At 61.3% G+C, this 45187-nt stretch carries 45 protein-coding genes and 1 tRNA gene (1 of these 46 running past the window's edge); 11 read left to right on the forward strand and 35 right to left on the reverse strand.

Annotated features, from left to right (window positions below; translation table 11 throughout):
- From AT959_RS22010 to aroC, 25 genes are all read right to left on the reverse strand, one after another.
- Positions 1–156, reverse strand: partial view of a type II secretion system protein gene (locus tag AT959_RS22010; protein ID WP_066884411.1) — the start only. The gene continues 420 nt to the left of window position 1, outside the view; only the first 156 of its 576 coding nucleotides appear in the window; its start codon is at positions 154–156; the stop codon falls past the left edge of the window.
- 60 nt (positions 157–216) lie between these two features.
- Positions 217–645: a hypothetical protein gene (locus tag AT959_RS12870; protein ID WP_066883692.1), complete on the reverse strand. Its 429-nt coding sequence runs from the start codon at positions 643–645 to the stop codon at positions 217–219.
- Between the two features lie 6 nt (positions 646–651).
- Positions 652–1881 (reverse strand): type II secretion system F family protein, encoded by a 1230-nt coding sequence (locus tag AT959_RS12875; RefSeq protein ID WP_066883694.1) that lies wholly within the window; start codon positions 1879–1881, stop codon positions 652–654.
- Between the two features lie 6 nt (positions 1882–1887).
- The gene (locus AT959_RS12880; RefSeq protein WP_066883696.1) at positions 1888–3597 is read right to left on the reverse strand and encodes a GspE/PulE family protein; all 1710 of its coding nucleotides are present in this window, start codon (positions 3595–3597) and stop codon (positions 1888–1890) included.
- A gap of 128 nt (positions 3598–3725) precedes the next feature.
- Positions 3726–5003 (reverse strand): DEAD/DEAH box helicase, encoded by a 1278-nt coding sequence (locus AT959_RS12885; RefSeq protein ID WP_083518393.1) that lies wholly within the window; start codon positions 5001–5003, stop codon positions 3726–3728.
- A gap of 159 nt (positions 5004–5162) precedes the next feature.
- Positions 5163–6410, reverse strand: coding sequence for an HD-GYP domain-containing protein (locus AT959_RS12890; RefSeq protein ID WP_066883698.1), 1248 nt, complete (start codon positions 6408–6410; stop codon positions 5163–5165).
- Positions 6407–7594 (reverse strand): O-succinylhomoserine sulfhydrylase, encoded by a 1188-nt coding sequence (locus AT959_RS12895; protein WP_066883700.1) that lies wholly within the window; start codon positions 7592–7594, stop codon positions 6407–6409. The genes AT959_RS12890 and AT959_RS12895 overlap by 4 nt, the downstream gene beginning before the upstream one ends.
- Positions 7594–9132 (reverse strand): amidophosphoribosyltransferase, encoded by a 1539-nt coding sequence (gene purF / locus AT959_RS12900; RefSeq protein ID WP_066883702.1) that lies wholly within the window; start codon positions 9130–9132, stop codon positions 7594–7596. The genes AT959_RS12895 and purF overlap by 1 nt, the downstream gene beginning before the upstream one ends.
- Positions 9133–9145: 13 nt before the next feature.
- On the reverse strand, positions 9146–9616 hold the full coding sequence (locus AT959_RS12905; RefSeq protein ID WP_240481830.1) for a CvpA family protein: 471 nt from the start codon (positions 9614–9616) through the stop codon (positions 9146–9148).
- A 17-nt stretch (positions 9617–9633) separates the two neighbouring features.
- Positions 9634–10374, reverse strand: a complete 741-nt coding sequence (locus AT959_RS22015) for an SPOR domain-containing protein (RefSeq protein WP_066883706.1) — start codon at positions 10372–10374, stop codon at positions 9634–9636.
- Positions 10375–10377: 3 nt separating this feature from the next.
- Positions 10378–11688, reverse strand: coding sequence for a bifunctional tetrahydrofolate synthase/dihydrofolate synthase (gene folC, locus AT959_RS12915; RefSeq protein WP_066883708.1), 1311 nt, complete (start codon positions 11686–11688; stop codon positions 10378–10380).
- A complete protein-coding gene (accD, locus tag AT959_RS12920) occupies positions 11685–12554 on the reverse strand; it encodes an acetyl-CoA carboxylase, carboxyltransferase subunit beta (RefSeq protein ID WP_066883710.1) in 870 nt (289 codons plus the stop codon). Before accD ends, folC begins: the two co-directional genes overlap by 4 nt.
- Positions 12551–13357 carry a tryptophan synthase subunit alpha gene (trpA, locus tag AT959_RS12925; RefSeq protein ID WP_066883712.1) on the reverse strand — a complete coding sequence of 269 codons (807 nt, stop codon included), beginning with the start codon at positions 13355–13357 and terminating at the stop codon, positions 12551–12553. Before trpA ends, accD begins: the two co-directional genes overlap by 4 nt.
- Positions 13357–14556: a tryptophan synthase subunit beta gene (gene trpB, locus AT959_RS12930; protein WP_066883714.1), complete on the reverse strand. Its 1200-nt coding sequence runs from the start codon at positions 14554–14556 to the stop codon at positions 13357–13359. Before trpB ends, trpA begins: the two co-directional genes overlap by 1 nt.
- Complete coding sequence (locus AT959_RS12935; protein WP_066883716.1) at positions 14543–15169, reverse strand: phosphoribosylanthranilate isomerase; 627 nt, start codon at positions 15167–15169, stop codon at positions 14543–14545. The genes trpB and AT959_RS12935 overlap by 14 nt, the downstream gene beginning before the upstream one ends.
- Complete coding sequence (truA, locus tag AT959_RS12940) at positions 15166–15954, reverse strand: tRNA pseudouridine(38-40) synthase TruA (RefSeq protein ID WP_066883718.1); 789 nt, start codon at positions 15952–15954, stop codon at positions 15166–15168. Before truA ends, AT959_RS12935 begins: the two co-directional genes overlap by 4 nt.
- Positions 15951–16595, reverse strand: a complete 645-nt coding sequence (locus tag AT959_RS12945; RefSeq protein ID WP_157651299.1) for a CbiQ family ECF transporter T component — start codon at positions 16593–16595, stop codon at positions 15951–15953. The genes truA and AT959_RS12945 overlap by 4 nt, the downstream gene beginning before the upstream one ends.
- Positions 16596–16606: 11 nt before the next feature.
- Complete coding sequence (locus tag AT959_RS12950; RefSeq protein WP_157651300.1) at positions 16607–19804, reverse strand: motility hub landmark protein FimV; 3198 nt, start codon at positions 19802–19804, stop codon at positions 16607–16609.
- Between the two features lie 155 nt (positions 19805–19959).
- Positions 19960–21093, reverse strand: a complete 1134-nt coding sequence (gene asd, locus AT959_RS12955; protein WP_066883726.1) for an aspartate-semialdehyde dehydrogenase — start codon at positions 21091–21093, stop codon at positions 19960–19962.
- 52 nt (positions 21094–21145) lie between these two features.
- Positions 21146–22201, reverse strand: coding sequence for a 3-isopropylmalate dehydrogenase (gene leuB / locus AT959_RS12960; RefSeq protein ID WP_066883728.1), 1056 nt, complete (start codon positions 22199–22201; stop codon positions 21146–21148).
- A gap of 12 nt (positions 22202–22213) precedes the next feature.
- Positions 22214–22852 (reverse strand): 3-isopropylmalate dehydratase small subunit, encoded by a 639-nt coding sequence (gene leuD / locus AT959_RS12965; protein ID WP_066883730.1) that lies wholly within the window; start codon positions 22850–22852, stop codon positions 22214–22216.
- Positions 22853–22861: 9 nt separating this feature from the next.
- A complete protein-coding gene (leuC, locus tag AT959_RS12970; RefSeq protein WP_066883732.1) occupies positions 22862–24268 on the reverse strand; it encodes a 3-isopropylmalate dehydratase large subunit in 1407 nt (468 codons plus the stop codon).
- A 30-nt stretch (positions 24269–24298) separates the two neighbouring features.
- The gene (locus AT959_RS12975; protein ID WP_066883734.1) at positions 24299–25486 is read right to left on the reverse strand and encodes an MFS transporter; all 1188 of its coding nucleotides are present in this window, start codon (positions 25484–25486) and stop codon (positions 24299–24301) included.
- Positions 25487–25526: 40 nt separating this feature from the next.
- Positions 25527–25793 carry an HP1242/YdcH family protein gene (locus AT959_RS12980; protein WP_066883737.1) on the reverse strand — a complete coding sequence of 89 codons (267 nt, stop codon included), beginning with the start codon at positions 25791–25793 and terminating at the stop codon, positions 25527–25529.
- A gap of 52 nt (positions 25794–25845) precedes the next feature.
- A complete protein-coding gene (aroC, locus tag AT959_RS12985; RefSeq protein WP_066883740.1) occupies positions 25846–26946 on the reverse strand; it encodes a chorismate synthase in 1101 nt (366 codons plus the stop codon).
- 37 nt (positions 26947–26983) lie between these two features.
- On the opposite strand from aroC, the gene AT959_RS21195 reads away from it, so the two are divergent.
- Positions 26984–27142, forward strand: a complete 159-nt coding sequence (locus AT959_RS21195) for a hypothetical protein (protein WP_157651301.1) — start codon at positions 26984–26986, stop codon at positions 27140–27142.
- Between the two features lie 59 nt (positions 27143–27201).
- Here AT959_RS21195 and AT959_RS12990 read toward each other — a convergent pair whose 3' ends face one another.
- Positions 27202–27648, reverse strand: a complete 447-nt coding sequence (locus AT959_RS12990) for a CBS domain-containing protein (RefSeq protein WP_066883742.1) — start codon at positions 27646–27648, stop codon at positions 27202–27204.
- Between the two features lie 273 nt (positions 27649–27921).
- Here AT959_RS12990 and AT959_RS12995 point away from each other — a divergent pair, with 273 nt between their 5' ends.
- Positions 27922–28227, forward strand: coding sequence for a helix-turn-helix domain-containing protein (locus AT959_RS12995; protein WP_066884413.1), 306 nt, complete (start codon positions 27922–27924; stop codon positions 28225–28227).
- Positions 28228–28266: 39 nt separating this feature from the next.
- Here AT959_RS12995 and AT959_RS13000 read toward each other — a convergent pair whose 3' ends face one another.
- Entirely contained in the window at positions 28267–29103 is an 837-nt protein-coding gene (locus AT959_RS13000) for a radical SAM protein (protein WP_066883744.1), read from the reverse strand.
- 44 nt (positions 29104–29147) lie between these two features.
- Here AT959_RS13000 and queD point away from each other — a divergent pair, with 44 nt between their 5' ends.
- The 4 genes from queD (at position 29148) to AT959_RS13020 (ending at position 34391) form a co-directional block, all read left to right on the forward strand.
- Positions 29148–29600: a 6-carboxytetrahydropterin synthase QueD gene (gene queD / locus AT959_RS13005; RefSeq protein ID WP_066883746.1), complete on the forward strand. Its 453-nt coding sequence runs from the start codon at positions 29148–29150 to the stop codon at positions 29598–29600.
- 71 nt (positions 29601–29671) lie between these two features.
- Positions 29672–30505 (forward strand): phosphate/phosphite/phosphonate ABC transporter substrate-binding protein, encoded by an 834-nt coding sequence (locus AT959_RS13010; RefSeq protein ID WP_066883748.1) that lies wholly within the window; start codon positions 29672–29674, stop codon positions 30503–30505.
- Positions 30502–33282 carry an EAL domain-containing protein gene (locus AT959_RS13015; protein WP_066883750.1) on the forward strand — a complete coding sequence of 927 codons (2781 nt, stop codon included), beginning with the start codon at positions 30502–30504 and terminating at the stop codon, positions 33280–33282. The genes AT959_RS13010 and AT959_RS13015 overlap by 4 nt, the downstream gene beginning before the upstream one ends.
- A complete protein-coding gene (locus AT959_RS13020; protein ID WP_088178976.1) occupies positions 33249–34391 on the forward strand; it encodes a patatin-like phospholipase family protein in 1143 nt (380 codons plus the stop codon). The genes AT959_RS13015 and AT959_RS13020 overlap by 34 nt, the downstream gene beginning before the upstream one ends.
- 6 nt (positions 34392–34397) lie before the next feature.
- Here AT959_RS13020 and AT959_RS13025 read toward each other — a convergent pair.
- A tRNA-Ser gene (locus AT959_RS13025) sits at positions 34398–34485 on the reverse strand.
- Positions 34486–34670: 185 nt separating this feature from the next.
- Here AT959_RS13025 and AT959_RS13030 point away from each other — a divergent pair.
- Positions 34671–35363, forward strand: coding sequence for a Bax inhibitor-1/YccA family protein (locus AT959_RS13030; protein ID WP_066883752.1), 693 nt, complete (start codon positions 34671–34673; stop codon positions 35361–35363).
- A 62-nt stretch (positions 35364–35425) separates the two neighbouring features.
- On the opposite strand, the gene rlmD is transcribed toward AT959_RS13030, so the two are convergent.
- Complete coding sequence (gene rlmD, locus AT959_RS13035) at positions 35426–36724, reverse strand: 23S rRNA (uracil(1939)-C(5))-methyltransferase RlmD (RefSeq protein WP_066883754.1); 1299 nt, start codon at positions 36722–36724, stop codon at positions 35426–35428.
- Positions 36725–36774: 50 nt separating this feature from the next.
- On the opposite strand from rlmD, the gene AT959_RS13040 reads away from it, so the two are divergent.
- A complete protein-coding gene (locus AT959_RS13040) occupies positions 36775–37254 on the forward strand; it encodes a DUF7931 domain-containing protein (protein WP_066883755.1) in 480 nt (159 codons plus the stop codon).
- Positions 37255–37399: 145 nt separating this feature from the next.
- A complete protein-coding gene (locus AT959_RS13045; protein WP_066883756.1) occupies positions 37400–37651 on the forward strand; it encodes a hypothetical protein in 252 nt (83 codons plus the stop codon).
- A 59-nt stretch (positions 37652–37710) separates the two neighbouring features.
- Here AT959_RS13045 and AT959_RS13050 read toward each other — a convergent pair whose 3' ends face one another.
- The 5 genes from AT959_RS13050 to AT959_RS13070 form a co-directional block, all read right to left on the reverse strand.
- Entirely contained in the window at positions 37711–38478 is a 768-nt protein-coding gene (locus tag AT959_RS13050; RefSeq protein WP_240481831.1) for an MBL fold metallo-hydrolase, read from the reverse strand.
- On the reverse strand, positions 38475–39605 hold the full coding sequence (bamC, locus tag AT959_RS13055) for an outer membrane protein assembly factor BamC (RefSeq protein ID WP_066883758.1): 1131 nt from the start codon (positions 39603–39605) through the stop codon (positions 38475–38477). Before bamC ends, AT959_RS13050 begins: the two co-directional genes overlap by 4 nt.
- Before the next feature lie 15 nt (positions 39606–39620).
- Complete coding sequence (gene dapA, locus AT959_RS13060) at positions 39621–40499, reverse strand: 4-hydroxy-tetrahydrodipicolinate synthase (protein ID WP_066884418.1); 879 nt, start codon at positions 40497–40499, stop codon at positions 39621–39623.
- Positions 40500–40577: 78 nt separating this feature from the next.
- Complete coding sequence (gene tilS, locus AT959_RS13065) at positions 40578–41555, reverse strand: tRNA lysidine(34) synthetase TilS (RefSeq protein ID WP_083518394.1); 978 nt, start codon at positions 41553–41555, stop codon at positions 40578–40580.
- A complete protein-coding gene (locus AT959_RS13070) occupies positions 41524–42492 on the reverse strand; it encodes an acetyl-CoA carboxylase carboxyltransferase subunit alpha (RefSeq protein WP_066883761.1) in 969 nt (322 codons plus the stop codon). Before AT959_RS13070 ends, tilS begins: the two co-directional genes overlap by 32 nt.
- A gap of 176 nt (positions 42493–42668) precedes the next feature.
- Here AT959_RS13070 and AT959_RS13075 point away from each other — a divergent pair, with 176 nt between their 5' ends.
- Complete coding sequence (locus tag AT959_RS13075) at positions 42669–43832, forward strand: EAL and HDOD domain-containing protein (protein WP_066883763.1); 1164 nt, start codon at positions 42669–42671, stop codon at positions 43830–43832.
- 34 nt (positions 43833–43866) lie between these two features.
- Here AT959_RS13075 and AT959_RS13080 read toward each other — a convergent pair whose 3' ends face one another.
- Positions 43867–44508 (reverse strand): MBL fold metallo-hydrolase, encoded by a 642-nt coding sequence (locus AT959_RS13080; RefSeq protein WP_066883765.1) that lies wholly within the window; start codon positions 44506–44508, stop codon positions 43867–43869.
- 123 nt (positions 44509–44631) lie between these two features.
- Here AT959_RS13080 and AT959_RS20565 point away from each other — a divergent pair.
- Positions 44632–45187 (forward strand): HDOD domain-containing protein (locus AT959_RS20565; protein ID WP_157651318.1); only part of this gene is annotated, 556 nt, incomplete at its 3' end.

The raw sequence follows: 45187 nt of genomic DNA on the forward strand, positions 1-45187 counted from the left end.
CTGCAGCTTGGCGATGCGGGCATCGCGCTGCAGGTTGATGAAACGGGGCAAGGCAACGGCGGCCAGAATGCCCAGGATGACGACGACGACGATCAGTTCGATCAGCGTGAAACCTGACTGTCTTTGCGCCCCGGGAGCTTGGTCTCGTTTTTTCATATTTTCGTTATCGGCTGGCAAGCCTGCTACTTTAGTCATATACCCCTTCTTTCTCAAGGCCTATTGCGGCCTGTCATCCAGTCGTAGCAGGCCGACGCCGGCAATCACCCCCCGGGCGTTGCTCGGCCCCGCCTCCCGGCTCAGGCGAAAACGCGCCTGATGGCCATCCTCGAAGCGATAAATCAATTCCCCAGCCTGCCGATCGAAATACCACACACCGCTTTCGTCGGGGGCCTTGTCGACCGCCCCAAGATAGTTCCGCGGCTTGCTGACCACCCACTCAACCGGGTTGTCGGTCTTCGGCAATTCGCCGCCGAAGATTTCGCGATGTGCCAGCACCTCCAGCAATTCCGTACGGATCACGGCCGCCTCGACCTGCACGCCAGCCTCCTCCATGTCGCTCATGGCCCGCCCCAGCGCCTGCATCAGGAACAGCGTCAGGATGCTGACCAGAATGACGACCACGGCGAATTGGTAATAGCGTCGCATGCCGTCTCATCGCTTGACCGCAACCTTGCCGAGGTCCCACATCGGCAGGAAGATGCCGAGCGCGAGAACCAGCACCAGGACGCCGAGACAGACAATCAGGATGGGTTCGATCTGCTGACCCAGGGTCTTCAGTTCGTATTCGACTTCCCGCTGATACATCTGGCCGACTTCATCGAGCATGTCGTCGAGCGCCCCTGACTCCTCGCCGACCGAAATCATCTGCAGGACCACCGGCGTAAAAAAATGTGAGGATATGGCGGCGCGCAGCACGCTTTCGCCACGCTCGACGGTATCCCGCATGCCCTCGATCTTGGCGGCGATGTAACTGTTGTCGACGGTCTGCGCCGCATTGGTCAGCGCCTGCATGACCGGCACCCCGCTCCGCATGCTCAGGGCGAAGCTGCGGGAGAAGCGGGCCATGGCGGCCTTGCTGATGATTTTTCCGGCAATCGGAAAGCGCAGGGTCAAGGCTTCCCATTGCATGCGTCCGCCGGTGGTCGCAACCCAGGCGCGGAAGGCAAACACGGCCGCGACAAGCCCTACCAGCATCGCCGGCCACCAGGCCACCATGAAGTTGGAGAAGCCGAGCAGGATGCGGGTCATCAGTGGCAATTCGGCCCCGAAGCCCTGGAAGACCTTGGCAAAGGCCGGGATCACGAAAAGATTGACGACGACAATGGCGGCCGCCATCGCCATCACGACGAACATCGGATAGCGCAGCGCTGCTTTGACCTGTTCGCGCATGTAGCGCTCGAACTCCATGTGGTCGAAGAGGCGGAGGAAGATTTCGTCGAGCAGGCCGGTCGCTTCACCAACCCGGACCATCGAGATGTAAAAAGAGCCGAAGACCTTGGGGTGACGAGCCAGCGAGACGGAGAGTTCGCGGCCAGCTTCCAGACTTTCCTTGACGTCGCCAATCACCGCCTTCATCGCCGGATTGGTCGCCGACTCCTGCAGGCCACCGAGGGCCCGCATGATGGGTACACCGGCCTTGAGCAGGGTATGGATCTGCCGCGAAAAGAGCAGAATGTCGACGTGCTCGACCTTGAGCTTGAACAAGCTCAGGTTTACACCGAGATCAACCAACTTCGCCCCACCCCGGGTTTCCTGGATGCTGAGCGGCGTAATGCCGCGCCCGAGCAAGAGGTCAGCCACGTTGCCCGCCGAGATGCCGTCGAGCACCCCTTCGACCAGCTTGCCGGCAGCATCGCGGCCCTTGTAGGCGAAATTGGCCACGCGCCCTTATTCCTCGTACTGGTTGCTGATGCGCATGGCTTCGGAAACCGTCGTCTTGCCGGCCAGGACCAGGCGCACGGCGTCGCGACGCAGCGTCTCTCCGGCCATCTGCTGGCGGGCGACGCGCATGAATTCGCCGGGATCGTCGTGATTGATGGCCTCGACCACGGCATCGTTCATTTCGAGGAACTCGTAAACCCCGGTCCGCCCCTGGTAACCATTGTTGGCACAGTGTGCACAGCCACGACCGTGCTGGTAGGCATGCTGATCGACCTCGCCCCCCAGTTCGTAACGCAGCCATTCGTGTTCGGCTGGGGTCAGCGTGTAGGGTTCGCGGCAGTTGCCGCAGATGAGGCGAACCAGACGCTGGGCGATGACCATATGGACAGACAAGGCCACCATGTAGCGCGGCACGCCCATGTCGAGCAGGCGGATTGGCGTCGAGATGGCGTCGTTGGTGTGCAGCGTGGACAGCACGAGGTGGCCGGTCATGGCCGCCCGCATGCCGATTTCGGCTGTTTCCTGGTCGCGCATTTCGCCGATCAGCACGATGTCCGGATCCTGGCGCAGCACGGTACGCAGCACGCGCGAGAACGAAAGGTCGATCTTTTCGTGAACCTGCACCTGGTTGAGGCCAGGCAGGCGGTATTCGACCGGGTCCTCAACGGTGATGACCTTCTTCTCCGGACTGTTCAGTTCGTTCAGCGCGGCGTACAGCGTGGTCGTCTTGCCGGAACCGGTCGGGCCGGTGACCAGCACCAGGCCGCTTGGCCGCTTCAGCGCATGACGGAAACGCTCCAGCATGCGCGGCGGCAAGCTCATCCCGTCCAGGCCAAGCAGCCCGGTGTTCTGGGCGAGCAGCCGCATGACGACGGACTCGCCGTACTGGGTGGGCAGCGTCGAGATCCGGACATCCACCGGATTGGCGCGTACCTTGATGTTGAAGCGGCCGTCCTGCGGCAGGCGCTTTTCCGAGATATCGAGGCCGGACATCAGTTTCAGGCGTAGCGCAACAGCCGATGCAATCTTGGCATCGGCTTCGGTCTGGATATGCAGCACGCCGTCGATCCGGAAGCGAATGCGCAGCCCTTTTTCCTGAGGCTCAAAGTGGATGTCCGAGGCGCGCAGGCGCATGGCCTCATCGAATACGGTCTGCAACAGTTTGACGACCGGCGCATCTTCGGCACCCGGCGACAGGCCGAGCAGGTCACCGAACTCGATCGGCATGTCGCCGAGCTCGGCGGTCAGCTCCTTGGCCAGACCGGTAATTTGCTCGCCGCGATGATAGACGCGGTCGATCATCGCCAATAGCTGGCTTTCGGTCAGCACGGCGAGATCGATCTCGCGTTTGACCAGACGACTGATCTCGTCATAGGCCTGCAGGTCGGTCGGATCGGACATGCCGATCTGTAGCTGGCCATCGGGCAACTGGTCGAGGACCATGGCCCGGAAACGCCGAGCCGGGGCCTCCGGCAACAGCTTGATCAGATCAGGCTTGGGGGTGAAGCTCTTGAGGTCGATGAAGGGGATGCGCAACTGGCGGGCCAGGGCCTGCGAAATCCCCTCTTCGGTGACGTAGCCGCTTTCGACAAATACCCGCCCCAGCTTGCGGCCAGTGCGTTTTTGTTCATCCAGGGAAAGCTTGAGTTGCTCTTCAGTCAGCAAACCTTGCTGAATCAGCAAGTCACCCAGACGAACTTTTTGCGGGGGGGGCATCCCGACCTCCAAAATACCTTAGAAAACTGCGTTAACAATATGAACTTACAGCCTTAGTTTCCACAGTAGACGTTTTTTGGGGCCCCGACAAGCAAAAACCCGGCCGGAGCCGGGTAAATCAACGCAAATCAGCGGTGCCGGCTGCCGCTGCGATGTTGCTGCGGCCCACCCGGTTTTTGTGGTGCTTTTTGCCCTTGCGGCCGCCCGGGCTGCGGTTTGCGCGCGCCACGCGGCGGCTGCACCGGACGCGGTGCGGCAGTGGCCGATTGTTCGAAGCCGGGAATCACGACACGTTCCAGCGAGCGCTTGATCAGCTTTTCGATATCGCGCAGATTGGGGCGTTCATCGTGGCAGACCAGCGAGATCGCCTCGCCTTCCATGCCGGCCCGGCCGGTCCGGCCGATACGGTGCACATAATCTTCGGCCACGTTCGGCAACTCGTAATTGATGACGTAAGGCAGCGCGTCGATGTCGATACCGCGGGCCGCGATGTCGGTCGCCACCAGCGCCACCAGCTTGCCGTCCTTGAAATCGGTCAGGGCGCGGGTGCGGGCGCCCTGCGACTTGTCGCCGTGGATCGCAGCCGACTTGATGCCGGCCTTGTCCAGCGTCCGGGCCAGCGCATCGGCGCCGTGCTTGGTGCGGGCGAAGACCAGCACCTGATGCCAGCCGCGCGTCTCGAACAGGTGACAGAGCAGTTCCTTCTTCTTTTCGCGGTCGGTTTCGATGACGCGCTGGGTCACCGTCTCGGCTGCCGTATTGCGTGCCGCAACATCGACCGAAGCCGGGTTATGCAGCAGGCCGCCGGCCAGTTCGCGGATTTCCGGCGAGAAGGTGGCCGAGAACATCAGGTTCTGCCGCTGCTTCGGCAACAGCGCGATGATCTTGCGGATGTCGCGGATGAAGCCCATGTCGAGCATGCGGTCGGCTTCGTCGAGGACGAAAATCTCGATGGCGGAGAGGTCGACCGTCCGCTGCTGCACGTGGTCGAGCAGACGGCCCGGCGTCGCGACCAGGATATCGACACCGCGACGCAGGTTGGCGATCTGCGGATTGATGCCGACGCCGCCGAAGACGGCCAGCGAGTTGATCGGCAGATGCTTGCCATAGGTACGCACGCTTTCCTCGACCTGAATGGCCAGTTCGCGCGTCGGCGTCAGGACCAGCACGCGCGGCGTCTTGGAAACGCGGGTCAGGCGGTCGTTCGGGCCGCTGGCCAGGCGATGCAGGATGGGCAGCGTGAAACCGGCGGTCTTGCCGGTGCCGGTCTGCGCCGTGGCCATCAGGTCGCGGCCGGTCATCACGGCCGGAATGGCCTGTTGCTGGATCGGGGTCGGGGTGTCGTAACCCTGCTCGCTGACGGCGCGCAGGATTTCGGCCTTGAGGCCGAGATCGGTAAATTGCATGGGAACTCCTGGAACGTAGCGCAAGGCCTTGCGTGCGGACACAAACCAGTCGAGGCAAGGCGAAGAAACGTTTAAGCGGGGACAACCCCGGTCTTGGCCGGGACTGACTCCGGCAGGGAAGAGCGAGATTTTAACACAGACGACCAGCCCCTCTCGGGCTCAATGGACGCCTTCGATGTAGTAGTCGATGCGGCCGCGTGGCGCCAGGTATTCGACCACCTCGACCGGCAGCTTGGCCGGGCTGATCGCCGCCTCGATGGTGGACTCGGTCTCGCGCAGATCGAGCAGCAAGGCCTCGTTGCGCGGCACACTGGCATCGTAGAGCATGATCAGCGGGTGCAACAGGTCGCCGCTGTTGGTTTCGACGACCAGGCCGACGCTGCCGTCGCTCAAGGCGACAAAACAGCCCGGCGGATAGACGCCGACCGCCTTGACGAACAGTTGCAGCAGCTCCGGATCGTAATTGTCCTTCTCCTGCCTGAACATGAAGGAGACGGCTTCCGACGGTGTCTTCGCCGTCTTCAGGTCGAACGGATTGCACAGGTTGTCGTAACGGTTGGCAATCGCCGCGATGCGCGCCAGTCGGGGAATCTTGGCGCCGGCCAGATGATTCGGGAAACCCTTGCCGTCCCAGCGCTCATGGTGACAGGCGATAACGTTCTTGACCGGCACCGGCAGCTCGCCGAGCTTCGCCACATGCTTGATGCCGTAGCCAACATGCGCCTGGTAAAACTGCTCCTCGGCCGCCGTACGCTGCGAATTGCGCAGCACCCGGGTCGGTACGTCGATCTTGCCGAGATCGTGGAACATGCAACCCAGCCCGAGCCAGCGCATCTCTTCCTCACCCAGTTGCGCCGCCTTGCCGAGCAGCAGCGACAGCACGACGACGTTCATCGCATGATGGGCCAGCCCCGGCTCCTTGACCTTCATGTTGACCAGATGCACGGCGACACTTTCGGCATTGAGCAGAGAACCGACCAGGCGGCCGACCGCCGATTTGGCGCGGCCGTAGGATTCAGCGGGGCGCGCTCCCAGGTCGCGCAGGATCTCGCCGATCCCTGTTGCCTCCTGCTCGAACAGCCGCTCGCTGCGCGCCAGGCCTTCGCGCTGCTGGCGCACCCGCGCGCTGCGCTCGCGCTTGGCGTCGAGCATCGAGGTCAGCACGGTGGACGAGAAATCGATCTCCTCCTCAGCCTCCCGGTCGGTCGTTTCCGGCAAGGGCTGAACCGTACTGCGCGCCGGATCCCACTCGACCTCTTTCAAGCCTAGACTGCGCAGAACCTTGATCTGTTCCTCATCGGCCAGACGAAAGCGGTTGAGCAAAAATGGATGATCGAGCCAGCCCAACTCACTGATCGAGATGAAAATCCCGGGCTGCAGCCGGTCGACCGAAAGCTTGTGTTTCATCCACCGATCAGCGACAGACCGCGCTCGAGGTCAGCTTGCAGGTCTTCCACCGCTTCGAGGCCGACTGCAATGCGCAGCAGGCCGTCGCTGATGCCGGCCGCGGCCCGGGCTTCCGGGGAAATGCGGCCATGCGTGGTGGAGGCAGGATGGGTAATGGTGGTCTTGGTATCGCCGAGATTGGCGGTAATCGACAGCAGTTGGCAGTTATCGACAACCTGCCAGGCTTGCTCGCGAGCGCCCTTCACTTCGAAGGAAACGATGGCCCCGCCGGATTTCTGCTGGGTCTTGGCCAGTTCGTACTGCGGGTGGGACGGCAGGCCGGGGTAGAAAACGCGCGCCACCTTGGGGTGGGCTTCCAGCCAGCTCGCCAGTTGCAGCGCGTTGGCAGCCTGGGCCTCGATCCGGATCTTCAGCGTTTCCAGGCCCTTGAGCAAGACCCAGGCATTGAAGGCGGACAGCGTCGGACCGGCCGTGCGCAGGTATTTGAAAACTTCCTCGGTCAGCTTCTTCGAACCGCAGACCGCGCCACCCAGCACGCGGCCTTGGCCGTCGAGATACTTGGTCGCCGAGTGGATGACCAGATCGGCCCCCATGTCGAGCGGACGTTGCAGGATCGGCGTGCAGAAGCAGTTATCGACCGCGACCAGAATGCCGCGGGCGTGGGCGACTGCGGTCAACGCCCGAATATCGGCAATTTCGGTCAGCGGGTTGGACGGGGTTTCCAGGAAAAAGAGCTTCGTTTCCGGGCGGATCGCTGCCTCCCAGGCCGACGGATCGGTCTGCGACACGAAGCTGGTGCTGATCCCGGTGCGTGACAGGATGTTGGAAAAAAGGTTGATGGTGGCGCCGAACAGGCCGCTAGAGGCGACGATGTGATCGCCGTTCTGCAGATGGGCCAGCACCGCCGCCATGATCGCCGCCATGCCGCTGGCCGTGGCGACGCAATCCTCGGCGCCTTCCAGCGCAGCGAGACGCTTTTCGAACATGCTCACCGTCGGATTGGAAAAACGGGCGTAGACGTTGCCCTCCTCCTCACCGGAAAAACGCTTGGCCGCCTGGGCGGCACTCTTGAAGACGAAACTGGAAGTCAGATACAGCGCTTCGGAATGCTCGCCAAACTGGCTGCGCTCCTGCCCGGCCCGCACGGCCAGGGTTTCAGGACGGTAGTTGGGCCGCTCGCTCATCAGTCCTGCCCCGGCGCCAGGCCAAGTACCAGTTGCTGCGAAGCCTTGCCATCGCCATCGTCGTCATTGCCCTTGCTCGCCTTGCCGCCGCGCTTGCCCTCGACGGCATCGAGGTAATACTCGTCGATGTCACCGGTGATGTAGCAACCGTCGAAGCAGGAGGCATCGAAAACGGTCAGGTCGGCGCGGATCGAGGTGATCGACTGCTTCAGCGCCTCGAGGTCTTGATAGACCAGCGCATCGGCGCCGATTTCCTCGGCAATGCCGGCATCGTCACGACCGGTGGCGATCAGCTCGGAACGGGTCGGCATGTCGATGCCGTACACATTCGGGAAACGTACCGGCGGCGCCGCCGAGGCGAAGTAAACCTTGACCGCACCGGCGGCCCGGGCCATTTCGACGATTTCCCGGCTGGTCGTGCCGCGCACGATGGAGTCATCGACCAGCAGGACGCGCTTGCCCTTGAACTCCTGGCCGACCGTGTTCAGCTTCTGGCGCACCGACTTCTTGCGCATCGACTGGCCCGGCATGATGAAGGTCCGGCCGACATAACGGTTCTTGACGAAACCCTCGCGGAACGGGATGCCCAGCGCCTGCGCCAGTTGCATGGCGGATGGCCGGCTGGAGTCCGGAATCGGGATGACGACATCGATCTCTTCGACCGGGATGTGCTTCTTGACCTTCTCGGCGAGCAATTCGCCCATCGCCAAACGCGATTCGTAAACTGAAACGCCATCGATCACCGAATCGGGACGGGCCAGATAGACGTACTCGAAAATACACGGTGCGTAGGTCGGCTGCTGCGCACACTGGCGACTGTGCAACTGGTGGTTGAGGTCGATGAAGACTGCCTCGCCCGGCTCGATGTCGCGCACGATCTGGAAACCCAGCGTATCCAGCGCCACCGACTCGGAAGCGACCAGATACTCCATGCCGTCCGGCGTTTCGTTCTGGCCATAGACCAGGGGCCGGATGCCATACGGGTCGCGGAAGGCGAGCAGGCCGTAACCGGCAATCAGCGCCACCACGGCGTAGGCGCCGCGACAACGACGATGCACTCCGGCTACCGCCTGGAAGATGCTGTCCACGTCCAGTTCATAACCGTGCGAGGCCGACTGCAGTTCGTGGGCCAGCACGTTGAGCAGGACTTCGGAATCGGAATTGGTGTTGATGTGACGGCGGTCGAGCCGGAACATCTCGCCCTTCAACTGTTCAGCATTGGTCAGGTTGCCGTTATGGCCGAGCACGATGCCGAACGGCGAATTGACGTAGAAGGGCTGCGATTCGGCAAAGTTGTAGGCCGAACCGGCAGTCGGGTAACGGACATGGCCGATCCCCCAGTTGCCTGGCAGGGCGCGCATGTTGCGGGTACGGAACACGTCGCGTACCAGCCCCGGCCCCTTGTGCAGATGGAACGTATTGCCCTCCGCCGTTGCAATCCCCGCTGCATCCTGGCCACGGTGCTGGAGCACCATCAGGCCATCATAAAGCAACTGGTTAACCGGCGACGTCGCCATCACACCGAGAATCCCGCACATAGTTTCTTCCTGCCTAGCTGAATCGAATTCGTTTTGCCAAATCGTCCGGCAGCCAGGGTTTGACTGCCAGCACGGCTGTTTCCAAAGGCGGTGCCAGCGTTGCATCCCGCCACCAGGCCTGCTTGGGTGCGGCCGTCATGCCGCCCAGCCCAACCAGAACCATAGTGACCAGCACGCCACGCAGCAGGCCAAAGACCATTCCCAACAGACGATCCGAGACGGACAGGCCCAAGGCCTTGACCATACTGCGCACCGCCATGCGTACCAGCGACATCGCCACCAGAACGCCGACAAAAATCAACACACAACCGGCCAACATGCGCATGGCCGGATCGGCGATGCCGCCAAATACCGCCTGCCCGACCTGGCCGCCAAATTCCAGCGCCGCGAAAACCGCCAACACCCAAGCGATCAGCGCGATGATTTCGCCGACCACGCCACGCCACAAGCCGAACAGCAAGGACAGCCCGACGATGCCGATCACGACGTAGTCAAACCACGTCATTGCTTAGCCGTCACCACTCCGGAAACGCCGATGCGCTGCATCTTTTCCAGCGCCTTGTCGGCCGCTTCGCGGCTGGCGAACGGGCCGGCCCGGACGCGCGTCTTCTTGCCCTGAGGCGTCTCGAGCGGCTCGCTGTAGGTCTTGATGCCCTGCTCACCGAGCTTGGTTTTCAGATTCTTGACATTCGCTTCATTGGAGAAGGCGCCGATCAGTACCAGGTATTCGCCGGACTTGACGGCCGGCTTGGCCTCGGCGCCCTGGCCGGCGAGAATCGCGGCGGCACGCTTGGCGTCGTCGGGCTTCGCCACCGGCTTTTCGACGGGCTTCTCAGCCGGTTTTTCCGGTTTGGCTGCCGGCTTTTCCGCCGGTTTTTCGACCTTGGCCAGTGGCTTTTCCGTGGCCTTTTCGACCGGTTTATCCTTGGCCACCTCAACGACGCGGGCCGAGGGTGCGACCGCCACCTTCGGTTCGACCAGCGCGGCGACAGGCGCTTCGACCGGAGGCGAAACAACGGGTTTTTCGCTGGCTTTTTCGACCGGCGCCGCGGCAAATTTCGGTGCGAACGGCTTTTCATCCTGGCCCGGAATACGGATTTCGACATCCGGCACGACCTGCCGCGGCTCGTGATCCATCACCATGGGCAGGACAACGGCAACCACGGAGACGAAGGCGACCGCGCCTACCAGCCTGCGACGGGCGCGTTTTTTGAGTTGCAACTGGGCGTCGTTATCTTGCATGAACTAGGATTTTTTCCGTAGCGCAACAAGCGCCCCGGCCACCGTATAGAACGATCCAAAGGCGAGAATTCTATCACTTTCAGCAGCTTGCCCCTTGGCTGCCTGCATGGCGACCTCGGCTGACGGGTAGCAAACGACCTCGCCGCCCAGCCCGGCGGCGCTGATGATGCCGGCCAGCGTCTCGGCACTGGTGCCGCGCGGACCGTCCAGCGTCGCGAGGTGCCAGGTATCGACCTTGCCCTTCAGTGCCTGCAGCGCGCCGGCAATATCCTTGTCGTTAAGCATGCCGAGCACGACATGGGTGCGGTTGAAGAAGCCCATGCTCGACAGGTTGTCGGCCAGCACCTTGATGGCCTGTGGATTGTGTCCGACATCCAGCACGATGGCCGGTTTGCCGGGAATCACCTGGAAGCGCCCGGACAGTTCGGTTTCGATCAGGCCAGGACGAATCGCCTGCATGGTGACCGGCAGACGATCACCGATCGCATCGAGCGCCGCCAGCACCACACTCGCGTTATAGAGCTGGATCGGACCGCGCAACCCGGGATAGGCCAGCGCCCGTTTCAGCACCTGCTGACCGCTACGGCACCACCAGCGCCACTGCAGCCGATTCTCGTTGGTTTCCGCACTCGGCCGTTCGAAGCCGAAGTCGCGGCCAATCAGGCGCAGGTCGGCACCGATCGCTGCCGCATGATCGAGCAGGCTTTGCGGCGGATTCGGGTCGGCACAGAGGGCTGGCTTGCCGGCACGATAGATACCGGCCTTTTCGAAGCCAATGCTTTCCCGGTCCGGCCCCAGCCAGTCGGTATGATCGAGGGCGATAGTGGTGACGATGGAAACATCCGGTTCGTAGGCGTTGACCGCATCCAGCCGCCCACCCAGCCCGACTTCGAGGATTGCCGCCTCGACGCCGGCTGCGGCAAAGACCTCCCAGGCGGCCAGCGTGCCGAATTCGAAATAGGTCAGCGCGACGTCGCCGGCTTGCTGGCGAGCCGCTTCGACCCGGGCAAAGGCCGCGCACAGAGCCTCATCGCTAACCGAGCGGCCATTCAGCCGAACCCGCTCGTTATAGGCGAGCAGGTGCGGCGAGGTGTAGCAGCCGACCTTGTAGCCGGCACGATCGATGATGTTTTCGAGGTAGGCGCAGGTCGAGCCCTTGCCGTTGGTACCGCCGACAATGATCACCGGGCAATGCTGCGTTTGCCCGAGCACATCCTTGACCCGGCGAATGCGGTCGAGGCCCAGCTCGATGCCAGCCTGCCCCTTGGGGTGCAGCCCTTCGAGGTGGGCCAGCCAGTCTTCGATATTTTTCAAGCGGCGGCGGGCAGTTTTTGCAGCAGGGCCAGCACGCGGGCAACCTGGTCGCGCAGTTCGCGCCGGTCGACGATCATGTCGATGGCCCCCTTCTCGAGCAGGAACTCGGAACGCTGGAAGCCTTCCGGCAGGGTTTCGCGCACGGTCTGTTCAATGACGCGCGGCCCGGCAAAGCCGATCAGCGCCTTCGGCTCGGCGATCACCACATCGCCAACGAAGGCGAAGGAGGCCGAAACGCCACCCATGGTCGGGTCGGTCAGAATGGAGATGAACGGCATGCCGACCTCGGACAGCTTGGTCAGCGCGGCGGTCGTCTTCGCCATCTGCATCAGCGAAAACAGGCCTTCCTGCATGCGGGCGCCGCCGGAAGCGGTGATGCAGATAAAGGGCATTTTCTGCTCGACTGCCGTCTGCACACCCCTGACAAAGCGCTCGCCGAGCACCGAGCCCATCGAACCGCCCATGAAATCGAATTCGAAAGCGGCGGCAACGACCGGCATGGTCTTGATGGAGCCTTGCAGGCAAACCAGCGAATCACTCTCGCCCGTCGACTCGTTGGCTTCCATCAGGCGATCCGGGTACTTCTTGGAATCCTTGAACTTCAGGCTGTCGACCGGCAGAACTTCGGCGCCGATCTCGAAACGGCCTTCGCCATCCAGCAACAAATCGAGACGCTGCCGCGAGTTCAGGCGATTGTGGTGGCCGCACTTCGGGCAAACCTGCAGGTTGTTTTCCAGATCTGTGGCGTAAAGCACCGCCTCGCAGGACGGGCACTTGCTCCACAGGCCTTCCGGCAGCGTGCCGCGGCGCTGGACACCCTGTTCGCGCTTGATCTTGGGGGGCAGAAGCTTGGTCAGCCAACTCATTGTTTCACCTCATCTACGCCACGACGAATATCCGCGACCAAGGCTTTCACATTGGCACAGGCGGTTTCGGTGGTGGATTTTTCAATTTCTTCAATAATCCTGCTGCCGACGACGACGGCATCTGCTATCGCGGCGATACGGGCTGCGGTCGACGCGTCCCGGATGCCAAAACCGACGCCGACCGGCAAACCGGTCTTTTCGCGGATCAGCGGCAGGCGCTCGGCCACCGCCTCGACATTCAGGGCGCCGGAACCGGTCACCCCGGCCAGCGAAACGTAATAGACATAGCCGCTGGCGATCCCGGCAACCTGCTCGATGCGTTCGACGGTGGACGTCGGGGCGAGCAGGAAGATCGGATCCATGCCGTGCGCCTTCATCGCCGCGCCGAAGCTTTCCGCCTCTTCCGGCGGATAGTCGACCACCAGCACGCCATCGACGCCCGACTGGGCGGCCTTCTCGGCAAAGCGTTCCAGTCCCATCGCCTCGATCGGATTGGCGTAGCCCATCAGCACGACCGGCGTCTTGTCGTCAACCGTGCGGAAGGCGGCGACCAGTTGCAGCACCTTGCGCAGCGTCATGCCCTTGGCCAGGGCGCGCTCGGAAGCGCGCTGAATGGTCGGACCATCGGCCATCGGGTCGGAGAACGGCACGCCGAGTTCGATGACGTCGGCACCGGCTTCGACCAGCGTATGCATCAGCGGCAGGGTCAGCGCGGCGTCGGGGTCGCCGGCAGTGATGAAGGGAATCAACGCCTTGCGGCCTTCGCCGTTGAGGCGATCAAAAGCGGATTTGATACGCGACATCAGAAGACGATCCCGGATTTTTCGGCCACGGTATGCATGTCCTTGTCACCCCGGCCGGAGAGGTTGACCAGCAGAATCTTGTCCTTCGGCAGCGTCGGCGCCAGCTTCGCGGCGTAAGCCAGGGCATGACTGGATTCGAGCGCCGGGATGATGCCTTCGAGACGGCACAGGTTGTGGAAGGCCTCGAGCGCCTCGGCGTCGTTGATCGGGACGTATTCGGCACGCCCGAGATCCTTCAACCAAGCATGTTCCGGGCCGACGCCGGGGTAATCGAGACCGGCCGAGATCGAATGCGTCTCAATGATCTGACCATCTTCATCCTGCAGCAGATAGGTGCGGTTGCCATGCAGCACCCCCGGCACGCCGGCAGTCAACGAGGCAGCATGGCGGCCGGTTTCGACGCCGTCACCCGCCGCTTCGACGCCGATCAGGCGAACGCCCTCGACATTGATATAAGGGTAGAAGATACCCATCGCGTTCGAACCGCCGCCGACCGCAGCAATTACCGCATCCGGCTGGCGACCGGCCATTTCCGGCATCTGGGTCAGGCATTCCTCGCCGATCACCTTCTGGAAATCGCGGACCAGCATCGGGTACGGGTGCGGCCCGGCGACCGTACCGATAATGTAGAAAGTATTGTGGATGTTGGTCACCCAGTCGCGCATCGCTTCGTTCAGCGCATCCTTCAGCGTCTTCGAACCGGATTCGACCGGTACCACAGTGGCACCGAGCAGCTTCATGCGATAGACGTTGGCCGCCTGGCGCTTGACGTCCTCGCTGCCCATGTAGACCACGCATTCCATGCCGTAGCGGGCGGCGACGGTGGCCGTCGCGACGCCGTGCTGGCCGGCGCCGGTCTCGGCGATGACGCGCGGCTTGCCCATGCGCTTGGCCAACATGGCTTGGCCGATGCAGTTGTTCACCTTGTGGGCGCCGGTATGGTTGAGGTCTTCCCGCTTCAGGTAGATCTGGGCACCGCCGAGCAGGTCGGACCAGCGCTTGGCATGGTAGATCGGCGATGGACGGCCGACGAAGTGCTTCAGCTCGTATTCGTATTCGGCACGGAAAGCCGGATCGACCTGAGCTGCGGCATAGGCAGCCTTCAGCTCATCGAGCGCGCCAAACAGCGTCTCGGCGACAAAAACACCGCCGTAGGGACCAAAATGGCCCTTGGCATCGGGGAAGTTATATTGATTCATCGGCTTTCCGTACAGCCGCCACAAAGGCAGCGATTTTCGAGTGATCCTTGATTCCCTTGCTCATTTCGACGCCGGACGACACGTCAACCGCCACCGGCCGAACGCGCCGGATGGCCTCGCCGACATTGCCTGCGGTCAACCCGCCCGACAACACCAAAAACGCCGGGAGCGCCGGCGGAATCAGCGTCCAGTCGAAGACATGGCCACCGCCACCGTAGCCCTCGACGAAGGCATCGAGCAACAAACCCCGGGCTTCGGGAAACGAGCGGCCGAATTCTACCAGATCGAGCCCCGGCCTCACCCGCGCCGCCCGCAGATACGGTCGGGCGAACTGCCGGCAATAGGCCGCATCCTCGTCACCGTGAAACTGCAGGACATTGATCGGCAGCGCGCCACAGGTCGCCTGCACGACCTCGGGCGCAGCATTGACGAAGAGGCCGACAATATCGACAAAGGGCGGAATCCGCTTGGCCAGTTCAGCCGCCCGCTGCGGCGTCACGTAACGCGGACTGGACGGATAGAAGACAAAGCCGATCGCGTCGGCACCTGCCGCCACCGCGGCGTCGACATCAGCTTCACGGGTCAGGCCGCAGATCTTGATTCGGGTCTTCACTTCAGCATTCCATCGAGAAAGTCGTCATCCGGGTCCGGTAAAGCCCACTGCGGCTCATAGAGCGGCCCGCGAAAGTAGAGGCCATCCGGCGAAAAAGTCGGCGCCGCCAGCTTGCGATCCCTGGCCAGCAGCAATTCGTCAACCCAGCCTGGCGGCTGCGCTCCCTTGCCAATGTAGACCAGCGTGCCGACCAGATTGCGCACCATGTGATGCAGAAACGCCGTCGCCTCGAAATCGAAGACAAACATGCCGCCGCACTGGCGAACCTCGGCCCGCGAGAGCGTTTTGACTGGTGTCTTGGCCTGGCACTCGGCCGCCCGGAAAGCTGAGAAATCGTGCTCGCCGAGCAGTCGACCGGCGGCATCCTGCATCAGCGCCAGATCGAGCGCTCCATGAAACCAGCCGACCCGGCCCTGCCACAAGCCAGGCCGCTGCGGCCGATTGAGCAACAGATAGCGGTAACGCCGCCCGCGCGCACTGAAGCGGGCGTGAAACTCGTCGCTCACCGGTTGCGCCCAGCGCACGGCAACCCCCTCCGGCAGATGCGAATTGACCCCGCGTACCCAAGCTGTCAGCGGCCGCTCAACCGGCGTGTCGAAGTGCACGACTTGCTGGCTGGCATGCACCCCGGCATCGGTCCGTCCGGCACACACCACGCCAACCTTGCGACCGGCAATTGCCTGCAGTGCAAATTCAAGCGAATCCTGGACGGTTTTGCCCTGCGCCTGGCTCTGCCAGCCGCGAAAACCCGTGCCGCAATATTCCAGCCCCAAGGCAACTCTCACAGCAGCAGACCTCCCAACACAATCATGGCGATGATTATCAGCAGCAGCGTATCCGCCATTTTCCAATGAGGCATCGCCACGCGAACACTATCCGGACCATCGACAAAACGCGCTTCACCAACCAGCATTTTTTTCCATGCCCCTTTTTCATGTTCGGTCTGCAAATTTTCCAGCACCAGCGACAGACGGATAACCAGGCGCCCGGTATCCAGACCCAAGCAGCGCAAGGGGTACAACACTCCCCACAAGCCGCCAAGCAAGCCATCCCGCCCAAGGCGAACGAAGAGCCAGGCGAGCAGCGCCAACATGGCAAGGAGGCGCACGGCCTGCAGGTTGGCCTCGGCCATGCCTTCGTAAGTCGGCGCCCAGGAAAAATCACGCAAGGCCTCGCCCGGCGTGTTGAAGGCGACAATCAACCACAAACTGAGCAATAGCCAGCGGGCACGCCGAACATAACCCAGCCAGGGCCGGCAAATGGCTGGCGTGCTAAAAACGGCCGCAGCAAGCATCAACCCCAAGCCCGGGTAGTCGAGATACTGGATCGCGACGATGCCCGCCAACCAGAGCACCAAGGCCGCAGAAGGATGCAAATCAGACTCCCAAAATGCACACAGCCCCTTGCGGGGCCATGTGCCGATCACATGCCGGGATTTTACTCGCCTATTCGGCCGAGAATCGCACGCGCCTGCTCGACGAGATCGACCGGCCCTTCGCCGACAACCTCTTGCAGCAACTCGCGCGCCCCTTCCAGATCGCCCATTTCCTCATAGGCCTTGGCCAGGTCGAGCTTGGTATTCACCTCTTCCCACTGCGAATCGCGCGCCGGCTCGGCGAGCGCCTCGGCGAATGACTCGGCGAGCGGCTCCGGCATCACCGTCGTTGCGGCAAGCCCGGCCATCTCCGACTCAGCCGGAACCGGCTCGGAGGCAAGATCAAGGTTGATTGAGCCGATATCGAAATCCGGCTGCACCATCGGCTGGCCGAGGAAAACCGAGTCCGTCAGACTGACGTCGAATTCCAGCGAATCGGCATCCAATCCCCCCGGGCTGACCGAAGTCGCCGCCAATTCCGGATGATCAAATTCAAATTCTTCGGACGGGATCGGCAAGGGATTGAGCACCGTTGCGGTCGACTCGTTTTCCAGCACCGAATTGACCATGGTCTGCGTTGCCGGCGAATCGATATCGAGATCAAAATCGACCATCGGTTCTTCTTCCACCGGCGGCTCGGGAGTTTCTGCCTCATCGGTCGAGTCGGAAATGGCATTGACACCGACCAAGGTCGACACCGCCGAGTCCATTTCCGAATCCGCCTCCAAAGGCATGACCATCGTCCCCTCCGGTGAAAAGTCCGGCGCGGCATCCTGCTCATCGGGCTCAACGGCCTCGGCCTGGGCCGACCCGCCAAGGTCGAAATCCACCGCATCGACCGCCAGGTCATCCGCCTCGACATGCAATTCGCCGACCGGCGACTCTTCAGCCACCTCGGCAACCGGCACAGCGGCGCCCAAGTCAAAATCGAGGGCATTCGACTCTGCAAAATCCATCGTCTCGATGTAGGGCTCTTCAAAAACTGCCGGCGCTTCGCCAGCGCCCTTCTCCGGCGGCTCTGCAGCTTGCGCCTCAGGCAGAATCTCCGGCAAACCGAGATCGAAATCGAGGCTCATCGCATCGCTGGCCGGCTCTTCCGCCTCGACCGGTTCAGCGGCATCCGAAAGCTCAGGCGGCGCGGACAACACCTGCGTGTCCGCCGCCAGCTCAAGCTGCTGCTCTTCCGGCAAGCTGGCCATCTCGGCCAACTGGGACAGAGTACCGGGCATAGCAACCGTGGCCCGCCCCAGATCTTCGCTCGAAACGATCATCGTGGCATCAGGGTTGAAGGCCGCCACAGGTGCCGCCTGCACCCCGGAGTAAAGAGGGTTGGCGGGGTCCAAGCCCGCCCCCAGAGCGGCCACTTTTTCCCATTCCGGGCCAGCCCCGCCGGTTTGCGCATACAACTCGCTGGCCAGTGTTTCGAACTGCTTCAGGCTCTTCCGGTTGGCGTATATCTCGAGCAGCTTGGCGTGAATTGCCGTGCGCTGCGGATCTTTCTGCAGCGCCTCGAGAAGAATCTCCTCGGCCTGCGTATCCCGCCCATAGGCCATGTAAACATCGGCCTCAGCTACCGGATCGACTTCGTCGGTATCGATCGTTCCCGGCCCGGTCTGACTGAAGTCGCCGGTTTGCGGCGGCGTATTGCCGGTATCGACGCTTTGCCCGCCGGTCATCCGGAACACCGAATTCGGCCCAAGGCTCGACGGACCGGGAGCCGCCGTCGTTTCGAGGGATGAACTCTGCTCGCGCCGACGCTTGAACATGAAGTAGCCGGCCAGCAAGGCCAGAATGCCGGCACCGCCCGCCAACGGCAGCGGATCGCTCAACAAGCCATCGATCAGGCTGGGCTCCTCGGGTTCGGGCAACGGCGCCGGCGCCGGCTTTTTCTCTGGGGGCGGAGGCGGCGGCTTGACCGGCTCCGGCGGTTTAACCTCGGCCGTTTTCACCTCTTCGACCGGCTTGGTAGCCTCTACAGGCTTCACCGGCTCGGCTTCCTTGACCGGCTCGGCAAGCTTTGGCAGCTCGGGCGCCTTAACAGGCTCAACCGGTTTGGCCGGCTCGACCGGCTTGACCTCATCTTTCTTCGTCGCAGACTGTTGTTGCAGCTCGGCCAGTTTCTGGGTTTTCATCTCAACGAGTTTCTGCAACTCGCCGACGTTTTTCTCAAGCAAGGCCAGACGATCCTGGGCCTCCTTCAGGGCCTTGTCCTTGGCAATCTGGTCCGCTTCGTTAAGCGCACCAGCCTTGCCTGCCCCCCCCTTGGTCGCGACTTCGGTCTTGGCAATCTTGACCTGATCCTTCGACTGATCAGCGGGCGCGGCCTTTTCTTCAACCTTTGCCGTAATCTTGCCCGAAGCGACCTGGCTGGCAGACTCTTCGCGTGCCGGCGCCTTGGCACTGGTCGCCGCCAGCTTCTGGCGATAGGCGTTCCAGTCGCCAGCCTGGGTGACATATACCTTTTTCGCCTCGGCGTCCGAAACCGCCTCGACCGCAGCCTGGTCAGGAATCCCCAGAATCGCCCCCGCCTTCAGGCGATTGATATTTTTGCCGATAAAGGCATCCGGGTTGCTCTGAAACAAACCGACCAGCATCTGCTCGAGAGAAACACCATCGTATTTTGTCTCGCTGGCGATCTTGCGCAGGGTTTCACCCGGCTGAACAACACGAGAACCGCTTGCCTCAGTCTTTTTCGGTTCAGCAGGCACCTTGGCCGCTGCCGGCTGACGCGGCGCGCTGCGCGTTACGGCCGGCTGGCTGCTGCCAGCACCGCCGCCCCGTACCGTTTCGACGACTTTGGCCTCGGCAACCGAGACCTGGCCGCCGGTTCCCTTTGCGGCAATTTCGGGAGGATCGAGCAAAAAAGTGTATTCACGAACCAGGCGTCCCGACGGCCAGTTCAACTCAACCAGGAAATCGAGAAACGGCTCGTTAACGGGCTTGACCGAAGTAACTTTGACAATCGATTGACCATTTGCCCGCTTTTCGACCACAAAGCGCAAATCGGTCAAAGCCGAGGCGTAATCAACACCGGCCTGCTTGAAGGCATCGACGGGAGCCAGTCGCGCTGTCATGCCCGCCAGTTCGTCACGACTCGCCCCGATTTCAAGTTCGGCCCGCAAGAGCTGTCCCAGACCGGAGTAAACCGTGAGTTTCCCCAGGCCGGCGGCCTCGGCAACCCATGGCGCGAGTGACAGACAGGAGGCCACCGCAAGGGCGGCTGCACGTTTCTTGAACTGGGAGCGATTAGTTTCGGTCACGTCGAAACCCTGAGCGTTAAATTTTGGGACTTTCAAATTAACATCATGGACTTAGCAATGCAAGCTAAACCCGCTTCTCATTACTCAGCCATTGGCATATTCCCAACAAATGAAAAACGGGGCAAAAGCCCCGTTTTTCCGATAAAAATCAACAATCAGGCATCAAGCAGGATGCGCAGCATACGGCGCAGTGGCTCGGCCGCGCCCCACAGCAGTTGGTCACCGCAGGTAAAGGCGGCCAGGTATTCCGGACCCATCACCATCTTGTGCAAACGGCCGACCGGCACAGTCAGCGTACCGGTCACGGCGGCCGGCGTCAGTTCGCGCTCGGATATCTCGCGATCGTTCGGTACGACCTTGGCCCACGGATTGGCCTTGGCCAGCATGTCGGAAATCTCATCCAGCGGCACATCCTTCTTCAGCTTGATGGTCAGCGCCTGGCTGTGGCAGCGCATGGCGCCGATGCGCACGCACAGGCCGTCGATGGGGATCGAACCGGCTGAACGGAAAGCAGGCTTGCCGAGGATCTTGTTGCATTCGGCGCCACCCTTCCACTCTTCCTTCGACTGGCCGTTTTCGTAAGGCACGTCGATCCACGGAATCAGCGAACCGGCGAGCGGCGTGTTGCGGAAGTTCTTCTTCGGGAAGGCGTCGGAACGGATGGTTTCGGCCACCTTGCGGTCGATGTCGAGAATCGCTGAAGCCGGATCGGCAAGCAGATCGGCGACCGACGCGTGGATGGCGCCCATCTGCGAAATCAGCTCGCGCATGTTCTGTGCGCCGGCGCCGGAGGCTGCCTGATAGGTCATCGAGGTCGCCCATTCGATCAGGTCGTTCTGGAACAGGCCACCGAGGCCCATCAGCATCAGCGACACCGTGCAGTTGCCGCCGATCCAGTTCTTGCCGCCCTTGGCCAGCGCGTCCTTGATGACGTGCATGTTGACCGGGTCGAGTACGATAACGGCATCATCGGCCATGCGCAGCGACGAAGCGGCATCGATCCAGTGGCCGTTCCAGCCGGCGGCGCGCAGCTTGGGGAAGACTTCCTTGGTGTAGTCACCGCCCTGGCAGGTGATGATGATTTCGCAGGCTTTCAGCGCATCGATGTTGGAAGCATCCTGCAGCGGTAGCGAGGCTTCCTTGCCACCGAACAGCGGCGCCTTGCCGCCGGCGGCGGAGGTGGAGAAATACACCGGATCGATATGGGCGAAATCGCCCTCTTCGACCATGCGTTGCATCAGCACGGAACCAACCATGCCACGCCAACCGACCAGACCAACCTTCTTCATGACTTACTCTCCGAATAGAACCTGTATTTAACGCACGAACCTGCTGTTCGGTTTACGCCAGCGCGGCGAGTACCGCATCGCCCATTTCACGGGTACCGACCTTATTGGTGCCGCGCTCGTAGATATCGCCGGTCCGATAGCCTTGGGCCAAGACCTTTTTGACCGCGTTTTCGACGCGCAGTGCCTGCTCTTCAAGGCCGAAGGTATAGCGCAGCATCATTGCTGCCGACAGGATGGTGGCCAGCGGATTGGCCACACCCAGGCCGGCGATGTCCGGCGCCGAGCCGTGCGATGGCTCGTAGAGACCCTTGTTCTTGTCGTCCAGCGAGGCAGACGGCAGCATGCCGATCGAGCCGGTCAGCATCGAGGCTTCGTCGGACAGAATATCGCCGAACATGTTGCCGGTCACCATCACGTCGAACTGTTTGGGTGCCTTGACCAGTTGCATCGCTGCATTGTCAACCAACATGTGGCTGAGTTCGACATCCGGGTAATCATGGGCGATCTCGATCATCACGTCGCGCCAGAGCTGGGTGCATTCGAGCACGTTCATCTTGTCGACCGAGCACAACTTCTTGTTACGCTTCTGGGCCGCCTGGAAGGCAACATGGCCGATGCGGCGAATTTCCGACTCGCTATAGACCATGGTGTTGAAACCGACGCGCTCGCCGTTTTCCTCACGCACACCGCGCGGCTGGCCGAAGTAGATGTCGCCGGTCAACTCGCGGACGATCAGAATATCCAGCCCGGCGACGACTTCCGGCTTCAGGGTCGAGGCGTTGGCCAGTTCCGGGTACAGGATAGCCGGACGCAGGTTGGCGAACAGGTTCAGATCCTTGCGAATACCGAGCAGGCCGCGTTCCGGGCGCTTTTCGCGGGGCAGGCTATCCCACTGCGGGCCACCGACGGCACCGAGCAGCACGGCATCGGCTTCACGGGCCAGCTTCTGGGTGGCTTCCGGATAGGGGTTGCCGGTCGCGTCGACCGCGCCACCACCCAACAGCGCCTCTTCCATCTCGAACTTGAGGTCGAGGGAATTCAGTACACGCACTGCCTGCGCAGTGATTTCTGGACCAATGCCGTCACCCGGCAGAACACAAATCTTCATCGCTTTTCCTTGTTACGCAAACAGCCAGGGCTGGTTGATACGGCGCTTTTCTTCAAACTCACGAATTTTCTCGGCATGGCGCAGGGTCAGGCCGATATCGTCCCAACCGTTCAGCAGACATTCCTTGCGGAAGGCATCGATCTGGAACGGAATACCGTGGCCGTCCGGACGAATCACCGCCTGCGCCTGCAGGTCTACCACCAGCTTGTAGCCGGGCGTGGCTTCCACCTGCTGGAACAGTGCCTCTATTTCAGCAGCCGGCAGCACGATCGGCACGATGCCATTCTTGAAGCAGTTATTGAAGAAAATATCGGCAAACGACTCGGCGATGATCGCCTTGAAGCCAAAGTCGAGCAGCGCCCATGGAGCGTGTTCGCGCGAGCTGCCGCAACCGAAATTGGCACGGGTCAGCAGCACCTGGGCACCTTGATAGCGCGGCTGGTTGAGCACGAAATTCGGATTCTTCGGCCGCCCGGAATTATCCTGACCAGGCTGGCCGACATCCATGTAACGCCATTCATCGAAGGCATTCGGGCCGAAGCCGGAACGCTTGATCGATTTCAGGAACTGCTTGGGGATGATCGCATCGGTATCGACGTTGTTACGATCGAGCGGAGCGACCAGACCTTCGAGACGGGTAAATTTTTCCATGTCCGCTCCTCAGAGAACTTCACGCACGTCGGCGAAACGACCGGCGATGGCCGCCGCTGCAGCCATGGCCGGGCTGACCAGATGGGTGCGACCACCCGGCCCCTGGCGCCCTTCGAAATTCCGGTTGGAGGTCGAGGCACAGCGCTCGCCCGGCTCCAGACGGTCGGCATTCATCGCCAGACACATCGAACAGCCCGGCTCGCGCCACTCGAAACCGGCGGCAATGAACACTTTGTCCAGCCCCTCAGCCTCGGCCTGACGCTTGACCAGCCCCGAGCCCGGCACCGCCAGCGCCAGCTTGACGTTGGCAGCGACGTGACGGCCTTTCAGCACCGAGGCGGCTTCGCGCAGATCCTCGATCCGGGAATTGGTGCAGGAACCAATGAACACCTTGTCGATGGCGATGTTCTGGATCGGCGTATTCGGATTCAGGCCCATGTATTGCAGCGCCCGCTCCATGCCTTCCCGCTTGACCGGATCGCTTTCCTTGGCCGGATCGGGCACCGCGGCACCAACCGCGACCACCATTTCTGGCGACGTCCCCCAGGTGACCTGCGGCTGGATGGCCTCGGCCTGCAGCGTGACAACACGGTCGAACCGTGCACCAGCATCGGAATGCAGCGTGCGCCAGTATTCGACGGCGCGCTCCCAGACCTCACCCTTGGGCGAGAACGGACGGTCTTTCAAATAATTGATCGTGGTGTCGTCGACCGCAACAAAGCCCATCCGGGCGCCACCTTCGATCGCCATGTTGCACAGCGTCATGCGACCTTCCATGCTCAGGCTACGGATCGCGCTGCCGCCGAACTCGATGGCGTAGCCGGTGCCGCCGGCCGTGCCGATGGTGCCGATGATGGCCAGCGCCACGTCCTTGGCGGTAACGCCCTTGCCGAGCTTGCCGTCGACGGCGATCAGCATGGTCTTCGATTTCTTTTGCAGCAGACACTGCGTCGCCAGCACGTGCTCAACCTCGGAGGTACCGATGCCATGCGCCAGGCAGGCAAAAGCGCCGTGCGTCGAGGTGTGCGAATCGCCGCAGACAACAGTCATGCCGGGCAGCGTCGCGCCGTTCTCCGGACCGACGACATGGAGAATACCCATGCGCGGATCCTTGAACGGGAAATAGGCTAGGGCGCCGACTTCGCGGATATTGGCATCGAGCGTCTCGACCTGCTGGCGCGAGATCGGATCCTTGATCCCCTCGTCCCAGTGGTCGGTCGGCGTATTGTGGTCCGGCGTCGAAACGATGGACGAAACACGCCACGGCTTGCGGCCGGCGAGCTTGAGGCCTTCGAAAGCCTGCGGGCTGGTCACTTCGTGCACCAGGTGACGATCGATATAGAGCAAAGCCGTGCCATCCGCTTCCTGATGGACAACATGGTTTTCCCAGAGCTTGTCGTAGAGTGTCTTCGGCATGGAACTAAATTAGGGCCGTAAAGCGTCGAATTATTGCACAGGATCGCTGGTTTTTGCCCTTGCCGGGGCGTCGACCGCAGCGCTCCCGCCAACCCAACCCCAGATCAGGACAAAGCCGAGCAAGGCGAAGCCGGCCCCCAGGCTGAATGTCCAGCCGGCACCGAGCGGCTCCCAGATCCAGCCGCTGATCAGCGCCCCGAGCAGACCACCGGCCCCAAAAGAAAGACTGGAATAAAGTGCCTGGCCGCGCGCCTGCGCACGCCCCGGAAACCACTGATTGACGGCAGCGATAGCCGAGGCGTGATAGGCGCCGAAAGTCAGGCCATGCAGCAACTGCACCAGCACCATGATGGCCACCGATTCGACACCCCAGCCCATCATCAGAAAGCGGACAACCGCGGCGGCAAAGCTGGCCAGCAGAATGGCGCGCAGCGAAAAACGCAGCGTCAGCCGGTTCATCAGCATGAAGACCAGGATCTCGGCCAGCACGCCCAACGACCACAGGCCACCGACCTCGGTCTTGCTGTAGCCATGCCCGGCCAGATGAATCGAGTAGAAGACGTAGAAGGCGCCATGCGCCGCCGACATCATGAAACAGGCGCTCATCAATGCCTTGACCCGCGGCTGGCGGAGGATCGCACCGATCGACAGGCCATTCCTGGGATGTTCAACCGGCGGCGCTTCCGGCAAGACCAGGGCCAGCCCAAGAATACCGACGAGAATACCGGTACAGACCCACAACACGCCCGCCGGCGGGGCCAGATCGAGCAAGCCGCCGGTGCCCATTACTGCCAGGATGAAACCGACCGATCCCCACAGCCGAATCCGGCTGTAACGCCCGCGCTCTTCGCACAGATGGTCAAAGGTCAGCGTTTCAACCAGAGGCAGCGCCGCACTCCAGAAGAAGGCCAGGACCGCCATGGCCAGCAACATGCCCGGCAAGCGGTCGAGCCAGTAGAAAGCCAGGAAACCGGCCAAGCCGAAGGCTGCCGCCAGACGGATGATCGCCATGCGCCGGCCGAAGCGGTCGGCCAGCCAGCCCCACAAATTGGGGCCGAACAGACGCATCAACTGCATTTGCGACATCAGCAGACCGATGTCCCAGGCAGAAAAATTCAGCGACTGGAGATAAAGCCCGAAATAGGGCGAAAACGCGCCAATGAAGGCGAAATAGAAAAAGTAGTAGCCCGAGAGGCGCCAGTAGGGCAATGCATGCATCCGGTAATTCTACCGGATGCATCCTTGGGCCAAGGCGCGATCAGGCCTTGATCGACTGCTGGCCGGCGCGATAGGCCAGCAGCATGTGGTAGAGCTCGTCCTTGAGCTTGACCCGTTGTTTCTTCATGTCTTCGATGGTGAAGTCGGCCACCGGCATGTCGTTTTCCTCGAGGTCTTCGACGCGCCCGGTCAGCCGGTGGTAAATCGAAAACAACTTGGCGAAATGCGCGTTGCCCGTTTTCAAGGCATGAATGGCATCGTCCAGTTCCGGGAACTCGTGATGAAGGTCGTGATGTTCGACTTGCATAGTACTCTCCCTGATACAAAGCCCCGCCGAAAGGCGGCTAAAACCAGCAATCTTAAGCGATTACACCGGGAATGCGCGGCGTCTGGCAAACCACGTCGCCGCATTGCGCCCGATGGCGCAAGGCGTGATCGATCAGGACCAGCGCCAGCATCGCTTCGGCAATCGGTGTCGCCCGGATGCCGACACAAGGATCATGCCGCCCCTGCGTCGCCACCTCGATGGCATTCCCTTGCGCATCGACCGAATGACGCGGCTGGGCAATCGACGAAGTCGGCTTGATCGCCATGTTGACGACGATTTCCTGTCCGCTCGAAATTCCACCGAGAACGCCGCCGGCATGGTTGCTGGCAAAGCCCTGCGGCGTCATTTCGTCGCCATGTTCGCTCCCTTTTTGGGCGACCGAGGCGAAGCCGGCGCCAATCTCGACCCCCTTGACGGCATTGATCCCCATCATCGCATAGGCGATGTCGGCATCCAGCCGGTCAAAAACCGGCTCGCCCCAGCCCGGCGGAACGCCGGTGGCGGTGACGGTGATCTTGGCGCCAACCGAATCCAGCGACTTGCGCAAGGCGTCCATATAGTCTTCAAGCTGCGGCACGATCGCGGCGTTCGGTGCGAAGAAGGCGTTGCCGTCGATCTCGTCGGCCGAGACAAAGGGAATTTCGATCGGTCCCAAGGCGCTCATCCAGCCTCGAATCAAGACACCGTAACGCTCCTGCAGCCACTTGCGGGCAATCGCCCCGGCCGCGACGCGAACCGCCGTTTCACGGGCCGACGAACGACCGCCACCGCGATAGTCGCGGAAACCGTATTTCTGGGTATAGGTGTAGTCGGCGTGCCCGGGGCGGAAGGTATCGGCGATATTGCCGTAATCCTTGCTGCGCTGATCCTGATTGCGAATCAGCAGACTAATCGGCGTCCCGGTGGTTTTGCCTTCGAAGACGCCGGAGAGAATCTCGACGGTATCCGGCTCGCGGCGCTGCGTCACATGACGCGAAGTACCGGGCTTGCGGCGATCCAGTTCGGCCTGAATATCGGCCTCGCAAAGCGCCAGCCCGGGCGGGCAACCATCGACGACGCAACCAATGGCCGGACCATGGGATTCGCCAAAGGAAGTAACGGTAAATAGCGTGCCAAAAGTATTGCCTGACATGGGGAGGGACGGTCTAATATGGAATCAGGAGTTTACCATGCCAAGCAAAAAGCCCCCGCCCGGCACGTCGACCGCAGGCAAGCGCTCAACGCAGCCGCAACCGGGAAAAACCACGCCACCCACCGCCATCAACACGCTCCGGCAAGCCGATAACCGCTGGCAGCGCACCAAGCGCTACGGCTGGGACAGCCGCTAAGCGGTTAACACGAACATGAAAAAGGCGACCGTAGCCGCCTGTTTCATCGCCCAAGTCGATCAGACCTGCGGCTCGTCCGGCCAGTTCTTGATGTAGCTTTTCAGCATCTTGTTCTCGAAGCTCTGCTCTTCAAGAACCGCCTTGGCGACGTCGAGGAAGGAAATGACGCCCATCAGGGTATCGCCGTCGAGCACCGGTAGATAGCGCGAGTGTTTTTCGATCATCAGGTAACGCAGGTCGTTGACCTCCATCTCGGGGAAGGCGGTCACCGGCTCGCAGACCATGACTTCGCCGACGCTGAGCGCCTCCGGGCTGGCCTTATGCTGCTTCAGAGCCTGCATGACTTCGCGAAAAGTCAGCATGCCGGCCATCTTGCCGCCGGCCATGACCACCAGCGAACCAACGTCAAGTTCAGCCATCGTATCAATGGCGGAGGCCAGAGATTGTTGTGGCGTAGCGGTGTACAACGTAGCGCCCTTGACGCGAAGGATCTCTCGCACCTGCATTGAAGTCTCCTGAACAGAGGTTTTATTCGTCAGAAGATCTTAGAACATCGGCCCGGTTTCGGGAAGAGCAATCCTCAAAACCCAGCCTGCAGCACCGCTTTGACGGATCAACCCCATGATAATTATGGTTTTCTATCGGCGCAGTTAAAAATATTTATGGCATTTGCACTTGCGGAACGTCATAAGCAGCTATACACTAAGTCATATTACCTAAGTCATACATCGCTAGGATGCTTGGGTACCCATAGAACACTAGCGTATGGAGATTGGATGATGACTACTGTTAAAACCATCGAGAAAATCGACGCCCGCGAAATCCGTCGCAAACTCGGGCTCAACCAGCAACAATTCTGGTCCACGCTGGGCGTGACCCAAAGCGGTGGCTCCCGTTACGAAAGCGGCCGCAACATGCCGAAGCCGGTGCGCGAACTGCTGCGCCTGGTGCACGTTGAACAAATCGACATCAAGTCGATCAAGCGTGAAGACTGGGATGTCGTCGAGTATCTGAAGTCGCAGGAACCGGAACTGTTCAAGTCCCTGAAGAAGTCGGCCCGCAGCCGCACCAAAAAGGCCGCCTGAATATTGGCCTGAAATCGCGGTCGACCGGAGCAACGGGCATTACGGGGAAACGCTGACCCGAATGCCCGTTTTTTTATGGATCTCGTCGGCAAACGCCGACAGTTCTTCTGCCGGCAGGCGGGTCAGCCGCGACGCGGCGGGCTGCATCGAAGGCCGCGCCAGTCCGTAGAGATGAATGCCAGCCAGCCGGCTGGCCAATGGCTTCAACAGTTCACAGTAGGCCTTGCGCGCCGCAGCCGATGGCGTCTCGCCATTGAGGGCAAACCAGCAGGTCTGCACCCAGGTCGGCGCCAAGCCGGCACACAGTTCAAGATTGCGGAATACGCGCTCCGCCACCAGGGAAACACCATTCACCTCGGCCGCAGCAGTTGGATCGACCCGGTCGATCTTGAACCAGACCTCACCGCCGAACTCGCCAAGCTGCCGAATCCCGGCCTGCACTTCGACACGGTGCAGCAAGCTGCCGTTGGTGATCAGGCGAACGGGCAACTTGCCGAGCAGCTCGAAACGCGCCAGCACCTTGCCCACCCGCGCCACCGCTTCGGCAAATTCGGGGGCACTGGTCGGCTCGCCATTGCCGGAGAAGGCGACATCCATCAAGCGACGCGCCTCCGGCGGCACCTGGCGCTGCATGAAATCACCGTGCACCGCATCGGCCAGAAAGCCGCTCAACTCCTGCTCCAGGCCATCGAGATCGATCGGTGGCGGACCACCTCGCGTCAGATTCTCGACCTGGCAATAGACACAGGCCCAGTTACAGGCATTGTTGGTATTGAGATTGATGCCGACCGATACCCCGCCGGCACGGCGCGACACGACCGGATAAACGTAGCGCAGGCCGGCACTATCCCGGCGATGATCATCTGTGGAGAGCATGCTGCATTGTATAATCCGCGACCGCCTTGCAGAGCAATCCACCCATGTTTATCACCCGCCGCCTCGAGTTTGATGCCGGGCATCGCATTCCCGACCACAAGAGCCAGTGCCGCCACCTGCACGGGCACCGCTACGTCATCGAAATCACCCTTTCCGGCCAGGTCATCGACAAGGCAGGCGATGCCGCAAACGGCATGGTGATGGATTTCTCGCAGGTCAAGCATCTGGCCAAGCAGCATCTGGTCGATGAGTGGGACCATGCCTTTCTCGCCTTTGCCGGCGACTCGGCGATCGTCGATTTCCTGAACTCGCTGCCCGATCATAAAACCGTCATTCTCGACCGCGTTCCGACCGCCGAGAATCTGGCCCGCATTGCATTTGATCGCCTGGATGCCGTTTACCGCGACACTTACGGCAATCACCTGCAACTCGAACAAGTCCGCCTTTACGAAACGCCCAACTGCTGGGCCGATGCACTGCGCGCCAAGCTGGATTGAGCATCGAAACATCCTCCCCTATACTGGCCGGACAACAACGACAGCATTAAACCGGCAAAAGGGGGAGATCCATGAAAGCGATGCGTCCGTACTGGCTGGCAATCGCCCTCTGGTTAGGCTTGGCAAGTCACCTGCACGCCCAGCCCGAAGCCCTGCGCATCGGCATCATTCCGTATCTGACGCCGAACGTACTGATCTCGCTGTTTCAGCCCCTGCGTCTGCAACTTGAAAAAGACCTGGGCCGCCCGGTCGAACTCTACACCGCGCCCGATGTTCGAACTTTTGCCCGGCGCACCCTGAAGCCCGACTTCGACATCGTCATCACCGCCGCCCACCAGGCGCGACTGGCTCAGATCGAAGGCGGCTACCTGCCGATTGCCCGCTTCACCGGACCACTGCATGCGGCAGTCGTCGTCAACAAGAACTCGAGCGCCCAGAACCTGGCCGACCTCAAAGGCCGGCGGGTCGCCGTCACCGACCGCTCCATCCTGGTCAATATCGCCATGAGTCGGCTGTTTGCCGAGCAGGGCATCAACGAGAAAGACCTCCACTACCTGCCGGTCAACTCGCAAAATACCGGCATTTTGACCGTCGCCCGCGGCGATGCCGATGCGGCGATCATCGCCCACTTTACGCTCGACCAGAGCCCGGCCGAACAGCGCGACGCGGTGCGCAGCATCTTTCGCTCCGCGGTTTTACCCAATGTCACCCTACTCGCCAGCCCGGTGCTCGATGCCAGCCGGCGCGAGCAGATCAGGAAATCACTGCTCCAGTTCCCCAAAACCGTCGACGGCGCCAAATTCCTCGAGACCAGTCGTTTCCAGGGCATCGAAGCTGCGGATGAGGCTTTCATGAAGGGCCTCGACCTCTACCTTAAAGAAACCCGCAGGCAACTCGACCTATGAAGCCGATCTCCGGCATGTCAATGCGCTGGAAACTGGTTCTGACCAGCGTTCTGGTTGAAGTCATCATGCTCGCGATGTTGGTCTGGAACGGACTGCGCCTGATGGATGACACCCTGCAACAACAGGTTGAACTGCGCCTGCAGGAAGTCTCGGTGCTGCTCAACGCCTCCATCGCCTCCGCCATGGCCACCCAGGACTACGCCCCGATCGCCGACGTCTTCAGTCAAAGCCGGCGCCGGGACGGCATCCAGTACTTTGTCCTGAGCGACACCCGTGGCAAGCCCCTGCTCGCCGACGGCTGGGATATCAACACCCCGCCGCCGGCTGCCGAAACGCAAATCCCCCTATCCTCCAGGCAACCGCTAATCAGCACCCAGATTCCGATCACCCTGTCCGGCCAGGTCTATGGCCAACTGCACTTCGGCATTTCCACCCAGGCCATCCTCGAAGCACGGCAGCATCTGATCCGGCAGAGTCTGACCATCGCCGCACTTGAAATCATCCTTTCGATACTGCTGCTCTCGGCCCTGGCCATCTGGCTGACCCGTCACCTGATGCAACTGCGCCGGGCCAGCGAAGCGGTCGGTCGGGGCAATTACAAGGTCATGCTGAACATTGAGTCCGGCGACGAGGTTGGCCAACTGGCCTCCACCTTCAACCAGATGACCCAGCAGATCGATCAACAGCTCAAAGCCCTGCGCGACTCGGAACTCCGTTTCCGCAGCCTGTTGAACCTGTCGACCGACCTCTACTGGGAACAGGACAGCGTGTTTCGCTTTACCGAACGTCGCTCCGGTCGCCTGAGCAACGAATCGCAACACATCGCCAAATGGCTGCACGGCAAACGGCGCTGGGAGCTTGATACAACGCTCAGCCCGGAAGAATGGGCGGCCCATCGCGCCCAACTCGAAGCCCATCAGGTTTTCCGCAGCTTCGAATACGGGGTCAGGCTGCCCGATGGCAGCTTGCGCTTCCTGCAAATTCATGGCGAACCCTTTTTCGGCAGCGACGGGCATTTTTCCGGCTATCGCGGCACGGCGGTAGACATCACGCAGCGCAAGAATGCCGAGGCCTCGCTGCATCTGGCTGCCAGCGTCTTTGCCGAGGCCCACGAAGGGATCATCATCACCGACCAGAACTGGCAGATCATCGACCTCAATCCGATGGCCTGCGAGTTGACCGGTTACGGCCGCAGCGAAGCACTGGGCAACGATTTGCGTCGCCACTTTGTCGGCGAAGCCAACAACAACTTCAATCAGGATGCCGCCCGCGTCCTTGCCGAGCGAGGTCACTGGCGTGGCGAAGCCCTTGGCCAGCGCAAAGGCGGTGAGCCTTTCCCGCAACTGCTTACCGTCAGCGCCGTGCGCAACCCGGCGGGCGATATTGGTAACTATATTTTCATTTTTTCCGACATCACCGCCCTCAAGGAACAGCAGTCGAAACTGGAAGCACTGGCCCATTACGACTCGCTGACCAAACTACCGAACCGCGTCCTGCTCGCCGACCGCATGTCGCAAGGAATTCATCAGGCCAAGCGCACCGGCGAGCTACTCGCCGTTGCCTATCTCGACCTCGATGGCTTCAAGCCGATCAACGACACCCTTGGTCACGATGCCGGCGATCAATTGTTGATGGAAGTCGCCGAACGACTGCGTTGCGCAGTGCGCGCCAGCGATACCGTGGCCCGGCTCGGCGGCGATGAATTCGCCCTGCTGCTGCGCGCCGAAGACTTTGGCGAATGCGAAGCCGCCCTGCTCCGCGTCCTCAGCACGCTGTCCAGCGAATACACCATCAAGAAGCAGAGCGTGTCGATTTCCGCCAGTATCGGTGTCACCCTTTTCCCCAACGACACGGCCGACCCCGACCTTTTGCTGCGCCATGCGGATCAGGCGATGTATGTCGCCAAACAGGCCGGCCGCAACCGTTATCATTTCTTCGATGCCGACCTAGACAGCAAGTTGCGCTCGAGGAACACCCGGATTTCACGCATCCAGAGCGCGCTCGAGGCCGGCGAGTTCGTGCTGCATTACCAACCCAAGGTCGACATGTCTTGCGGCCGGGTCACCGGCGCCGAAGCCCTGATTCGCTGGCAACACCCGGAACAAGGACTGCTCCCGCCCGCCGAGTTCCTGCCCTTGGTCGAAGACACCGAATTCGCCATCCCGCTCGGCGAATGGGTAATCAACACCGCATTAAGCCAGATGGCCCGCTGGCGCGCTCAAGGACTCAGCCTCCCGGTCAGCGTCAATATCGCCGCGCGCCAGCTGCAGGCTCCGGGATTCCCCTCCCGCCTGCGCCAACTGCTCAGCGAACACGCGGCAGTGCCTTCGGCCTGGCTGGAACTGGAAATCGTCGAAACCGCAGCCCTCGACGACATTCAGTATGTCAGCAGCGTGATCAATGACTGCCTTGAAACCGGCGTCTCATTTGCCCTCGATGACTTTGGCACCGGCTATTCATCCCTCACCTATTTCAAACGTTTGCCGGCGCATACGCTAAAAATCGATCGTTCCTTCATTCGCGACATGCTCTCCGACCCGGAAGATCTCGCCATCGTCCAAGGCGTCATCGGGCTGGCCCGCACCTTCCAGCGCGAAATCATTGCCGAAGGGGTTGAAACGGTGGCCCATGGCGCCCGCTTGCTGCAACTGGGCTGCCGCCTTGGGCAAGGCTACGGTATTGCCCGCCCGATGCCCGCCGCAGACCTGCCGGCCTGGGTCAATAACTTCAAGGCGGATCAATCATGGACCTTGGCGGCCACATGCGAACCGGCCTGATCCTGACCGGTGGCGGCGCCCGCGCCGCATATCAGGTCGGCTTCCTACTCGCCGTCGCCAAGCTTTCCCACAACCACCGGCGCAACCCCTTCCCCATCCTCTGTGGCACCTCGGCCGGCGCCATCAACGCGACGGGCATTGCCTGTCTGGCCGACAACTTTGGCAAGGCCGTCGCCATCCTGGCCGGGGTCTGGCGAAACATGCGGGCCAGCGACATCTACCGGGCCGACGCGGTCGGTATCGGCATTTCCGGCGCCCGCTGGATGTCCACCCTGGCCCTCGGCTGGCTGCTCCGCAACCCGCCCCGCTCGCTACTCGACAACGCCCCGCTGCGCGAACTGCTCAGCCGGAACCTGGATTTCAAAGGCATCGAGCGCGCCATCGCCAAAGGCGCCTTGCACGCCCTCAGCATCTCCGCCTCCGGCTACGAATCCGGTGAGAGCATCAGCTTCTTTCAGGCACACCCCTCGGCCGAACCCTGGCAGCGCGTCCACCGCCTCGGCATTCGCGCCGAAATCGGCGTAGACCATCTGCTGGCTTCGAGCGCCATTCCTTTCATATTTCCGGCCACCCGTATCCACCGGGAATTCTTTGGCGACGGCTCAATGCGCCAACTGGCCCCGATTTCGCCGGCCATTCACCTCGGTGCCGAGCGCATTCTGATCGTTGGCGCCAGCCAGGCCAACGAACATCAGGAGCGACGCCGCGTCGAAACGCATCCCTCGCTCGCCCAGATCGCCGGCCACGCCCTTTCCAGCATCTTTCTTGACGGCCTGGCGGTCGATATCGAGCGCCTGCAACGCATCAACCAGACACTATCGGCCATCCCCCCGGAAATGCGAACTGCCGCCGGCATTCCCTTGCGCCCGATCAAGACATTGATCATTTCGCCTTCCGAACGACTGGATAAAATCGCCGCCGAACACGCGACCGCGTTGCCGAGACCGGTAAAGCTGCTACTGACAGGATTGGGGGCAATGAATCGCCGGGGCGGCGCGTTAACGAGCTATTTGCTCTTCGAGAAACCGTTTACCCGGGCACTGATCGACCTGGGTTACGCCGACACCATGGCGCGCGCCGAAGAAGTCGGCTGTTTTCTCGATCTTTAGAAGTTCTGGCGGGTCCGGTGAGATTCGAACTCACGATGGGTTTCCCCACGCCGGTTTTCAAGACCGGTGCATTCAACCGCTCTGCCACAGACCCGCTGTACTAGCTTCAACATATTTCACGGCCGGCGCAATCAAACACGCTGCCCGGCCCCGAGAGGCGCGCATGATAGCACAGGAGACCGCGTCGAGCATTCGAGGCGCCACACGCCCTGCATTGAAACTTTAGCCCGCCTCCGTTAGTCTTAGATACTGTTGAAACACCATAGGGAAAGACTCCGCATGAACAACAACTTCGAAATTTCCAGCCAGGGCTCTTCCGGGTTCGCACTGCAGCAGAACCGCATTTTGCGTAACACCTACATGCTGCTCGCACTATCGATGGTGCCGACAATCATTGGCGCCCTCATTGGCATCCAGATTCAGTTCAGCTTCATGGCGGGCAGCCCGTTCATTGCCTTCCTGCTCTTCTTGGGTATTGCCTTCGGCTTCATGTGGGGAATCGAGAAGAACAAGAACAATGGCTTGGGCGTCGCCTTGCTGCTCGGCTTTACTTTCTTCATGGGCCTGATGCTGTCGCGCATTCTTCAGGTTGCCCTCGGTTTCTCCAACGGCGGCTCAATGATCGCCCTTGCCGCAGGTGGCACCGGCGCCATTTTCCTCACGCTGTCGACCGTAGCCACCGTCAGCAAGCGCGACTTCAGCGGCTTGGGCAAATTCCTGTTTGTCGGCATGATCATTGTGCTGCTGGCAGCCGTTGCCAATATCTTCTTCCAGATTCCCGCGCTGTCGCTGACCATCGCAGCGGCCGTCGTGATGATTTTTTCGGCTTACATCCTGTATGACATCAGCCGTATCGTGCAAGGTGGCGAAACGAACTACGTCAGTGCGACCCTTGCGGTCTACCTCGATATTTACAACGTTTTCGTCAGCCTGCTGCAACTGATCATGGCCTTCACGGGCGAACGCGACTAAGCCTGACCGACAACAACAAGAAGGGCGGCCCGAGCCGCCCTTCTTTCGTTTACGCAGCCTGTTTATACGCGCTCGAAAACGGCAATCGATTCGACATGCGAGGTGTGCGGGAACATATTGACCGCGCCGGCCGCAACGAACCGATAGCCTTTGCTCGTCACCAAAACTGCGGCATCGCGGGCCAGGGTCGCCGGATTGCACGAGACATAGACGATACGACGCGGGCCATCCGGCCCGATGGCTCTGACCAGTTCGAGCGCTCCTTCGCGCGGCGGGTCAATCAGCATCTTGTCAAAATGCCCGAGTGCCGCCAGCGATGCCTCACTGCACTCGAAAAGGTTGGCCAACCCAAACTCGACGAACTCCGCCAGGCCATTGGATAGCGCACTCTCCCGTCCCCGCTTGACCAAGGTCTCGCTCCCTTCGATGCCGACGACACTGGCTCCGGAACGAGCAATCGGCAGGGTAAAGTTCCCCAGCCCGCAGAACATGTCGGCAATTCGCTCAACTGGCCGGGGATCAAGGAGGCGCAGTGCTCGCCTCATGAGAACCCGGTTCACCGCATGATTGACCTGGGTAAAGTCGGTTGGACGAAAGTCCAGTTCCAGATCGAACTCTGGCAAGGTGTAGGACAGGCGCGGCCCGGGTAGCGGGTAGAAGCGATAGGCGGTATCCGGCCCCTTGGGTTGCAGATAAAACACCACATTGTGACGATCGGCAAAATCCCGCAGCAACTGCTCATCCTTGGCCTTGAGCGGCTCGAGAATGCGCAGCAGCAGCGCGGTACACCGTTCGCCGACGGCAAAATCCAGTTGCGGCACGCGCTCGGCAATCGACAGCGAAGCGATCAGGTCACGCAGCGGCATCAGCAAGGCCGAAACATGGGGCGGCAGAATTGCACAAGACTGAATGTCGGCAATGTAACTGCTCCGCCATTCGTGGAAACCGATCAGCACGCCGCCCTTTTGGGCCAGTTTGCGCACGGCGAGTCGAGCCCGGTGCCGATAACCCCAGGGCTCGCCGTGAATCGGTGGCAGGATGCTGTCCGGCCGGACGCGACCGATATGCCACAGGCTATCCTCGAGAACGCGCTGCTTGGCCGCCACCTGGGCAGACGGCTCCATATGCTGCATGGCGCAACCGCCGCAGACCCCAAAATGCGGGCAACGTGGCTCGACGCGAGCCGTGGACGGCCGCAGGACGCTGACCAGATGCGCCAACTCGTAGCTTGGTTTTCTCCGGAAACTGGCGTACTCGACAGTTTCACCTGGCAGGGCACTGTCGACAAAAACAGTTTTACCTTCCAGGCGGGTAATGCCCCTCGCCTCATGATCCAGCGATTCGATAATCCCGATCGGCACGGTCAACTCCGAAAAAGCGCGAATTCTATCAATCGGTTAGACTATGCGCCATGGCCCGAGAACTGATCACTTCCTGGAACGATTATCAGGCAGCAATTGACCGCCTGCTGGCGATGGCTAGTCAAAAGATCTGCATTTACGACGAAGACCTCAGTCAATTACGACTGGACTCCGCCAGCCGCCTGCCGCATTTGCAGCGGCTGCTAAAAACAGCCGTGAGCGAACAATCCCTGATGGTCGCGGTCCGCAACGCCGAACCCTTACGCCAGAAAAACCCACTGTTGATGGCGCTGCTCAGTAGCCACAATCACCGCTTTGCAATGCAACAAACGCCACCTCAGCTTGCCCACTTGCGTGACGCGATGATCCTCGTCGATGACAAGCACGCCCTGATCCGCTTCGAGCGCGACCAACCTCGCAGCAAGCTGCTGATTGACGAAAGCATAGAACTAAACCCCTACCGCGCCCGCTTTCAGGAAATATGGGACGAAGGTGGAGAAGCAATCAGCAATACGGTACTGGGACTTTAAGCACGGCAGAAATAAGCGTGTGCCATACTGCGGTGCACCAAGCACGACCCCAAGCAATTAAAAAATTGATATAATTGCAGGCTGATTGGGTCGCTCCTGATCTCAAAATTTAGCTTTTACTGCCTCTTATCGATAAGGAAATTTCATGACTAAGTCCATTCTCGTTGCTGCTCTGCTCGCCGTTGCCCTGACCGCTTGCGGCAAGAAGGAAGAACCGGCTGCTGCCGCTCCGGCTCCGGCCCCGGTTGCCGCTCCGGCTGCTGAAGCCAAGCCGGCTGAAGCCGCTGCTCCGGCTGCAGCCCCGGCCGCCGAAGCCGCCAAGCCGGCTGAAGCCGCTGCTCCGGCTGCCGCTCCGGCCGCTGAAGCCGCCAAGCCGGCCGAAGAAGCCAAGAAGTAATCTTTCTTGCTTCAATGAAAACGGGGCCTTGGCCCCGTTTTTTATTGCCTTTTTTCCAGTCAGTTCAAGCAACGCCAGCCGAAACCCGTATCCGACCTAGCCACGCCGATCCATGCCTCGGCACAGCCAAGGACGCCGGCAATTGCCGCCGTGACCAGTTCCGGTAAATTGTTTCGTTCGCTGAGATGCGCCGCCACCAGATGCTGCAGGCGCGAACAATCGATACTGCCCAGTAGTTCTGCCGCCACAGAATTTTCCAGATGCCCGTAACGGCTCGCGATCCGACGCTTGAGCGAAGCTGGATAGATCGACTGGGCAAGCATCCGGGCATCATGATTGCACTCAAGCACCAGACCGTCACAGGCCGAAAGCATTTCGCGGATATGCGGCGTCACCTCGCCGGCATCCGTCAGCACGCCCAAGCGGCGAATGGCGCCGGAAAAGACATACTGTACGGGCTCATGGGCATCGTGCGGAACAGGAAACGGCTGAACCTCAAGCTCGCCGATGGACAGCGCGTGATGGCTGTCGATGATGCGCAGGTCCAAGCCGACATGACTTTCACCCGTCGCCACCCAAGTGCCATGGGTCAGCCAGACTGGCACGGCATATTTGCGGGCAAAACGAAAAACGCCGCCAACATGGTCACCATGTTCGTGCGTCACCAGAATACCGGTAATGCACCCAGGTGAGCGCTCCAGCCGCTGCAGGCGGGTTGCGGTCTCGCGCAACCCGAAACCGCAATCGAGCATCAAACAGGTGGAACCTCGCTCGACTAGCAGTGCATTACCTGCACTACCGCTACCGAGCGAGGCAAAGCGGATCACTGCAACTGCTGATAGAGCAAGCCGAGAATTTTCTTGGCAGTCTCGGACTTGTCGGTACCACCTTCACTGGTCAGCACCTTGACGGTGCTCTGGGCCCCAGCATCACTAACGTGAATGCGGTACTGCACCTTGGAACTAGCCAGCGGCTCGCTGCTCTTCCAGAAGGTGAGCTTCGACAGGAATCCCTGATCCTTCTTACCGCTGTTGTCAGCCTCGGGATCGACATAGCGCACGAAGTACAGACCACGCGAGCGGTCACGGTCTTCGACGGTGAAGCCGACGCGATCCAGGGCCAAGCCAACCCGACGCCAGGCACGGTCGAAACGCTCATAGACTTCGAGTGTGCCGGCACCATCGTCGCTCTTCGCCAGGTTGGCGCGAGGCTCCGCCTTGGCTGTGGCGACAGATGCTTCCGCCCGCTTTTCTTCAGAACCCAGACGGACCATCAGGCGACGCAGCATCTCCGCCTCAAGCTCGGGGTCCGGCTGCCGTGGCTGCCAGCGCGTATCTTCCTTGGAGGAGGAGGTGTACACCTCTTCCATACCGCGATGGCTGATGAAAACATCGGTCGTACCGGGCTCGGCACCGGGTTCAAAACGGGTCCGGAACTTGTCGCGCTCGCCGGTTGAGTACAGCGAATCAAGCAGCTTACCGATCGTGTTACGGATAATGTCGTCGCCGATCTTGGCACGATTTTCGGCCCAGTCGGTTTCCATCACGCCGGCATCCGGACGTTCGACGCTGATGATGAAACCGGTTTCCTGCCAGAAGTCCTTGACGGTATCCCAGAGTTTGTCAGCGGGGAGCGCAACGGCCAGCCAGCGCTGGTTGCCGGAGCGCTCGACACGGACCTTATCGACCTGCGGCAGGACCGTCGAATTCTGTGCCTGGGCAGCCGGGGTCCGATCTGCGCTATAGGCCGAGAAAGTGGCACTACCCTTGCCAGCAGCATCCGGCACCAGGAAACGGTCGTCGCGGGCAACCTGCGATAGATCGGGCGGAACCTCCAGCGTCGGCGCCTTGGTGGCAGATTTGTATTCGATCTTGCGTGTATCGGGAAGCATGCTGCAGCCAGCCAGGGAGATGGCCAGCAGCGAGAGAGTTAGGCCGGAAAGCCGACGATTCATGGTTACTGCGCTCCGTCAGGCAATGAGACCGGCCTGGCGCAGGGCAGCTAGCACGCGCGGCTGGTTGGCTTCGGACAGGGTGGTCAGCGGCAGGCGAATACCATTGGGCATCAAGCCCAGCTTATGTACTGCCCATTTGACCGGAATTGGATTGGCTTCGCAGAACAGGTCGCGATGCAAGCCAAGTAGCTTGAAATGGATCTCGCGAGCCCGAGCGATGTTGCCGGCGGCGGCCGCGACGCACATTTCGTGCATCAGGCGCGGCGCGACATTGGCCGTCACCGAAATATCGCCATGGAAGCCGAGGCTGATCGTCGCCACGGCCGTCATGTCGTCACCGGTATACAGCGCGAAATCCTTCGGCGCCCGCGCGATCAGATCACAGGCCCGGTCGATGCTGCCCGTTGCGTCCTTGACACCGACGATACCCGACACTTCGGCGAGGCGCAGAATGGTGTCGTTCGACATGTCGGCAACCGTGCGGCCCGGCACGTTATAAAGCAGCACCGGCAGTTCGACCGCTTCGGCAATTGCCTTGAAGTGGCGATAGAGACCTTCCTGCGTCGGCTTGTTGTAGTAAGGCACCACCGACAGGGCCATGTCGGCCCCGGCCTTCTTGGCGAACTCGGTCAGTTCGATGGCCTCGGCCGTCGAATTGGCACCGGTGCCGGCAATCACCGGAATCCGGCCGGCGGCATGATCAACCGTAACCCGGATCAACTCGCAGTGCTCTTCGACATTGACCGTCGGCGACTCACCCGTCGTCCCGACAATTACGATCCCGTCCGTACCCTCGCGCACATGGAAATCGACGAGATTGCGCAGGGAGTTCAAATCGAGGCTGCCATCCTCGTGCATGGGCGTGACGATGGCGACAATGGATCCAGTAATCATGGCCTTGTTAACAAGAAAATAATCCATCGATTGTAACTGAAGGGCTCCGGGAGCGGATAGCTGGCAGGTAACAGATTGTTATTTTTGCGCCAGCCAGTGCACACGGCCCTGCGCGATTCGCAGACAGCCCTCGGGCAACTGCAGCTCGGGATGACGATCGGGTGCCGCGGTCAGCAACTGACGGGCAAACTCTTCGAGACGCGAGGCCACGGGCGTCCGCCAGCCCAATTCGCGCAAACGATAACGCAGCAGGTTTTTCAGGCGCGGCAAGGAGAGCCCACGCAGGGCGTGCAAAGAGGCAGTTTGGCCACCACTTTCCTGGACTTTTTGCCAGTCGACCGCAGCAAGTTCTGCCAGCAGTTGATCGGTTTCGCCAAAGTGGCTGGCCGCCAGCGCCAGCGAGGCTTCGGCCTGTGGAAAGCGGGCGCTCAGGCGGGGCAGGATTTCGTGGCGGAGAAAATTGCGCGAATATTGAAGATCAATATTGCTTTCGTCATCGATCCAGGCCAGGCCTTGCTGCCGTGCATAGTCTTCGATCTCCGCCCGACTGAACGCCAGTAACGGGCGTAGCAGACGGCGGGCGCCGAGCGGACGCTCGACCGGCATCCCGGCCGCACCGGCCACGCCGGCGCCGCGCAACAGATTGAATAATACGGTTTCAGCCTGATCGCCTTGGTGATGCGCCAGCAACAAGCTATCGGCATTGCAGTTGGCGAGCGCGGCATAGCGCGCCTGGCGCGCCGCGGCCTCCAGGCCCAGACCGCTTTGGCGATCGACCGCGACATGAGCAATGTCGAGCACCACCGCCAGGCGGCGGCAGTAATCGGCGCAAAAGGCAGCCCACTCGTCGGCGTTGGGCGACAAGCCATGATGAACATGAATAGCGCTGAGGCGAGCCCCCAGGCCCAGACGACTCAGCAGATGCAGCAGGACGACCGAGTCGCAACCGCCGGAAAGGCCGACGCAGATGCGCTCGGCCGGCGCCAGACGGGTGGCGATAAAATCGCCGACCCGACCGGGCAGATCAATTGACCGCTTGTTCCTTGTAGCGGCCATAGCTCATCAGCCGCTCGTAACGCGTCGCCAGCAACTCGGCCGTAGACAGGCCGGAAAGCTGCTTCAGCGCATCCTGCAAGGCCTTTTTCAGACTGTTGGCCATCGCCGTGTGATCGCGGTGCGCACCACCCAGCGGCTCGCTGACGATCTTGTCGATCAGGCCCAGAGTCTTCAGGCGCGGCGCCGTGATGCCCATCGTTTCGGCTGCTTCCGGCGCCTTCTCGGCACTTTTCCACAAAATGGAGGCACAACCTTCCGGCGAAATCACCGAGTAGGTGGAATATTGCAGCATCTGCACGATATCGCCGACCGCGATGGCCAGTGCGCCGCCTGAACCGCCTTCGCCGATGATGGTGACGATGACCGGCACCTTGAGTTCGGCCATCACGTACAGGTTGCGACCGATGGCTTCGGACTGGCCGCGCTCTTCGGCATCGATGCCGGGATAGGCGCCGGGCGTATCGACGAAGGTCAGCACCGGAATGCCGAACTTTTCGGCCAGTTTCATCAGGCGCAGCGCCTTGCGATAGCCCTCCGGGCGCGGCATGCCGAAATTACGATAGATCTTTTCCTTGGTGTCGCGGCCCTTCTGGTGGCCGATCACCATCACCGGCTGGCCATTGAAGCGGGCCAGACCGCCGACGATCGCATGGTCATCGGCAAAGGCACGATCGCCATGCAATTCTTCAAAATCGGTGAAGATCAGCGACAGATAGTCCAGCGTATAGGGACGCTGCGGATGGCGCGCCACCTGCGAAATCTGCCAGGAGGAAAGCTTGGCGTAGATATCCTTGGTCAGCTGCGCGCCTTTTTTCTCCAACCGTTCAATCTCTTCCGAGATATCGACAGCGGAATCATCCTGCACGAAGCGCAGCTCTTCGATCTTTGCTTCGAGGTCGGCAATGGACTGCTCGAAGTCGAGGAAACTTGTTTTCATGGACAGCTCGTTTTCTAGGTCGGCGGGTATTTTACCCTAAAGGTTGCCGGACCCAATTTTCGATAAGTCTGACACCAGGTGTCGAGTCCGGCGGTCAACGTCCCGAAAACGGCAAAAATGCGCAAGGCCCGAGATTTTGTTAACATCGCCGGCAACCAAAAACTAGAAAGTTTGCCATGTCCGCGAATGACCTGCTGTTCCTGCACCCCTTGCTCGGCGCGGACGACTCCTGGTCAGGCTACCTGGTCGAGACAGCACCGGATGCCAATCCGGAAAACGCCCTGGCCCAGCTCTGCCAACACCCGCTACTGCGTCAATTCGACCAGCGCCAGCCCTGGCTCTTGCCTGCCCTGCCCGGCGTCAGCCCACAATGTACGATCGAGACTGCAGTACATCTCTTTCCGGCCCGCGCAACGGAGGCTCAGGAGGCACTGGAAAAGGAATTGCGCCTCGCCAAGTGCAAGCTCGGCCTGTGCGCCGCGCCCGAAGAGCGGCTGCCGATGCCGGGAACCTGGGATTACCTGCTGATCGGCACCAGCCATGCCCGCACCCTGCGCCCATTCACGCTGGCCGGCATGTCGAGCCGGACCATCGTCGTCGCCACCGGCGTGCACAGCCCGGCCGACTACGCCTGGGCGCGCGACAACGCCTGCAGCCTGTCCACCTCGGAATTCCTGCTCAGCCGCGACCAGAAGGGCAAGAAGGCCGACATGACGCGCGTCAAGCTGCTCGAAATGCTCGCTCTGATTGCCGAAGATGCCGATACCGAAGCCATCGAGGAAATTTTCAAACAGGAACCAAAGCTCTCGTACAGCCTGCTCCGCCTGGTCAACTCCGCCGCCATTGCGCCGCGCAGCCCGATCACCAGCTTCTCGCAGGCGATCAACCTGCTCGGCCGCCGGCAGTTGCAACGCTGGTTGCAACTGCTGGTCTATGCCGATCCGAACAATGGCCAGCACCCCAATCCCTTGCTGCAAAAGGCTGCCGCCCGCGGCCGCCTGCTCGAACTGCTGGCGGCGAAACTGCACCCGGCACCAGCGGTCGACAATATTGAAGATGCGGCTTTCATGGTTGGCGTCTTCTCCTTGCTCGACGTCCTGCTCAATATGTCGATGACCGAGATTCTGCAGCAGTTGCCGCTCGCCCCGGCCGTACGCGATGCGCTGGCCGAATACGGCGGCGCGCTGGGCACCATGCTACGCGTCGTCGAAGCCGCCGAAAGCCGCGACCTGGCAGCAGCGGCCAAGCAGATGGCGGAGAGCAGCGTCGATGGCGAAAGCTACCTGAACGCCCAGCTGTCGGCCTTGAACTGGGCGGCAAAAATCCACCATACAGCCTGAGGCGGCGGCCGGGAGGCCCCCGCCCCGCGTCCCATCAGCCGAAACGGCCGCTCAGGAAAGGGTTGTAGCGGCGCTCTTCACCGAAGTCGGACATCGGCCCGTGGCCGGGGATGAAGGCCACCTCATCGCCGAGCGGGAATAACTGCTCCTTGATCGAGCGAATCAGCGTCTCGTGATCGCCTTTCGGAAAATCGGTGCGTCCGATCGAGCCCTGAAACAGCACGTCACCGACTTGCGCCAGATGGCTAGGGGCATGGTAGAAGACGACATGGCCCGGCGTGTGCCCCGGGCAATGCAGCACATCGAGTTCGACCTCGCCGAACTGCACCTTGTCACCGCCCTTCAACCAGCGCGTCGGTTCGAAGCTCTTGACGCTGGGGAAACCGAACATCTTGCTTTGCTGCGGCATGCCTTCGATCCAGAAACGGTCATCCTCGTGCGGCCCCTCGATCGGCACACCGCTGCGCTCGGCCAGTGCGGCGACGGCGCCGGCGTGGTCGATATGGCCGTGGGTGACGAGGATCTTGACCAGCGTCAGGTTCTCGTCGGCCAGCGCCTGCAGGATGCGCTCGACATCGCCACCGGGATCGATCACAACCGCCTGACGGGTTTTTTCGCACCAGAAAATGGTGCAGTTCTGCTCGAAAGGAGTAACCGGAACAATGGCGTAACGCATGGCAAAAACCGAAATGATTGAGTGACGGCGATTATCGCATGGCGGCGCCCTTGCCCGCCGTGGGCGGCCCCCTTACACTCAGGCGCTTGGAGAGACTGCTGCATATTCGAGGACGATAAAAACATGATCGACCACCCGCTGCCCGACATCGAAAGCTGGGTCCTGTTCTTCAACAACAATAGTCTGCCCGTGCTGCGCGTCACCAAGCGCCGACTCGACGAAATGCGCGACAACCTCGACCGCGTCGACGCCCGCGAACTGGCCCGCGTCATCCTGCAGGACCCGATCATGACGGTGCGCGTGCTGGCCTACATCCAGCCGATGCGTGGCCGCGCCCTGCAGCACGACATCACGACCATTGCCAGCGCGGTGATGATGGCCGGCATCGAACCCTTCTTCAATCGTTTCTCAGAGCTGCTGACCATCGAGGAGCAACTGCAGGGCGAGAACCGGCACGCCCTGCTCGGCATCCTGCAAATCATCCGTCGCGCCCAGCGGGCCGCCGACTACGCCCAGGAATGGGCTATCTGGCGCCACGACATCAACATGGAAGAGGTGCGCATCGCTGCCCTGCTGCACGATCTGGCTGAAATTCTCGTCTGGTGTTCAGCCCCGAAACTCGGTCTCGACATTCTCGCCCGGCAACAAGCCCAACCGACGCTGCGCAGTGCCGATGCGC

The sequence above is a fragment of the Dechloromonas denitrificans genome, assembly GCF_001551835.1.
GTDB classification, from domain to species: domain Bacteria; phylum Pseudomonadota; class Gammaproteobacteria; order Burkholderiales; family Rhodocyclaceae; genus Azonexus; species Azonexus denitrificans.

Excerpts from the sequence above, each read along its gene's own strand:
- trpA (WP_066883712.1), bottom strand. The coding sequence starts at position 13,357 with ATGTCGCGTATCAAATCCGCTTTTGATCGCCTCAACGGCGAAGGCCGC.
- AT959_RS22015 (WP_066883706.1), bottom strand. The coding sequence starts at position 10,374 with ATGCAAGATAACGACGCCCAGTTGCAACTCAAAAAACGCGCCCGTCGC.
- AT959_RS12870 (WP_066883692.1), bottom strand. The coding sequence starts at position 645 with ATGCGACGCTATTACCAATTCGCCGTGGTCGTCATTCTGGTCAGCATC.
- AT959_RS21195 (WP_157651301.1), top strand. The coding sequence starts at position 26,984 with ATGCCAAGCAAAAAGCCCCCGCCCGGCACGTCGACCGCAGGCAAGCGC.
- dapA (WP_066884418.1), bottom strand. The coding sequence starts at position 40,499 with ATGATTACTGGATCCATTGTCGCCATCGTCACGCCCATGCACGAGGAT.
- aroC (WP_066883740.1), bottom strand. The coding sequence starts at position 26,946 with ATGTCAGGCAATACTTTTGGCACGCTATTTACCGTTACTTCCTTTGGC.
- accD (WP_066883710.1), bottom strand. The coding sequence starts at position 12,554 with ATGAGTTGGCTGACCAAGCTTCTGCCCCCCAAGATCAAGCGCGAACAG.
- asd (WP_066883726.1), bottom strand. The coding sequence starts at position 21,093 with ATGAAGAAGGTTGGTCTGGTCGGTTGGCGTGGCATGGTTGGTTCCGTG.
- AT959_RS13040 (WP_066883755.1), top strand. The coding sequence starts at position 36,775 with ATGGCCCGAGAACTGATCACTTCCTGGAACGATTATCAGGCAGCAATT.
- leuC (WP_066883732.1), bottom strand. The coding sequence starts at position 24,268 with ATGCCGAAGACACTCTACGACAAGCTCTGGGAAAACCATGTTGTCCAT.
- tilS (WP_083518394.1), bottom strand. The coding sequence starts at position 41,555 with ATGGCCGCTACAAGGAACAAGCGGTCAATTGATCTGCCCGGTCGGGTC.
- AT959_RS12980 (WP_066883737.1), bottom strand. The coding sequence starts at position 25,793 with ATGCAAGTCGAACATCACGACCTTCATCACGAGTTCCCGGAACTGGAC.
- AT959_RS13020 (WP_088178976.1), top strand. The coding sequence starts at position 33,249 with ATGGACCTTGGCGGCCACATGCGAACCGGCCTGATCCTGACCGGTGGC.
- AT959_RS12995 (WP_066884413.1), top strand. The coding sequence starts at position 27,922 with ATGACTACTGTTAAAACCATCGAGAAAATCGACGCCCGCGAAATCCGT.
- AT959_RS12885 (WP_083518393.1), bottom strand. The coding sequence starts at position 5,003 with ATGCAATTTACCGATCTCGGCCTCAAGGCCGAAATCCTGCGCGCCGTC.
- AT959_RS13010 (WP_066883748.1), top strand. The coding sequence starts at position 29,672 with ATGAAAGCGATGCGTCCGTACTGGCTGGCAATCGCCCTCTGGTTAGGC.
- AT959_RS12895 (WP_066883700.1), bottom strand. The coding sequence starts at position 7,594 with ATGAGCGAGCGGCCCAACTACCGTCCTGAAACCCTGGCCGTGCGGGCC.
- AT959_RS13000 (WP_066883744.1), bottom strand. The coding sequence starts at position 29,103 with ATGCTCTCCACAGATGATCATCGCCGGGATAGTGCCGGCCTGCGCTAC.
- AT959_RS12975 (WP_066883734.1), bottom strand. The coding sequence starts at position 25,486 with ATGCATGCATTGCCCTACTGGCGCCTCTCGGGCTACTACTTTTTCTAT.
- AT959_RS13080 (WP_066883765.1), bottom strand. The coding sequence starts at position 44,508 with ATGCGTTACGCCATTGTTCCGGTTACTCCTTTCGAGCAGAACTGCACC.
- bamC (WP_066883758.1), bottom strand. The coding sequence starts at position 39,605 with ATGAATCGTCGGCTTTCCGGCCTAACTCTCTCGCTGCTGGCCATCTCC.
- leuB (WP_066883728.1), bottom strand. The coding sequence starts at position 22,201 with ATGAAGATTTGTGTTCTGCCGGGTGACGGCATTGGTCCAGAAATCACT.
- AT959_RS13030 (WP_066883752.1), top strand. The coding sequence starts at position 34,671 with ATGAACAACAACTTCGAAATTTCCAGCCAGGGCTCTTCCGGGTTCGCA.
- AT959_RS12890 (WP_066883698.1), bottom strand. The coding sequence starts at position 6,410 with ATGAAACACAAGCTTTCGGTCGACCGGCTGCAGCCCGGGATTTTCATC.
- AT959_RS13075 (WP_066883763.1), top strand. The coding sequence starts at position 42,669 with ATGTCCGCGAATGACCTGCTGTTCCTGCACCCCTTGCTCGGCGCGGAC.
- AT959_RS12990 (WP_066883742.1), bottom strand. The coding sequence starts at position 27,648 with ATGCAGGTGCGAGAGATCCTTCGCGTCAAGGGCGCTACGTTGTACACC.
- leuD (WP_066883730.1), bottom strand. The coding sequence starts at position 22,852 with ATGGAAAAATTTACCCGTCTCGAAGGTCTGGTCGCTCCGCTCGATCGT.
- purF (WP_066883702.1), bottom strand. The coding sequence starts at position 9,132 with ATGTGCGGGATTCTCGGTGTGATGGCGACGTCGCCGGTTAACCAGTTG.
- queD (WP_066883746.1), top strand. The coding sequence starts at position 29,148 with ATGTTTATCACCCGCCGCCTCGAGTTTGATGCCGGGCATCGCATTCCC.
- AT959_RS13045 (WP_066883756.1), top strand. The coding sequence starts at position 37,400 with ATGACTAAGTCCATTCTCGTTGCTGCTCTGCTCGCCGTTGCCCTGACC.
- AT959_RS13070 (WP_066883761.1), bottom strand. The coding sequence starts at position 42,492 with ATGAAAACAAGTTTCCTCGACTTCGAGCAGTCCATTGCCGACCTCGAA.
- AT959_RS12880 (WP_066883696.1), bottom strand. The coding sequence starts at position 3,597 with ATGCCCCCCCCGCAAAAAGTTCGTCTGGGTGACTTGCTGATTCAGCAA.
- trpB (WP_066883714.1), bottom strand. The coding sequence starts at position 14,556 with ATGAATCAATATAACTTCCCCGATGCCAAGGGCCATTTTGGTCCCTAC.
- AT959_RS13015 (WP_066883750.1), top strand. The coding sequence starts at position 30,502 with ATGAAGCCGATCTCCGGCATGTCAATGCGCTGGAAACTGGTTCTGACC.